Raw genomic sequence first — 57671 nt, forward strand, 5'->3', positions numbered from 1 at the left:
GCCGGGTGTGAACAACGGCGGCGCGTCCGACGAGCGGAGATGCGCCAGAAGTACTTCCTCCAGGCTGGGTTCGGCGACGACCCAGTCCGCGGGCATCGGGCCGTTCGGCCGTACCAGTGCCTGGAACTGCCGTCCCTGGACGCGGTATTCGATCACTGTGTGGGGCGCCAGCGCGGCGATCGGGTCGCCCTCGGCGGCGAGCCCCGTCACCAGTGCGTGCGCCGGGACGAGGGCGTCCGCGTCACCCGCCATCCGCAGCTTGCCCCCGGAGAGGACCAGCAGGTAGTCGCACATGTCCTCCAGCTCGGACAGCATGTGCGAGGACATCACCACGGTGGTTCCGCGCTCGACGGCCTCCGACATCAGCAAGGTGCTCATGTCGTGCCGGGCCAGCGGGTCCAGGTCGGCCATCGGCTCGTCGAGCAGCAGCAGATCGGGCCGCTTGCCGAAGGCGAGCGCGAAGGCCACGCGGGTGCGCTGGCCGCCGGAGAGTGTCTCGACCCGGGCGCTCATCGGGATGTCGCCCGCCCGCACGATCCGCCGAGCCGCGGCCATGTCCCAGCTGGGGTTCAGCTCGCTGCCCATGCGCAGCGTCTCCGCCACGGTGAAGCCCTTGAACAGCGGCTTGTCCTGTCCGAGGAACGCGAACCTCGGCATCACCGCGCGATTGTCCACCGGAACGCCGAAGATGCGGAGTTCGCCCTCCGTCGACTGCACCTGCCGGGTGGCGAGCCCCAGCAGAGTGCTCTTTCCCGCCCCGTTGGGACCCACGAGACCGCAGATCCGTCCGGCCGGCAGCCGGAACGAGCAGTCGCGCAGCGCCCAGCCGCGGCGGTACCGCTTACCCAGACCGCGAGCCTCCAGAGCCCAGGCGCCCGTCGCGTCGTCCGGAGTGGATGCGTCTGCCATGCACTTCGCCTCAATTCCATTAGTCAATTAATGGAATCATGGTCTTGGCGGGGGAGTGCTGTCAAGGCGGACCCGTGGGGGCCGGGGGCGGGCGACGTGCGGGATGCCCGGGATTCCGGCTGTCCGGCCGTGGTGCTGCGACCCGGCCCGGCAACCGTCACGCAAGGGGCCCGGGGCCGGTCGGATCACCGGTTCCGTCGACCGCGGCGCCGGAGACGTCGCGCGTCGGCGCTGCAGGGGGGAGCCGTCCGGCGACGCAGGAGGGGAGACGGCCGGCCTGCATGGATGCTTGTATGGGGGCGCCGAGTTGAGTGCCTGTTCAGCGATCTTGCGAAACGAGGTCGGCAACAGGTGCCACAGCCGGCCCGTACAGTCCCTGACCTGTAAGAAGACGGACTCAACATGAAGATCCTGATCAGCGCGGACATGGAGGGCGCCACCGGCGTGACCTGGCCCGCCGATGTGCTGCCGGGCAGCCCCCAGTGGGAACGGTGCCGTGCCATGTTCACCTCGGACGTGAACGCGGCGGCGCTCGGTTTCTACGACGGCGGCGCCGACGAGGTGCTCGTCAACGAGGCCCACTGGTCGATGCGCAACCTCCTGCTGGAACGGCTCGACGACCGGGTGCAGATGCTCACCGGCCGGCACAAGTCCCTGTCCATGGTGGAGGGGGTCCAGCACGGCGACGTCGACGCCATCGCGTTCGTCGGCTACCACACCGGGGCCGGTACGGAAGGGGTCCTCGCCCACACCTACCTGGCGAACTCCATCACCGGTGTCTGGCTCGACGGCGTCCGCGCGAGCGAGGGACTGCTCAACGCCCACGTCGTCGCGGAGTACGGCGTTCCGGTCGTCCTCGTCACCGGCGACGACCTGACCTGCGCCGACGCCGAGGGCTACGCGCCCGCGGCGCGCAAGGTCGCGGTCAAGGACTACGTGTCCCGGTACGCGGCCGTCTGCCGCACCCCGGCCCGTACCGCCGCGGACATCCGCGCGGCGGCCGAGGAGGCGACCGCGCTGGCCGTACGCCACGCACCGGTGGAGGGCGGCCCCTTCACCGTGGAGCTGGAGTTCGACGCCGAGCACCTCGCGGGCGCGGCCACCGTCGTCCCCGGCGTGGCGCCGAGCGGTGAGCGGCGGGTCAGCTACACCAGCCCGACGATGTACGAAGGCATTCGCACGTTCAAGGCGGTGACCACGCTCGTGTCGTCCGCCGTGGAGGAACAGTATGGCTGAGCCGACCGACCCCCGGGAGACCGTCGACGCGCGGGCGCTCGACGAAGTGGTGACGTTCACCTCCGAACTGATCCGGATCGACACCACCAACCGCGGCGGCGGCGACTGCCGCGAGCGCCCGGCCGCCGAGTACGTCGCCGAACGGCTGGCCGACGCCGGACTGGAACCCACCCTGCTGGAACGCACCCCCGGGCGCACCAACGTGGTGGCCCGGATCGAGGGCACCGACCCGTCCGCCGACGCCCTCCTCGTCCACGGCCACCTCGACGTGGTCCCCGCCGAGGCCGCCGACTGGACCGTGCACCCCTTCTCCGGCGAGGTCCGCGACGGCGTCGTCTGGGGACGCGGCGCCATCGACATGAAGAACATGGACGCCATGGTCCTGGCCGTCGCCCGGTCCTGGGCGAGGGCCGGGGTCCGCCCCCGCCGCGACATCGTGATCGCCTACACCGCCGACGAGGAGGCCAGCGCCGACGACGGATCGGGCTTCCTCGCCGAACGGCACGCCCCGCTCTTCGAGGGCTGCACGGAGGGCATCAGCGAATCGGGGGCCTTCACCTTCCACGCCGGAGGGGACCTGCCGCTCTACCCGATCGCCGCCGGGGAACGCGGCACCGCCTGGCTGAAACTCACCGCGCACGGCAAGGCCGGGCACGGCTCCAAGGTCAACAGGTCCAACGCGGTCACCGCGCTCGCCGCGGCCGTCGCCCGGATCGGCGACCACACCTGGCCCGTCCGCCTCACCCCGACCGTCCGCGCCGCGCTCACCGAACTCGCCGCACTGCACGGCATCCACCCGGACCTCGACGCCCCCGGCTTCGACGTCGACGAACTGCTCGGCAAGCTCGGACCTGCCGCCGACCTGGTCGCGCCGACCGTCCGCAACAGTTCCAACCCGACCATGCTGGAGGCCGGGTACAAGGTCAACGTGATCCCGGGCCACGCCACCGCCTTCGTCGACGGCCGGATGCTCCCCGGCGGCGAGGACGAGTTCCACGAGACCCTGGACCGGCTGACCGGACCCGACGTGGACTGGGAGTTCCACCACCGCGAGGTCCCGTTGCAGGCCCCGGTCGACTCGCCGACCTTCGCGAAACTCCGCGCCGCCATCGAACGCTTCGACCCGGACGGCCATGTCGTGCCGTACTGCATGTCGGGCGGCACGGACGCCAAGCAGTTCTCCCGGCTCGGCATCACCGGCTACGGGTTCTCGCCGCTGAGGCTGCCCGTCGGCTTCGACTACCAGGCGCTCTTCCACGGAGTGGACGAACGCGTCCCGGTGGACGCGCTGCACTTCGGCGTCCGCGTCCTCGACCACTACCTGCGCACCGCCTGACCCGCCACAGGGGGATTCGAAACATGCTGCCCACAGGGGCTTACGGAACATGGCCGTCGCCGATCGACGCCGCCCTCGCCGCCTCGCAAGACGGACGACCCGAGTACGTCGGCACCGTCGGCGACGAGGTGTGGTGGACGGAACCGCGCCCGGCCGAGTCGGGCCGCCGCGCCCTGGTCCGCCGCCGCGCGGACGGAAGCCGCGCCGGTGTGCTGCCCGCTCCGTGGAACGTACGGAGCCGCGTCATCGAGTACGGCGGACGGCCGTGGGCCGGTGCCGTCCGCGCCGAGGGCGGCCCCCTCGTCGTCTTCGTCGACTTCGCCGACCAGCGGCTGTACGCGTACGAGCCGGACGGGTCCGCCGGGCCCCGGCCGCTCACACCGCTCTGCGCCGTCGGCGGCGGACTGCGCTGGGTCGACCCGGAGGTCCACCCCGACCGCGGCGAGCGGGGCGAGGTGTGGTGCGTCCTGGAGGAGTTCACCGGCGACGGCCCCACCGAGCTGCGCCGGGTGATCGCCGCCGTGCCGCTGGACGGATCGGCGGCCGACGACCGCTCCGCGGTACGCGAACTCACCGACGACCGCCACCGGTTCGTCACCGGGCCCAGGCTCTCGCCGGACGGGCGGCAGGCGGCCTGGATCGCCTGGGACCATCCGCGCATGCCGTGGGACGGCACCGAGGTGATGCTCGCGGACATCGCCGACGACGGCGTCTTCCGGGACGTCCGGAGCGTCGCGGGCGGCCCCGAGGAGTCGATCCCGCAGGTCGAATGGGACGCCGAGGGACGTCTGCTGTTCGCCGGCGACCGCAGCGGCTGGTGGAACCTGTACCGCGTGGACCCGCAGGGCGGCGCCGTCGCGCTCTGCGCCCGGCGGGAGGAGTTCGCCGGACCGCTCTGGAAGATCGGCCTCCAATGGTTCCGCCCGCTCGACAACGGCCTGATCGCCACCGTCCACGGTCGGGGCACCACCACGCTCGGCGTCCTCGACCCGCAGACCGGCGAGCTGGCCGACGTCGCCGGGCCCTGGACGGACTGGGCCGACACGCTCGCCGTCCACGGCAGCCGGATCACCGGCATCGCCGCGAGCCCGCACAGCGCCCACGAGGTCGTGGAGCTGGACACCACGACCGGCCGCACCCGCGTCATCGGCTCCCCGCACCAGGACGCCGTCGACCCGGCGTACTACCCGCGCCCCGAGGACCGCACCTTCACCGGCCCCGGCGGCCGGGAGATCCACGCCCACGTCTACCCGCCCCGCAGCCCCGACCGCACGGGCCCCGACGGCGAACTGCCGCCGTACGTCGTCTGGGCCCACGGCGGACCGACCGGACACGCCCCGCTCGTGCTCGATCTGGAGATCGCCTACTTCACCTCGCGCGGCATCGGCGTCGTCGAGGTCGACTACGGCGGCTCCACCGGATACGGCCGCGACTACCGCAACCGGCTGCGCGAACAGTGGGGCGTCGTCGACGTGGAGGACTGCGCCGCCGTCGCCGGGGCACTCGCCGCCGAGGGGACGGCCGACCCGCGACGGCTCGCGATCCGGGGCGGCAGCGCCGGCGGCTGGACCACCGCAGCCTCGCTGACCGGCACCGACGTCTACGCCTGCGGCACCATCATCTACCCCATCCTCGATCTGACCGGCTGGGGCACGAGCGAGACCCACGACTTCGAGTCGCGGTACCTGGAGTCCCTGGTCGGCCCGCTCGCCGACGTTCCCGACCGCTATCGCGAACGCTCACCGGTCAGCCGCACCGAGCACCTGACCACCCCGTTCCTGCTGCTCCAGGGGCTCGCCGACCCGATCTGCCCGCCCGTCCAGTGCGAGCGGTTCCTCGCCGCGATCGAGGGACGGGGCGTCCCGCACGCCTATCTCGCCTTTGAGGGGGAGGGGCACGGATTCCGCCGCGCCGACACCCTGATCCGCGCGCTGGAGGCCGAACTCTCCCTGTACGGGCAGACGTTCGGCTTCGACTGTCCGGATGTGCCGGGGCTGGAGCTGAAGCGGTGACCCCGGAACCCCTGACCCGCCCGGCCCGACTGCGCCCGGGCGCCAGGGTCGCCGTCGTGTCGCCCAGCGGGCCCGTTCCCGCCGACCGCCTGGAGGCGGGCCTGGACATCCTGCGCCGCTGGGGCCTGGAGCCGGTGGTGGCACCGCACGCCCGTGACGTCCACCCGGAGCTGGACTACCTGGCGGGTACGGACCGGGCGCGGGCGCGGGACCTCCAGGACGCGTGGTGCGACCCGTCGGTCGACGCGGTGATCTGCGCCCGCGGCGGATACGGCGCGCACCGCATGGCCGACCTGGTCGACTGGCAGGCGATGCGCGCCGCCGGGCCGAAGGTGTTCGTCGGCTACAGCGACATCACCGTGCTCCACGAGGCGTTCGCCCGGCACACCGGACTCGTCACCCTGCACGGCCCGATGGTCGGCACGGAGACCTTCCTCAAGGACCCGGACACCCAGGAATCGCTGCGCGCCACCCTGTTCGAACCGGAGTCGGTCCGGACCCTCGGTCTGCCCGGGGCGCGGGCGCTGTTCCCCGGACGGGCACGCGGCGTCACCTACGGCGGCTGCGTGAGCCTGCTCGCCGCCGACATCGGGACCCCGCACGCCCGGACGACCGCCCGGGGCGGATTGCTGATGATCGAGGACACCACCGAGGACCCGTACAGCATCGACCGCGTCCTCACCCAGTTGCTGCGGTCCGGCGCGCTCGCCGGGATCTCCGGGGTGGCCTGCGGTTCCTGGGCGGGCTGCGGACCGTACGAGCAGGTGCGGACGGTTCTCGCCGACCGGCTCGGCACGCTGGGCGTGCCCGTCGTCGAGGAGTTGGGCTTCGGGCACGGAACGACGGCGCTCACGATTCCGCTCGGTGTCCCCGCCGTGCTGGACGCGCCCGCCGACGGCGGCCCCGCCACCCTCGTCACCGAGGTGCCCGCCCTGGTCTGACCGCCCGTACGGGATCGCGCCGACACCGCACCGGACCGCTCCGAACCGGTCCGGTGCGGTCCGTTGTGGTCCGGACGGGGCGTGAAGCGCGAAGAAGTTGAGCACCCTTCAGGAAACGGCGGCCCGGACGTTGACACTGCTATGACGCGTATCACAGCATGAGCGCGGTCCAGTTCTTACCGGTCGGTAAGTTCCTCGGTGTGGAGGTCCCCGTGTCAGGTGCAGTTTCCCGTCCCGGCTCCGGTTACCGGACGCTGTCCCGGAGGTCGGGCGTGTCCGTGGCCGCCGCCGCGCTCGCCGCACCGCTGGTCCTCGGGGGCGCGGCCGAGGCGACCGCCGCCGGCACCGCCCCGTACACCGTCACACCACTGACGTTCACCGTGGAGACCGGCGGGCGTTCGTGCGCCGTCGACGCCGACCTGTACCGCCCGGCCGGTGTCGACGCGCGGCACCCCGCACCGGCCGTCCTCGCCACCAACGGCTTCGGCGGCAGCAAGTCGGACGGCACCACCGACGCCATCGGCAGGGCCTTCGCCGAGCGCGGCTACGTCGGCCTCGTCTATTCCGGCCTGGGCTTCGGCAAGTCCGGCTGCCTCATCACACTCGACGACCCGGAGACCGACGGGCGGGCCGCCTCCGCACTCATCGACTTCCTCGCCGGGACGCGCCCGGCCGACGACGGCACCGGGGCCGACTACGTCACCCGGGACGGCAGCGGCGACCCCAGGGTCGGCATGATCGGCGGCTCGTACGGCGGCGCCGTCCAGATGGCCACCGCCGCCGTCGACCCGCGTGTCGACGCCCTCGTACCCCTGATCACCTGGAACGACCTCGCCTACGCGCTCGCCCCCAACAACGCCGCGACCCGCGCCGGAGTCTCCTCCGGCACCGTCGGCGTCTTCAAGTGGCAGTGGACCGACGGCTTCTACCTGATGGGGGAGGGGCAGACGATCCTCAACGCGAGCCTCGACCCCTCCCGGTTCAACAACCTCACCTGCCTCCACTTCGCGACCCGCGCCTGCGACACCATCCGGCTGCTCAACTCCGGCCGCTTCCCCGCGGACCGCACCGCCTCGATGCTGGACTACGCGCGCAGCGTCTCGCCGGCCGGCCACCTCGGCAAGGTGAAGGCGCCCACCCTGCTCGTCCAGGGCCAGGACGACAGCCTGTTCAACCTCAACGAGGCCACCGCCACCTACCGGACCCTCAAGGCGCAGGGCACCACCACCAAGATGATCTGGCAGGCCTGGGGGCACAGCGGCGGCCAGGTTCCCGGCGAACTCGACCTGGGCAAGGGCAATCTGGAGACCAGCTACGTCGGACAGCGCGTCCTCGCCTGGTTCGACCGCTACCTCCGGCACCGGACGCACACCGACACCGGACCGGAATTCGCCTACTACCGCGACTGGCACAGCGGTTACGGCACCGCCGCCGATGTGCCGGCCCCGAGCCGGACCATGTACCTCTCCGGCGACGGGAAGCTCGTCGACCACCGCTCCCAGGTGACCCGGGGCAGCCGCCGGTACGTCAACTGGCCGGTTCCCACCAGCCATTCGGAGAGCTCGCTGGCCGGCCTCATCGGCCTGCCCGACCCCGCGCCGTACGACACCCAGGGCACCTACCTCGGCTGGACCAGTGCCCCGCTGACCTCCGCCCTCGACGTCGTGGGGACACCGAAGGCCACCCTGAAGGTCCTCTCGCCGACTACGGAACGCGTGCAGAACAGCGGCGACGCCGCCGACAAGCTCGTCCTGTTCGCGAAGGTGTACGACGTGTCTCCGGACGGCACGAGGACGCTGGTGAACCGGCTGGTCGCCCCGGTGCGGGTTCCCGACGTCACCCGCCCGTTCACCGTGCGGCTGCCGGGCATCGTCCACCGCTACGAGGCGGGACACCGGCTCGAATTCGCGATCGCCGCCAGCGACAGCGCCTACGCGGGCAACCGCGGCATCAAGCCGGTCACGGTGGTCAGCGCCCCCGGGGACACCGGAGTGCTGGAACTTCCGGTGGTGGACGCCGGGAAGGAGTGAGACGCGCGTCGCCGCGCCGGCGCGGCGGCCGACGGCCGGGTCCGGCGCGGATGGGGTCGTCCCAAGAACTCCCGCACCGCTTCCGGCGACGCGCGCCGATCCACCACGGGTTGCGGGACAGCCCTCAATAGACTGCCCGGATGCCCGAGACCGACTACCTGGCCGAAGGCCGCCGCGCGGCGATCCGCCCCTACGGCCCGGCGGATGCCGAGGAGTTCACCGCCCGCGCGCGGGAGAGCCGGGACCTGCACCACCCATGGCTGTTCCCGCCCACCGACACCGCCGCGTACGCCGTGTACGCCGGACGGCTGACCGACGACCCGACGAAGGCCGGCTTCCTGGTCTGCGAACGGGAAGCCGCACACGCACCCACGCACGTGCCCGCGGGCGAACGGGGCCGGGTGACAGGGGCGGGGAGGGGCGACCGCCCGGACCCTCCGCACGGGAGCGGCGAGCGCACCGCCGACGGCCGGATCGCCGGGTTCATCAACATCAACAACATCGTGCGGGGAGGATTTCGCTGCGGGGCCCTCGGCTACGGCGCGTTCTCCCATGCCGCCGGTCGCGGCCTGATGGGCGAAGGACTGGAACTGGTGCTGCGCCATGCCTTCGGGCCCCTGGGCCTGCACCGTCTGGAGGCCAACGTCCAGCCCGCCAACGAGGGCTCGCTCGCCCTCGTCCGCCGGGCCGGATTCCGCCACGAGGGCTTCTCGCCGGACTTCCTCCTCATCGACGGGGCCTGGCGCGACCACGAACGGTGGGCGATCACGGCCGGGATGCCGAGGCCGGCGGCGAGCTGACCGGAACGCGATCCCCTCACCCACCGTGAACGGGGCACCACGCCGGGGGCGGACCCGGACCGCCCCACCGGCCCGGCGGCCGTCCCCGTCCGGCCGTGAGCCCGTCCGGCACGCCCGGTCGGGTGCCGAGGCCGCCGGAACCGGTCCCGGGCCCACCCCATCGGGCGCACCGGGTTGGGCAAGTCTTTGCCCGTGGCCGGATCGGCATCCTCCCGTGCCCCGACGGGCCGCCCGCGCGGGACGTGGAGCTCGGTACTCCGTATAGAAACGGAAAAGCGGCGGCCGAAACTGTGAGGAGCCGTCCGCGTCGAGGCGACGCTCGTGTTGACCGTACGCACTCCCGGGCAGAGGCTCGTCATATAGCTGCTTAATACAACTGGTTTCTGCCGGGTTCTCGCTCTCGGCACGCCGCTCCTCGGGGGCGTCACCGTGCGTAGTACCGCCATCCCGGTCGGGACCGAATCGGGAGGACGCGTATGTGTGGCATCGCCGGCTGGGTCTCCTTCGACCGTGACCTACGGGCAGCCGAGAACACCGCGACGCTGGACGCGATGACGGAGACCATGTCCTGCCGGGGCCCCGACGACCGGGGCACCTGGACCGCCGGGCACGCGGGCCTCGGGCACCGTCGGCTCGCGATCATCGACCTGCCGGGCGGACGCCAGCCCATGGCCGTCTCCACGCCCGAGGGCGAGATCGCGCTCGTCTACTCCGGTGAGGCGTACAACTTCACCGAGCTGCGCGGCGAACTGAGCGCCCGCGGACACCGGTTCGTCACGGACTCGGACACCGAGGTCGTGTTGCACGGCTATCTGGAGTGGGGCGAGTCCGTCGCCGAACGGCTCAACGGCATGTACGCCTTCGCGCTCTGGGACAGCCGCCACGACAAGCTCGTCATGATCCGCGACCGGATGGGCGTCAAACCCTTCTACTACTGGCCGACGCCCGACGGCGTGCTCTTCGGCTCGGAGCCCAAGGCCATCCTCGCCAACCCGCTGGTCCGGCCCCGGGTGGACCTCGACGGGCTCCGGGAACTGTTCAGTCTCGTCAAGACCCCCGGGCACGCCGTATGGGACGGCATGTTCGAGGTGGAGCCCGGCACCGTCGTCACCGTGGACCGCGGCGGCCTGCGCCGGCACGTCTACTGGCGGCTGGAGACCCGCCCGCACGCCGACGACCGGGACACCACGATCACCACCGTACGGTCGCTGCTCGACGACATCGTGCGCCGTCAGCTGGTTTCCGACGTCCCCCGCTGCATCCTGCTCTCCGGCGGCCTCGACTCGTCCGCGGTCACCGCCCTCGCCGCCCGGCAGCTCGCCGAGAGCGACGAGAAGGTCCGCACCTTCGCCGTCGACTTCGTCGGCCGGACCGAGAACTTCGTCGCCGACGCGCTGCGCACCACCCCCGACACCCCCTTCGTGCACGATGTGGCCCGGCTGTCCGGCACCGTCCACCGCGACATCGTGCTCGACCCGGAGACCCTCGCCGACCCCGAGGTCCGCGCCCGGATGATCCGCGCCCGGGACATACCGATGGGCCTCGGCGACATGGACACCTCGCTGTATCTGCTCTTCCGGGCGATCCGCGAGCATTCGACCGTCGCACTGTCCGGCGAGTCGGCCGACGAGGTCTTCGGCGGCTACCTCCAGTTCTTCGACGAGGAGGCCCGCCGCGCCGACACCTTCCCCTGGCTGGTCCGGTTCGCCGAGCACTTCGGCGAGGACGCGGGCCTGCTCCGCGACGACGTGAACCGCGCCCTCGGACTGGAGGCGTACATCCGCGACAGCTACGACTCCGCCGTCGCCGGCATCGAACGGCTCGATGGCGAGAGCGACTTCGAGTACCGCATGCGCCGGATCTGCCATCTCCACCTGACCCGCTTCGTACGCGTCCTGCTCGACCGCAAGGACCGGGCGAGCATGGCGGTCGGCCTGGAAGTGCGGGTCCCGTTCTGCGACCACCGGCTCGTCGAGTACGTCTACAACACCCCCTGGGCCCTGAAGTCCTTCGACGGCAGGGAGAAGAGCCTGCTGCGCGAGGCCGTCGCGGACGTGCTGCCCCGGTCCGTCTACGAGCGGACCAAGAGCCCCTACCCCTCGACCCAGGACCCGAAGTACGCCGTCGCGCTCCAGGAGCACGCCCGCGACCTGCTCGCGCGCCCGGACCACCGGGTCTTCGAGCTGATCGACCGCGACCGGCTGCAGAAGGCGGCCGACCACGAAGCGCCCCAGATCACCTCGGCGTCCCGCCGGGGCCTGGAACGCACCCTCGACCTCGCGACCTGGCTCGACATGTACGAGCCGGAGGTGGACCTCGGCTGAACGCACCGCCGCCGGGCGGACGCCCGGAGCCGCCCCGGCCGCGTCGCGGACCGGGGCGGCCCCGCGCCGCCGGAGTGCCGGACCGGCGGAGGCGGTGCGTCGCCGTCCCGACCGGGAGCGACGAGGCCGCCCCGCGGGCGCGGTGTCACGCGGGGGCCGAAGACGGCCGCCCCTTGCGGTTGATCTTCATGGTGTCCATGTCGGTCGCGGTGGAACGCAGTTCGCCATGGCCGAACCCATCCCGCCTCAGCAGCGCCTCGGCCCGGTCCTCGGCGATCACGGACGCCATCTCCTCGCCGTCCTCGGCGTCCGACACGACCAGGAACCGGAAGCTGAAGTGCTTCAGCACACGGTCGTACGCGAGCGATCCCTCCTCGGTGAACCGCATCGCGCTCAGGCCGTGCTCGTCCACCTCGGACAGCAGCCGGGCGCGTGCCCCGTCCGTCAGGCCGTCCCAGGTGCCGCGCACGATCACTCGGTAGGTGTGCTGTGTGCTCATCGTGTGTGCCACTCCGCGCTCTGCTCGTGAACCGTCGGGAGCCAAGGGTACGGAGCCGGGAGCGGAACGCATCCGGAATATCGCCGGGCCGGCCGCCCTGTGATTTTCGCCCTTGTCCCGAAGTCAGGGGGGTGCGCCCCTGGCCGGACGGCTGTCCAGCGTGTTCCATGGTCATCGGGGGGCGCCCGGACCGCGGCGGCCCGTGCGAGGGAACGAGGTTGCCTTGGCCACGACCGTACGACGTGCCGTACTGACTCTGCCCGCCGCGCCACTGGGCCCGGAGAACCCGCTGCCCGCGCTGCGCCCGCTCGACGGGACGCACGTGATCGACGACCGCGACCGGGCCGGACTGCCACGCGACATGGCACGCCAGATCGGTCGCGCACCGCTGAGCACCGTGCTGCCGGTGCGGGTCCTCGACGGATACGGACGCGAGCGCGTGCCCGCCCGACTGGACGCCGTCGTCATCGAGAACGACCGGCTGCGGGCCACCGTCCTGCCCGGACTCGGCGGCCGGATCCACTCCCTCCACCACAAGCCGACCGGCCGCGACCTCCTCTACACCAATCCGGTGCTCCAGCCCGCCGACTTCGCGCTCAACGGTGCCTGGTTCTCCGGCGGCATCGAATGGAACATCGGTGCCACCGGCCACACCACGCTCACCTGCGCGCCGCTGCACGCCGCCCGGGTGGCCGCCCCCGACGGCGGCGACATGCTCCGTCTCTGGGAGTGGGAAAGGCTGCGCGACCTGCCCTTCCAGGTGGACCTGTGGCTGCCCGGGGACTCCGATTTCCTGCACGTCGGCGTACGGATACGCAATCCGCACGAGCACACCGCGCCCGTCTACTGGTGGTCCAACACCGCCGTCCCGGAGGGGGAGCACACCCGCGTCCTGGCCCCGGCCGACGAGGCATGGCACTTCGGCTACGAACGCACCCTGACCCGGGTCCCCGTCCCCGGGACCGGTTCGGCCGACCGCACGTACCCGTGGCGCGGCGACTGTCCCGCCGACTATTTCTACGAGGTGCCCGACGGCGCCCGCCGCTGGATCGCCGCCCTCGACGGGGACGGGCACGGACTCGTCCAGACGTCGACCGACCTGCTGCGCGGCCGCAAGCTGTTCCTGTGGGGCAGCGGCCCGGGCGGGCGGCGCTGGCAGGAATGGCTCACCGAACCGGGCACCGCGGGCTATGCCGAGATACAGGCCGGACTCGCCCGTACCCAGCTTGAACACGTACCCCTGGAACCGGGCGGGGAGTTCAGCTGGCTGGAGTCCTACGGGCCGCTGTCCGCCGACCCCGCTGCGGTGCACGGCGACGACTGGGCCGCGGCCCGCGCCGAGGCCGAGCGGCGGCTCGCCGAGGCGCTGCCGCGCGCCGATGTCGAGGCCGCGTACGCCGCCTGGCGCGGTCGCGCCGACGCCGAGCCCGGCGAGTGGCTCGCGACCGGATCCGGCTGGGGCGCCCTGGAGGTCCGGCGGGGCGCGTACCACCTTCCCGGCACGCCGTTCCCCGAAGCGAGCCTCGGCGAACAGCAGAGGCCCTGGCTGGAGTTGCTCGATCAGGGCACTCTCCCGGGACCGCCCCTCCCGACTCCGCCGGGCCCCTCCCTGGTCTCGACCCACTGGCGCGACATGCTGGAGACCGCCCCCGCCGACCCGCTCACCGAATACCACCTCGGTGTCGCGCAGTGGCACGCGGGCGACCGCGCGCAGGCGGTCCGCAGCTGGGAACGCGGACTGGCCCGGGCGGTGTCCCGCTGGCCGCTGCTGCGCTGCCTGGCCGTCGCCGCCGCGGAGGGCGCCCAGCGGGACCGGGCCGCCGATCTGTACACCGAGGCCTTCGACGCCCTGCGCGCGGAACGTCCCGACGGCGACGGACACGACGAGGCCTGGACGGCTGCCACGACGGCGCTCGGCCGTGAGGCGATCGAGGCGCTGCTGACGGCCGAGCGGCCGGAATCGGCCCGGGCGGTGTGGTCCGCCCTGCCCGGGAGCATCCGCCGCCGGGGCCGCTTCAGGCTGCTGGAGGCCCGGCTGTCGATCGCCGAGGGCGACCGGGCAGCGGCCCGGGCCGTCTTCGACGAGGGCTTCGAGGTCGCCGATCTGCGCGAGGGCGCCCAAGTCCTCGACGAGGTCTGGGCCGAACTCACCGACGAGGCGATCCCGGACCACTACAACTACCGGATGCGACCCGGGGCGTGACACCGGACACGGTCCGGCGCACGCCCGGCGCGTGCGTGGGCCGGACCGTGCCCGACGCCTCCGTCCGTCTCGTCCGCCGCGGCCGTGACCGGGGCGAGGACCGGGTCATCCAGCCAGGTTCCGGTCCACGTACTCGAAGACGGAGCCGTCCGGGTGCACGGCGATCAGATTGCGGCCCACCGGTGTCGCCAACGGCCCCGCGATGACCCGGGCGCCGACCCGCGTGAGCGAGGCGTGTGCCGCGTCGACATCCTTGACCGCGATCGTCGCGGTGACCTTGCGCAGGATCTCCAGTTCCGCCTCCGGCCCGCTCATCAGCAGAAAGCAACTGATCGCGGCGACCGATACCCCGCCGCGCTCGAAGCGCAGCGCGGAACTGCCCGTGAGGTCCTCGTAGAAGGCCGTGGCGGCCTCCAGGTCGTCGACGCAGATGCGCAGCGTGGTTCCCAGAATGTCCATGCGCAACAGCGTAGTTGGCGGATATCAGGCCCGGCAGAGCACCTCGCCGTGCGGGACCATGAACCAGGCGTCGTCCCGCGCGCCCCACTCGCGCCAGGCCGTGGCGATCGCCTCCAGCTGTTCGGCGTCGGCGTGGCCGCCCTCCACGGCCTGCCGCGCGTAGTCCGAGCCGGTCGTGCGGTCCGCCCACAGCCCGCTCCACCAGGCCCGGCTGTCCTCGGTGGCGAAACACCAGGTGCCCGCGGTCGCGGTGATGTCGGTGAAGCCGGCGCGCCGCGCCCAGGAGTGCAGTCGGCGACCGGCGTCCGGTTCGCCGCCGTTGGCACGGGCCACCCGGCGATACAGCTCCTGCCACGCGTCGAGGCCCGGGGCCTCGGGGTACCAGGCCATCGCCGCGTAGTCGCTGTCGCGGACCGCGACGATGCCGCCCGGTCGGCAGACGCGCCGCATCTCGCGCAGGGCGAGCACCGGATCCCCCACGTGCTGGAGCACCTGATGGGCGTGGACGACATCAAAGGAGTCGTCGGCGAACTCCAGGCCGTGCACATCGGCGGTGGCGAACTCGACGTTGTCCAGGTTGCGTTCGGCCGCGGCCTCGGCTGCTCGGGCGAGGATCTCCCGGGTGGTGTCGACCGCGGTGACCCGTCCGGGCGCGACCAGCGCGGCGAGGTCGGCGGTGATGGTGCCGGGCCCGCAGCCGACGTCCAGCACGGACATGCCGGGACGGAGTCCGTCGATCAGGTACGCCGCGGAATTGGCGGCGGTGCGCCAGCGGTGCGAGCGCAGCACCGACTCGTGGTGGCCGTGTGTGTAGACGGCGGTCTCCTTCGGCATGACGGTGGATCCTTCCTCGGGGCGCGTTGCCCGGATGCGGGCCGTGCGAAGAACTGACCGGCATCGACACCGTACGCGTCTGTGCCGAATATTGAGATACGTGTCTCGCGATATGAGCATCCTGATGCGCCGGGCGGGCGCTGTCCAGGGGGGGGCGGCACGACCTCGCGCCGACCGGTGCGGAGCCGGCCCCGGGCATCGCGCCGGCACGTCTCCCGGCCCCGGTGCAGACGCCGGAGGCGGTCCGCCGGGACACGGACGGCGGCCCGGCCGCGCGCCCTCGCCGTTGCCGGTGCGCGCACGAGGTGATTACGCTGCGATCATGATTCCGGCCCAGGGCCGGACTCTCCGTATCCGCACCCGCCATCCGCCGGTACGGACGCACGAAGGAGCGGCCACACCCGCGGACCTTCGGCGCCGATGACCCCGGCGGGGTCGGACTCCACGAGGAGCACACATGAGTTCCGCGCGTCTGGACGTGGCCGTCCCCGAACAGGCCGAGCTCGGCGAGGGCCCGACCTGGGATCCGGCCACCGGCCGGCTCATCTGGGTCGACATCCTCTCCGCCCGCGTGCACACCTACGACCCGGCGAGCGGCCGTCGTACGGTGCGCGCCACCGAACAGCACGTCGGCGCGGCCAAGCCGCGCGCGGGCGGCGGACTCGTGGTCAACCTGCGCGACGGCATCGGCCTGTACGACCGGGACGGCGCCTTCGACTGGCTGGTCCACGACCCGCGGCCCGGCCGCCGCGGCAACGACGCGGCGGTCGCCCCCGACGGGGCGCTGTGGGCGGGGAGCATGAGCTACGACGGTTCCGCCACCGGCGGCAGCCTCGTCCGCGTCGCCCCCGACGGCGCGGTCACCCCGGTGCTGCCCGTGGTGGCGTGCAGCAACGGCACCGGCTGGAGTCCGGACCGGCGGCTGATGTACTACGTCGACACACCCACCCGCCGTATCGACGTCTTCGACTTCGACGGCGAGCACGCGGTGAACCGGAGGCCGTTCGCCACGGTCGAGGAGGGCGCGGGCCTCCCCGACGGGCTGACCGTCGACGCCGACGGAGCCGTCTGGGTGGCTCTGTGGGACGGCTCGGCGGTACGCCGCTACACGCCCGACGGCTCCCTGGACCGGATCGTCGAGCTGCCGGTGCGGCGTCCGACGGCCTGTGCCTTCGGCGGCGCGGACCTGCGCGACCTCTACGTGACCTCGGCACGGTCCGGACTTGCCGCCCCGCATCCGATGTCCGGTGCGCTGCTGGTCCTGCCGGGCGCGGGGCACGGCATGCCGGGGACGCCCTTCGCAGGCTGATTCCGGACCCTCGGCACCCGTCCGTGCCCCGCCGGGCGGGCGGGGCCCGCCGAACCCTCGTATAAAGGCCCTGAGCGCGGGGGTACGGCGGCGGGCGGCGGTGAAGGAGGCCCGGATGGCACGGGAGAGGACCGGACGGACGGCGCGCGGAGGCGAGGCCCACGCCGTTCGGGAGGACCACGGCCCGGTCAGATACGGACCGCCGCTCCCCGGCCCCGGCCTGCCCGTCCTGCCCGAACTCGCCGGGGTGCTCGCCGGCGCGGCCGGCCGTGACGCCGCCGAACCGACCGGCGGCGGCGCCGCCCTGCGCACGGCGGCCACCGCCTACTGGGCGCGACGCGGCCTGCACGGCGGACCGGGGCACGTCGCGGCCGCGCCGGGCACCTCCCCGCTGCTGCTCGCGCTGATCGCGGCCCACGGCGGTGACGTGCTGGTGCCGCGCCCCTGCGCCGCCACCTGGATCCCGCAGGCCCGGCTGCTGGGCAGCCCCGCCTACCAGGTGCCGACGCCCGCCGAGTGCGGCGGTGTGCCAGATCCGTACGCGCTGCTGGAGACCGTGCGCAGGGTGCGTGCCGAGGGCGGCAGGCCCCGACTGCTGCTGATCTCCGTCGTCGACGACCCGACCGCCACCGTGGCGCCGCCGGAACTCGTGCGCGAGGCGTGCGAGGCGGCGGTCGCCGAGGGGTTGCACGTCGTCAGCGACGAGACCTGGCGCGACACCCTGCACCGGCCGCGCGACACGGTCCTGCTGAGCCCGGCCGAGATGTGCCCGGACGACGTCACGGTCGTCTGCGACCTCGCCGGGGCCCTGACCCCGTCCGCCTGGCCGGTCGCGATCGCCAGGTTCCCGGACACCGGGCGGTCGGCGGTGCACCACGCCCGCACCCTCGACATCCTCACCGCGCTCGGAGCACACGTCGCCGGGCCCGTCGCCGAGGCCGCCGCCCACGCGCTCGGCGAGCCGGACTCCGTCACGGAGCGGACCCGGCGCTCCGCCGCGCTCCACGCCCGGCTCGGAGCGGCGGCCCACCGCGCGGTCCTCGCGGCGGGCGCGCTCGCCAGGCCCCCGCAGGCGGGACGCCACCTCTACGCAGACCTGGAACCGCTCAGGTCCCGCCTGGCGGACAGAGGCGTGACCGACTCCCTGGAACTGGAGGAGTACCTGACGGAACGTCTCGGGGCGCCGGCACCGGGAGGCCACCGGTTCGGCGACGAACTGGGGGCGCTGCGCGTACGGCTCGGGACCGGGGCGCTGGTGGGGACCACCCCGGAACAGCGGACGCGGTCGCTCGCCGCGGCGGACCCTCTGGACCTCCCGCACGTGGTCGGGGCCCTGAACGCCTTCACGGCGGTCTTCGCCGGTCTCCGCTGAGGAGGTCCGCCCACGGCGGCCCCGTGCCCCCGGCGTCCCGTCCACGGGCGGCCGCTCAGTCGCCGAACCGGGCCCGCACCTTGCGCCACGCCGCCGGGCCCCCGCTGACCAGCAGCGTCAGGCCCAACGCGGCGATCACGCCCTGCCACGGCTCGGGGAACAACGAACCGCCCAGTATGCCGATGAGCTGGTAGGTCGCGGCCCACGCCAGACAGGCCGGCACGTCGCCGCGGGCGAACCTGCGCAACGGTATCCGCCCCAGCAGGCAGGCCAGCATCACCGGAATCCGTCCCGCCGGTACCAGCCGGGACAGCACCAGGACCACCGCACCGTGCTCGTCGAGCTTCCGCTGTGCCTGCGCCAGCCGCTCCGGAGCGGCCCGGTCACGGATCGTCCGGAGCCACTTCGAGCCGTTCCTCGACCGCACCCCGCGCTGTCCCAGCCAGTACAGGCAGACGTCGCCGAGGAACGCGGCGGCCGAGGCCACCGCGAAGACGATCAGGAGCGCGAACGGGGACGACTGGTGCAACGCCACCACCGCCGCGGAACTCACCAGCGCACCCGTCGGCACCACCGGCACCAGCGAGCCCAGCGCCACCAGCAGGAACAGGGACGGATAGCCCACGGCCTGCTGCGTCGACTCCGGGGGAAGCTGCCGCACGACCTCCTGGATCACCTGGCGGCCTCCGGCCGCACCCGCTCGCCGTGGAACAGCCGGTGCACGGCCACCTCCGGCGCCAGCAGCCCCGCCTTGCGGACGAACTCGTCACCCGGCGCGTGGAACTCGTGCGGCCGGACCCCGTCCATCCCGATCGGCCAGTACGTGCCGTAGTGCACCGGCACCGCCGACCGGGGGGCCAGCCGGACCAGCGCCTGGGCGGCCCGCCCCGCGTCCAGATGACCACGGCCCAGATAGGGGCCCCAGCCGCCCACCGGCAGCAGTGCCACGTCCACCGGACCGACGGCGCGGGCCATGTCCTCGAAGAGCCCGGTGTCGCCTGCGAAATACGTCCGCGCCTCGCCCTCGACCACATAGCCGAGCGCGGGGGAGCGGTGCGTGCCCAAGGGCAGCCGCCTGCCGTCGTGCAGCGCCGGAACCGCGCGCACCCGGATTCCGTGCGCCCCGCCGAACCGGACCTCGTCGCCCGGGGCCACCTCGGTGATCCGCAGTCCGCGCACCGAGCGCAGCAGCCGGAGCCCCGGCACGGCGCGCACCGCGCCCACCGGCACGACGAGCCGGGTGCCCGGCGCCAGCCCGGCCAGCGACGGCGGGTGCAGATGGTCGGCGTGCAGATGCGAGACGAGCACGACATCGGCGACCGCGGCCTCCGGGCCGGGCAGTTCACCGCGGCGCCGCCGCAGGTGCGCCAGCCTCCGCACGAACAGCGGATCGGTCAGCACACGTACCCCGGAGTCCTCGATCGTGCAGGTGGCATGGCCCCACCAGGTGACTTCCACCGGCACGCGGCGCCTCCTCGTTCCCACATTTCTCGCTTCGGCTCCGATTCCCTTCCTCGGCTCCGACGGCCGAGCCTAATGCGAGGGGAGGACCGGACGAGTGGCTCCCCGTCGTCGCCGGACTCCGTCGCACGGCGGTGCCCCCGGTGCGCGCGGATCGCAGGGGTCGTCTTCGCGCTGGAGGACCACCCCGCGTGCGCCCTCCGCCACCGGCGTCCGCCCCGGCGCGCCGGAGTATGCGGCGGTTACGCCCGGTGTCACACGCTCCTCCCGTACCGACGCGCGCCTTTTTGCGCAGGGGCCGGAGAGGTAGGGTCGCCGGTACGCCTGGCGCCGGGGCGGGCAACGTTCACCTTGTTGTGACGCCCGGCACGCGTTCTCGCCGCACCGGCCGAAAGCCCGAGTACGTCCCGTACGAGGACTGCCGTCCGGCACACCGGGGGCACGCACCGGACGCCGCTTTCCGACGGGCAGACCTTGCCCGCCGCGGCACGAGCACGGGGAGAACGGTCATGGGGGACGCAGCGGACGTCAGGGTGGCGGCCATCGCCAGTCTCACACCCCTGGAAGAACTCGACAGCGATCCGTTCCTCGTGGACACCCGCGGCCAGCACGACATGTGTGCCCGCTGGGCCGCCGACAAGGGCTACGTCGTCACCCGTCAGCTCCGCTTCTACGGGCTGCGCCCCGATCACCACGCCCTGTGGAGCGATGTCGAGAGCGGCGACGTCGAGGTGTTCGTCGCCGCCAACGACCGGGTGCTGGCCCGGGCCCTCACCTCGGTTCCCGAATTCGCCGCGGAGTGCGAGCGGCGCGGTGTGCGCCTGGAGGTCGTGGGACTGGACGAGCCCCCGTACAACGCCGGCACGAAAGCGAGCGTGCACCGCAGGCTCTCCATGCCCACCGCCGGTTACGACGGCTGCTGACCGCCCCGGCCCCCGCCGGGTGGGGGGCCCGCCGCGCCGCTGTGACAGGCTGGAGGGCAGGGCCCGGAACGGCGGGGCCCGGACGTGAGGTGGGTACGGCGTGGGTGACGGGCGATGGCGAACGGCCGGCAGCGCCCTGGTGAGAGTGGTCGTGGTGTGGGCGGTCTCGACGCTCACGATGCTGGTGCTCGCCGGGATCCTGCCGGACTTCCACCTCCAGTCGGCGGACGGTGTGAGCGTCACCAGGACCGCGTTCGCGGCGGCCTGGGGCGCCGGGGCGTTCGGCCTGCTCTCCGCACTGGTCTGGCCCGTCCTGGTACGGGCGCTGCTCATCGTGCCCGCGCTCGTCCTCGGACTGCTCGTCTTCTTCCTGAACGGTTCCCTGCTGCTGCTCGCCCTGCGGCTCATCCCGGACGGGCGCGGCGCCGCCGACCCGCGGACCGCGGTCGTCGTCGCGGCCGTCATGTCCGCGGTCGCCTCCGCGACCTCCACGGCCCTCGCCGTTCGCGACGACAACGCCTACCGGCGGCGCCTGTCCCGGCTCGCCGACCGCAGGCGGCGGCGCAGCGGAGCGCCCGGCGGCCGCTGCGGACCGCCGGGCGTCGTCTTCGTCCAGCTCGACGGCGTCGGCCACGACGTGCTCGTCCGGGCCGCGGCCACCGGCCTGATGCCGACCGTCGCGCACTGGCTCGCGCGGGAGGAGGGGCACCGGCTCATCCCCTGGCGCACCGACTGGTCCAGTCAGACCGGCGCCAGCCAGCTCGCCATCCTGCACGGCAGCAACCACGACGTACCCGCCTTCCGCTGGTACGAGAAGGAGACCGGCGACGTGATGGTCTCCAGCAGGCCCGCGAGCGCCCTCGAACTCCAGCGCAGGGCCATCGCCCGCACGCACGACGGCGGGCTGCTCGCGGTCGACGGCGCCAGCCGCGGCAACCTCTTCAGCGGCGGCGCCGACCAACTGGCGCTGGTCCTGTCCATGGCGGCCCGGTTCGGCAAGGGACGCCGCTCGCGGGCCGGCTACTTCGCCTACTTCTCCGACCCGGCCAACGCCGTGCGCACCGCGCTGTCCTTCGTCGCCGAGGTCTGCCGCGAGATCGGCGAGTCGACGCGGGCCCGCATCCGCGAGGACGCCCCGCGGATCAAGCGCGGCGGCCTCTACCCCTTCATCCGCGCCTTCGCGACCGTCGTCGAGCGCGATGTGGTGGTGGCCGCGGTCATGGGGGACATGTTCGCCGGTCGCACCGCCGTCTACGCCGACCTCGTCGCGTACGACGAGGTCGCCCACCACTCCGGACCGCACAGCCGGGACGCGGAGAAGGTGCTCGCCCGGCTGGACCGCTCGCTCGCCCTGATCGCGAAGGTCGCCGAGCACACCCCGCGCCGCTACCGGATCGTGCTCCTCTCCGACCACGGCCAGAGTTCCGGGGAGACCTTCGCGGGGGCGTACGGGCTGACGCTCAAGGATCTGGTGCGGGCGGGCTGCGGGCTGCCCGTGTCCCGCCGGGCGCAGCGCACCCGCAGCGGTTCGGAGGCACGTGACGCGGTACGGACCGCGCTGCACCGCAGGCCGGTCGAGGCGGGGGAGGCGGAGCACCGCGCGAAACCCTCCGACCCGGTGGTCCTCGCGTCCGGCAACCTGGGGCTGATCTCCTTTCCCGACATCGGGGGGCGCGCCTCGCGCGAGCGGCTCGACCTGTGCCATCCCGCGTTGCTCGGCACCCTCGCCAACCACCCCGGCATCGGCTTCCTGCTGGTCCGCAGCGAACGGCACGGGTCGGTCGTGCTGGGGCCCGGCGGCACCGAGACCCCGGTGGCGGAGCTGCGGGACGGGCAGGGGCCGCTGGCCCCGTTCGGCGCGGGTGCGGCGGACGCGGTGCGCCGCACCGACACCTTCCCGCACGTCGCGGACATCATGGTGAACTCGATGTACGACGGCCGTACGGGGACCGTGCACGCCTTCGAGGAGCAGATCGGCTCGCACGGCGGTCTGGGCGGTGCGCAGTCCCGGCCGTTCCTGCTGTGGCCGACGACGCTGTCGGAGCCCGTGACCCCGGGCACCGAGCTGGTGGGGGCCGAGCAGGTGCACCGGGTGCTGCGGCGCTGGCTGCGGGAGTGTGCGGGGCCGATGACACCGCTCGCTGCTGCGGGAACGGCGGACGGCACCGAGCGGACGGCCGCCCATGACGGGGCGGACGCGGTCGGGGCGACGGGCGCGCACGGCCGGACCGAGGGCGCCGACGAGGCGGACGGAGCGGTTCCGGCCGCCGACTGAGCGCTGCCCCCTTCGGCCGGAAACGGCGTTGTCAGTGGTGGACGGCAGGATGGCAGCCATGACGAACTCAGCTGTTGTGCTCGCCGATGCCGCCGCCTACGCCGCCGCTGTCGAAGAAGCGTCGCGGGCCGCCGCCGCGTACTACGCGGCGGGGGAGAGCACGCTCGACGACGACGCGTACGACCGGCTGGTCCGGGGGATCGCCGCCTACGAGGAGGAACACCCGCGGGAGATCCTGGACGCCTCACCGACCGGCAAGGTGGCGGGCGGCGCGGCGAGTGGGGACGTCCCGCACACGGTGCCGATGCTCTCCCTGGACAACGTCTTCTCGGCCGATCAGTTCGTCACCTGGACGGCGTCCCTGGAACGCCGGATAGGCAGGCCGGTCACGGCGTGGAGCGTGGAGCCGAAGCTCGACGGCCTGGCGGTCGCCGCCCGCTACCGGGCGGGCCGGCTGGAGCGGCTGATCACCCGGGGCGACGGCACCGCCGGTGAGGACGTGTCGCACGCGATCGGCACCGTGGTCGGGCTTCCCGAGCGACTCGCCGAGCCGGTGACGATCGAGATGCGCGGCGAGATCCTCATGACGGACGAGCAGTTCGAACGGGCCAACAGCGTGCGTACCGAACACGGCGGCACGCCGTTCGCCAACCCGAGGAACGGTGCGGCGGGCACGCTGCGCGCCAAGGACCGGGCGTACACGGTGGAGATGACGTTCTTCGCCTACGGCGCGCTGCCCCTGCCCGAGTCCGGCGCCCTTGCCGACACCCTCGCCGACCTCCCGCACAGCGAGGTCCTCGCCCGCGTCGCCGCCCTCGGCGTCCACACCGCGGCGGCCACGGACGTGGAGCCGCGCACCGCCGCCACCGCGGAGGAGGTGCAGACCCGCGTCGAGGAGGTCGCCGCCCTGCGCGCCTCGCTCCCGTTCGGCATCGACGGCATTGTGATCAAGGCCGATCTCGCCGCAGACCAGCGCGATGCGGGCTCCGGGAGCAGGGCGCCCCGCTGGGCCGTCGCGTACAAGCTCCCGGCCGTCGAGAAGGTCACCCGACTCCTCGCCGTCGAATGGAACGTGGGCCGGACCGGCATCATCGCGCCCCGTGCCGTGCTGGAGCCGGTCGAGATCGACGGTTCGACCGTCACCTACGCCACGCTGCACAACCCGGCCGACATCACCCGTCGCGATCTGCGGCTGGGCGACCGCGTGATGGTCTACAAGGCGGGCGACATCATCCCCCGGATCGAGGCCCCCGTCGCCCATCTGCGAACCGGCGACGAGCAGCCCGTCGTCTTTCCCGAGGCGTGTCCGCAGTGCGGCTCGGAGATCGACACCAGCGAGCAGCGCTGGCGCTGCGTCCGGGGCCGCGACTGCCGCCTCGTCGCCTCCATCTCGTACGCGGCGGGACGCGACCAGCTCGATATCGAGGGCCTCGGCGCGACCCGGGTCGTCCAGCTCGTCGACGCCGGTCTGGTGACCGATTTCGCCGATCTCTTCACGCTCGACCGGGAGCAGTTGCTCGGTCTGGAGCGCATGGGCGGGACGAGCACGGACAATCTCCTCGCCGCCATCGACGCGGCCCGCAGGCAGCCGCTCTCCCGGGTGTTCTGCGCGCTGGGGGTGCGCGGTACCGGGCGTTCCATGTCGCGGCGGATCGCCCGGTACTTCGCGGAGATGGACCGGATCAGGGCCGCCGACGCCGAGGAGCTCCAGCGGGTGGACGGCATCGGCAAGGAGAAGGCGGCGGGCGTCGTCGCCGAACTGGCGGAGCTGGCCCCGCTGATCGAGAAGCTGGTGGCCGCGGGGGTCACCATGACGGAGCCCGGAGCGACCCCGCCGCCCGCGCCGGGCGAGGAGACCGGGGGGAACGCCACCGACGGCGGAGACGGGGACGGGGGCGCCGGGCTGCCGTTGGACGGCATGACCGTCGTGGTCACCGGTGCGATGACCGGTGTGCTGGAGAAGCTCTCCCGCAATCAGATGAACGAGCTGATCGAGCGTGCGGGCGGGAAGTCGTCGTCCAGTGTCTCCAAGCGCACCACGCTCCTGGTGGCCGGGGAGAAGGCAGGGTCCAAGCGCACCAAGGCAGAGGATCTCGGTGTCCGGATAGCCGCGCCGGACGAGTTCGCCGAACTGATCGCCGACTTCCTGCCGTCGGAGGCATGACACGCCACCAGCGCCGCGCGACGTCCGAACCCTTCGATTTTGCCCGAGAGTGGCTTTCTTTGCCTCTCTATTGCATAGTGAGGGCTCGGCCATGCCTCGCTATCAGCAGGCCCATGGGTGGTTCAACGGCTGCTTCGGCAGGCCGGGGGAGGGACGATGCGTTCGCTGCACGACGGACCGCGACCCGACCGGTCGGGTCCGCGGGAGAACGTCGGCGCCGTCCGCGGTCTCGCGCTCGACCTCGGCAGCTCGTGGACCCGCGCCTGGGTGCCCGGGCGCGGTCTCGTCGCCGAGACCGCCGCCTGCGACGGCCCCGACGACCGGCCGGGGCACCCGCGGCCGGTCCGGCGCGGACGTGTCGTCGACCCGGTGTGCTGCGGGCGGGTGCTCGGCCGTATCGCCGACACGGCACTGGGCACGGATCGCGGCGACACCGTGATCGTGCTCAGCCATCCCGTGCTCGCCGGTGCCGAGCACCGCGCCGCCGCGAAGGAGGCGGTCGCCGCCGCGCTCGGACCGACGCGTGTCATCGTCCTGGACAGCGCGCGGGCCGCGGCCGCGCTCGCCGCGCCGCGGGAGGTCGGCCCGCTGCTCGTCGTCGACATCGGCGCCGAACTGACGGAGACCACCCTCCTTGTCGACGGGCGGATCCGTGACGCCCGTCAGGCCGAGGCCGGGCTCAGCGACCTGGCCCCCTCGGAACCGCCCACCGCCGTCGTCCGCACCGTCCTCGACATGGTCATGGCGATGTGGAAGCAGGACCGGCACGGTGCCGTCCTGGGAGCGTTGCGCAAGGGCCCGTTGCTCGCGGGCGGCGGCGCCGCCCGCCCGGACGTCACCCACCGGATCGCGGTCCGCCTCGGTGCGCCGGTCCGGCTCACCGACGACCCGGCGACCACGGTCGTGCGCGGTGCCGGGCTGGTTCTCGGCTCGGTGCTCCGCGGGCCGGCCGCCGCACCGGTACCGCCCGGCCGGCGGAGGTGACCCCCCTCCCGGGGCCGCCCCCGGGGAACGCGCCCGCCGAGGCGCGGCCGGAGGCCCGCCCGCACCCCGGACGTGTACGGGTGGCCCGCAGGGCTCTCGCCGCCCTGCTGCTGGTTGTGCTCGCCGTCGTCGGCGGTGCGCCCGCGGCCGTCGGCGCCGGACCCGCCCCGGGCCCGTCCGCCGGCGTGCCGCCCTCCGCCGCGTACCCGCCCGGCGCTCGTCAGCCGACCCCGCACACCGACCGGACCACCCGCACGGGATCCGTCCCCGAATCCCGCCGTGCCCGTACGGCCGTGGCGACCGACGGGCACCGGCCCGGGCCCGTCACCGGACCACGGCCCGAGCCCAGGGCCGGCGCCGACCATGTGCGCGCCCCGCACCAGATCCCGCCGCCCGGCCCCGAGGCGCTGCTGCCCGGCGCACCGGCCGTCCGGGTCCCGCACGTCCTGCCGCGACCGGCACCCGCCGGAAACGCGCGCACCACCGACCGCCTCCGCGCCGCACTCCCCGGCGTGCGCGGGCCTCCGGGAACGCCCGTCCACCGGTCATCCGTACCGGTCCCGACACCGGATCGTCCACCGGTCCCTTCCCGCTGAACCGCCGCTCCCGTCCTCGTCGCTCCGAGGGCGCCCGGCGCTCCCCCGGAGGAAACCCATGACTCGCGCCACCACGGTGCGAGCGGTTCTGGCTGCCGCCGTGCTGCTCGTTTCCGCGCTCATCACGTTGAACATGTCGCCCCGACTCGGCCTCGACCTCCAGGGCGGTACCAGGATGGTGCTCCAGGCCAAGGACTCGGACACCGCGAAGGCGGACCGGGAGAGCACCGACCGCACCCTTGAGGTGCTTCGCCAGCGCATCGACTCGCTCGGTGTCGCCGAGCCCACCCTGACCCGTTCCGGCGAGGACCGGATCATCGTCGAACTTCCGGACGTCCAGGACCCGCGCAAGGCCGCCGAGGTGATCGGCAAGACCGCCCAGCTCAGCTTCCACGCGGTCCAGGGCCCGGGCACGGCGACCGGCGACGGCGACGCCGCCGATGCGGGCACCACCGAGAAGCCCACCACCGAGAAGCCCGATACGGCGAAGCCGGGCGACGGGAAGGCCGGAGAGCCGAAACCCGGTGAGAAGAAGACCGACGGCGGACCGACGCTCCCCGACGAGCAGGGCCGTTCTCTCGACCTCGGCCCGGCCCGGCTGTCCGGCGCGGGGGTCAAGGCGGCCACTGCCGCGTTCGACGCCCAGCAGGGCGCCGGCTGGACCGTCTCGCTCGACTTCCACAAGAAGGCCGGACAGGACTGGACCCGGCTGACCGGTGAGGCCGCCTGCCACCCGGCGCAGGACGAGCGGCGCCGCGTCGCGATCGTCCTCGACCAGCAGATCATCTCCTCGCCCCAGGTGTCCCCGTCGGTCGCCTGCGGTGTGGGCCTGCCGTCCGGCTCCACCCAGATCACCGGCTCCTTCAGCGCCGACGAGGCCCGGGAACTCGCTCTGCTCATCGAGGGCGGCGCCCTGCCGCTCCCCGTCGAGATCGTCGAGCAGCGCACCGTCGGCCCGACGCTCGGTGCCGCCGCCATCGACGCCAGCGCTCGCGCCGCCCTCATCGGGGCCGCCGCCACCGCGCTCTTCATCATCATCGTGTACCGGCTCTTCGGCGCGCTGGCGGCCGTGGCACTCGCCGCCTACGGGCTGATCTCCTACGCCGCCCTGGTGGCCCTCGGCGTCACCCTCACCCTTCCCGGCCTCGCCGGGTTCGTCCTGGCCATCGGTATGGCGGTCGACGCCAATGTCCTGGTGTTCGAACGAGCCAGGGAGGAACACGCACTACGGCCGGGCCGTTCCCTGCGTTCCTCGCTGACCGCCGGATTCCGCGGTGCCTGGAGCGCCGTCGCCGACTCCAACGTCACGACCCTGATCGCGGCCGGACTGCTCTTCTTCCTCGGCTCCGGGCCGGTGAAGGGCTTCGGGGTCACGCTCGCCATCGGTGTGATCGCCTCGATGTTCTCCGCGCTCGTCATCGCCCGGGCGCTCACCGAGATCGCCGCGGGTTCACGCTTCGTCAACCACTTCCGCGGTGTCAACGGCATCTCCAGCCCCGGCCGGGTGCGCACCTGGCTGACCCGCCGCGATCCCCAGCTGATGCGCTCGCCGCGTCGTTGGCTGCTGATCTCCACGTCGTTGGTCGTCGTGGCCGTCCTCGGCATCGTCGTACGCGGGGTCAACCTGGGCGTCGAGTTCACCGGCGGCCGGCTCGTCGAGTACTCCACGAGCCGGCCGGTCGACGTGGAGCGGGCCCGCACCGCCCTTGCCGACGCGGGCTTCGGCGACGCCGAGGTCACCACGGCGGGCGCGGGAGACCTCTCCGTACGCACCGGAAAGCTCGACAACGACGACGAGCACGCCCTGCGTGCCGCCCTCGCCGAGGAGGGCGGCGAGACCACCAAGGTCCGCGACGAACTCATCGGCCCCAGTCTCGGCGACGAACTGCGCCGCAACGCCCTGATCGCCCTCGCCATCGCCGTCCTCGTGCAGCTGGCCTATCTGGTGGTGCGGTTCCGCTGGACGTTCGCCGTGGCCTCGGTCGCGGCTCTGGTCCACGACGTCATCGTCCTGGTCGGCGCCTTCGCCTGGCTGGGGCGCACCGTCGACGGCATCTTCCTCGCCGCGCTCCTCACCGTCATCGGGTACTCCGTCAACGACTCGGTGGTGGTCTTCGACCGGGTGCGGGAGCTGTGGGCCAAGGCCCGGCGCACCCCGGTCGCCACCATCGCCAACCGAGCCGTGCTCCAGACCGTGCCGCGAACGGTCAACACCGGGATGGGCGCGCTCTTCATCCTGACCGCGCTCGCCGTGCTGGGCGGTGACTCCCTGGCGGACTTCGCACTCGCTCTGCTGATCGGCATCTGCGTCGGCACGTACTCCTCGGTGATGACGGCGGTACCGGCAGCGCTCGTCCTGGAACGCAGCAGCAAGGCCCCGCCGCCCGCCCGGAAGCGGGCCGGGGGGCGCCGGTCCGGTACGCGCACGGTACGCCGTGATCCCGCCGACAACGGAGCACGCGTCTGAGAGCCTGTCGGATGACCTCCGACCGGAACGCGGACGCGGCATGGTGCGTGCGATTCCAGGGCGTCGGGACGGCCCAGTGGTGCAGCCGCTCGGTCGTTCCGGCAACGCCGGAGGCGCGCGTGCCAGGACGTGGCCGCCCGGTCAGAGGTCACCCGACGGGCTCTGAGGGCCGCCCCGCCCGTCCCGGTACCCGGGCGCCGGGCGGGGCTGGCCCCTTCCCGTGACGCCGTCCGCCATCCGGAACGCCGACCGGACATCAGGGGGCGAAGGACCGCAGGTGGTCGGCGGTGGCCCGGTCGGCGGGCAGGAACGTCTCGATCGCCAGCTCGGACACCGTCACGTCCATCGGCGTGTTGAACGTCGCGATGGAGGAGACGAACGAGAGCACCCGCCCCTCGTGCTCGATACGCAGGGGCAACGCGAAGGGCGGGGTGGGCGGTAGGGCGCCGTCGTCCGCCCACCGTCCTCCGTCCGGCCCGGACTCCGCGGCCCGGACGTGGCGCTCCGGCGGCGGGTAGCCCGCGACCTCCTCGTACAGCTCACGCAGCTCCGCCGAACGGACCAGGGCGATCTGGCGGCGCATCTGCCGGAGCAGATCGGCCCGCCACTCCTGGAGGTTGCGGATCCGCGGGGCCAGTCCCTCCGGGTGGAGCGTGAGCCGCATCGCGTTCAACGGTGGCGTCAGGAGATGCTCCGGCACTCCCTCCAGCAGCATCTCGATCCCCCGATTGGCCGCCACCACGTCGTACACGCCGTCGACGACGAGCGCCGGATAGGGCTCGTACCCCCGCAGCAGCCGCTCCATCCCCTCGCGCAGGGCACCCAGCGCGGGGTCGTCGAGGGCGGTCCGCGCGAACCGCGGAGCGTAACCGGCCACCACCAGCAGGGCATTGCGTTCCCTGACCGGAACGTCGAGGTGTTCCGCCAGCCGCAGGATCATCTCCTCGCTCGGGCGGGAACGTCCCGTCTCGATGAAGGAGATGTGCCGTGCCGACGAGTCGGCGCGGAGCGCCAGTTCCAGCTGGCTGATCCGCCGCCGTTCCCGCCAGCCGCGCAACAGCGGTCCTACCCCCGTGTCAATCACGACAGTTGTCATACGCAGACCGTAACGTCACCGGCACCGCCGACCGGAACCTTTCGCTCGTGAGGGAGCCCCGACATGCCCGCCGAACCGTTGTCGCAACAGGAGATCGAGGCCCGTCTGGGTGATCTGCCCGGCTGGTCGCTGGAAGGTGGCCGGATCAACTGCACCTACCGACTGCGCTCACATTTCGCCGCCGTCGCACTGACCGTGCACGTGGCACAGATCCAGGACGAACTGAACCACCACTCCGATCTGACCCTCGGATACAACACCGTCGCCCTGTCCGTGACCACGCATGACGCGGGCGATGTGGTCACCGGGCACGACCTGGCCCTCGCCGCACGGGTGGCGGCGATCGCCGACGGTCACGGCGTGCGATAGCCGACGGGCCCGGCGCACCACCCGGACGGGCGGACCCGGTGTCACCGCACCGGGCCCGGCCGGTGCGTGCGCCGCGCCGGTCCTCAGGGGACAGGGCGTCATCTCGCCGGTCCGAACCCCGGATTCACGGTGAGCCAGTCCGCGTAGCTCTCGCTGCGCTCCACCGCGTCCGCGTACGCCGCCAGGGTGTGCCCGCTCACCGTTCCGGCCGCCGACACGGCCGCCGCGGAACGGGGGTGCCAGCCCAGCAGATGCCGCCAGCTCAACGGCGAACCCACGATCGGCCGGGTCACCAGCCCGGGCGTCGGCGGGAACGTGGCCCGGCACAGCCCGACCGCGCGCCCCACCTGGACCAGATGGACGACGGAGGCCGTGTCCGTCTCGTACACCGATGCCGGGCTGAACCCCGCCCGTGCGCACGCTCCGACGAAACAATCGGCGAAACAGCCCTCGCCGGGCACGTCCGTCCAGCACTCGTCGGCGAGATCGGCGAGGTCCAGCTCCCGCTCGGCGGCGAGCGGGTGGGTGTCCGGCAGCATCACGAAGACCGGATCGACCCCTATCACCTGCCAGGTCAACCGTTCGCTGGCAGGCGGCAGACTGTCCCCGCAGGCCCCTATGAGCGCGAAGTCGAGCCTTCCGTCGACGAGTTGGGCGGATATCTCACCGACCGACCACGAGGTGTACGTCGACACCGGTGCCGTCGGGTGCGCGGTGACCAGACGATCGACGAGACCGCCCAGCAACGGGCCGTGCGTACCGCCGAGGCGGAAGCGCTCCATCGTCCCGCAGGCGTTGGCGAACCGCACCGCCTCCTGCTGGAGCTCACTGACCGCGGGCAGGACCACCCGTGCCCGTTCGAGCACCAGCTCACCGAGGAGCGTGGGCCGGGCACCGGTGTGGTCGCGCTCGAAGAGCGGGCCGCCGAGCGCCTTCTCGATCCGCCTCAACTGTGCGCTCAGCGCGGGCTGGGCGAGCCCGAGGGTTGAGGCCGCCTTCGTCAGGCTCCCGGTGTCGGCGATGGCACGTACGGTTCGCAGATGGCGCAACTCCAGCTCCATAAACGCAAGTTATGGGCCCGGTGGCCTACCGGCAATATGCTGTCGTCCAATCGGTGCCGAACTGTCCATGTCCTGGACATGCTCGAACGCGAACGAGGCGCCGACGGCAGCCGCGCTCCCGCCCGGACTGGGGCCTTCGGGGGCCGGTGCCGTCCCGCGCCGCGCGGAGCTGGTGGGAGCCCCCGGCGCCCGGACCGACCGACCGGCCGATCGGTGGCTTGCCGGAACGGCAAAGCCGCTTGCCGGGGGATTGGTGTGTGGTGAGGCTGTCACCATGAACCAGAACAATGGCCATCAGCACACCACCGGGCACCACGGACATGGCGGAGGGCACGGCCACGCGCACGGTCACGGCGACACCGCCACCGAATTCGACTGGGACGCCATGGCCCCGCTGCTGGAGCGGGAGGGCGAGCTCGGACTCCCGCAGTACGAGGAGGCGGCCCGCTGGATCGCCGGTCTGCGCGAGGTTCCCGAGGTGCGCCGGGTGCTCGACATCGGCAGTGGCCCCGGTGTCATCACCTGCCTGCTCGCCGAGGTGTTCCCGGAGGCGGAGGTCGTCGCCGTCGACGGCACCGAGGCGCTGCTGGAGCGTGCCCGTGCCCGCGCCGGACGGCTCGGCCTCGGTGACCGCGTCCGCACACTGCGGGCCGAACTGCCCGACGACCTCGAACTGCTGGGGAAGGCGGACCTGATCTGGGCGGGCAACTCCCTGCACCACATGGGCGACCAGCGCGCGGTCCTCTCCGGATTCGCGGAGTCGCTGCGTCCGGGCGGGACCGTGGCCCTCGTCGAGGGCGGACTGCCGTCACGTCAACTGCCGCGCGACATCGGCATGGGGCGGCCCGGACTGGAGGACAGGCTGGACGCGATCAGGGCCGACTGGTTCGCGTCCATGAGGGCGTCGCTGCCCGAATCCAAGCGCGAGACCGAGGACTGGCGGGCGCTGTTGACCGCGGCGGGTCTGGAACCGCAGGGCACGCGCAGCTTCCTGCTCGACCTCCCGGCACCACTGTCCGGGCCGGCCCGCGACCACGTCATCGCCGAGTTCGGCCGTCGACGCGAGACGTTCGAGGACGTGCTCACGGCCGAGGACGCGGCGGTGCTCGACCGGCTGCTCGACCCCGAGGACCCGGCCGGGCTGCGCCTGCGCCCCGATGTCTTCCTGCTCATGGCACGCACCGTTCATCTCGGCCGACGGGGCGAGGACCGCCGCCCGGGGCGCTGACGTCCCGGCCGGGCTGTTGCCGCGTCGCCCCGCCGTCCGTCGGCCGGCCGCGGTGTTCTCGCCCTTGCGCCACCGGTTCCCGCGCCGTGTGTCGAACGCGCACCCCGGCCGCCCCCGAGGCGCGCGGCCGGGGTGCGGCCGTACCGCGTGGGCCGTGTCAAGGGGAAACGCGCTGCTGCCAGGGTGAGGAGGCATCAGGAAGTCGCCTGTACAGGCTAACGCCACATCAATTGCCCCTCTTCTCCGGTCACTTGACGCGTCATTCCATGATGCGGAATTGGCATTCGGCGTACTTTTTGTCCCCCTATCGGAGTCTCGGAGACAGCCTTCAACGTGTCCGATATGACAGGTATGACAACCATAAGTACGTTCGTCCCGGGTCGACTGCTCAGCCGACCTCTCTGAGACAGGAGAAGCGACATGGTTACCCGTTCCACCATCGTTACTGCCGCCGTCGCGGCTGCCGCGGCCATGGCCGCCACTGGCATCACGTACGCCTCGGCTGCCACCTCCCAGCCGGTCCAGGCAGCCCCGGTCGCTCAGCAGGCCGCTCCCGTTTCGGCTCCCGACGGCGGCGACGCCGGGAAGGGCAACGAGGGCAAGGGCAATGAGGGCAAGCGCTACGAAGAGCGTGGCTACGGTGGGGACCGTGGTTACGAGCGCGAGGGTCGAATCCACATCAACGAGCGGACGTACACCGACGACCCGGGTGGCTGCGTCACCGTGGTCAGCGGGCTCGGCGCCAAGAGCCTGAACATCCGCAACGAGAGCCGCCGGACCATCGAGGTCTTCCGCGGTGCCACCTGCGACAACGGCGCGCCCATCGCGACCGTCGGACCGCACAGCTCCAGCGACGGTGTCTTCCCGGGCCACGTCAAGGGCGGCGTGTGCGTGGAGAACGGCGTGGTCGGCAGCTTCCGCGTGATCGAGCGGCACTTCGAGGACCGGTGATCTGACCGGATCGCCTCTTCGAAACGGAACCCCGGCCCGCCGGAATCGGGCCGGGGTTCCGGTCCGGGCGTCCGGAACCGGTAGTGCCCGGTCCCGGACGCCCACACCTGACGTATACATCCACCTGCCCCGCCATACTAAAGCCGGTCGGCGAGGCACTGCCAGCCGACCGGGGCGGCCGCGCCGCACGCGGCCCCCCGGTCTCCGGCACTCGGTCGCGGTCCCCCTCGGGTACCGGGGCCGCGGCGGCCGAACGTGGCGTCGGCGTGGCAGACGCCGCCCACGTCCCGGCCGCCAGGATCCGGCCGGGTGCTCGCGGCCGGGACGCGGGGCCCCACCCCCTCATGGATGCCTTGGCCCGGAAGGGTGAGGTTCCGGGTGTCGAGGCCGTTCATCCGTTTCCCCGGCCGCGCTTTCGCGTAGGGGCGCTTTCGGAGCCGTTCGCGCCGCTGTCGCCCGCGCCCGTGAGCGGCTCGCCGTCCGGACGCGCGGCCCCGACGGGCCGGGGCGGCCGGTGCGGCGACGGAACCGCTCCGAGCCCAGAGGCTGTCGGGTGGCCCCTGGCCGGGCGGGCGCGTCCTGGCACGCGCGCTTCCGGCGCTGCCGATGTGACCGGGCAGCTCCGCCACCGGGCTCTCCCGGCGCCCTGGAACCGCACGCACCGTGCCCCGTCCGCCTTCCGGTCGAAGGCCACCCGACGGGCTCTCAGGCGCCGAGGTTGAACTCGCCCGGGTTGGGGCCGAGGCGCTTGCCCTCGTCCAGCGCGGCGACCGCGGCGAGGTCGTCGGCGTCCAGTTCGAAGCCGAACACGTCGATGTTCTCCGCGATCCGCGACGGCGTCACGGACTTCGGGATCACCACGTTGCCCGTCTGGATGTGCCAGCGCAGTACCACCTGGGCCGGTGTGCGGCCGTGCTTCCGCGCGATCGCGACGATGGTCGGGACCTCCAGCAGCCCCTTGCCCTGGCCCAGCGGGGACCAGGCCTCGGTCGCGATGCCGTGCGCGGTGTGGAAGGCGCGCGACTCGGCCTGCTGGAGCTGCGGGTGGAGCTCGATCTGGTTGACGGCCGGGACCACCGACGTCTCGCCGAGCAGGCGCTCCAGGTGCTCCGGGAGGAAGTTCGAGACGCCGATGGCCTTCGCGCGCCCGTCGGAGCAGATCTTCTCGAACGCCTTGTACGTGTCGACGTACGCGTCCTTCGCCGGCACCGGCCAGTGGATCAGGTACAGGTCCACGTAGTCCGTGCCCAGCTTGTCGAGCGAGGCGTCGAAGGCGCGCAGGGTGGCGTCGTACCCCTGCTCGGTGTTCCACAGCTTCGTCGTGACGAAGAGCTCCTCGCGGGCGACCCCGGAGGCCGCGACGGCCCGGCCGGTGCCCTTCTCGTTCTCGTAGATCGCGGCGGTGTCGATGCTCCGGTACCCGGCCTCGATGGCCGTCGCGACCGCCGTCGCCGCCTCGTCGTCCGGCACCTGCCAGACGCCGAATCCGAGCTGGGGCATCTCGACGCCGTTGTTGAGGGTGATGGAGGGGACCTTGCTCACAGGGGGTCGATCCTTACGTCGTCGGTTGGGATTCTCATGGTCAACGATCACGGTGGGCCGGGCATTCCCCGCGAGCGGGTGTCCGTGACGGGCGACCTGTCCGGCCCATGGTGGCGGGACTCCCGTCGTCGCGTCCGGGCGGCAGGTCCTCCGCCGGTGGGCCCCGGTCCGTTCCGGTCGCGTCGAGCGCGCGCGACAGATGCCCGAGCTGTCCGAAATCTTGCGAACTCGTGTACGGGAACAGATATTTGGGCCCGCGAGAGGCATTGACAGATCGTTCCTGAGGGAATCCTATGCACTGATGGTTAGGAACCTTTCCTAACGCGGATTCCCGAAGGGAGCATCTGTGCACGCAGACCGACCCCCACGCCGTACCGCGGCGGTCCTCGCGGGCCTCAGCTGTCTGCTTCTGCCCCTGCTCGCCCACGTTCCCAGGGCGTCGGCCGCCACGGAGGCAGACGATCCGGGTGCCGAGCACCCGTCCGCCGCCCCGAAGGCCGCGGGACCCGGGGCGATGGCCGCGGCCCCGTACGAGTACCTGGGGTGGGGCGACCCGCAGAAGCCGACCGAGGTGATGGCGGCGACGGGCGTGAAGTGGTTCACGTTCGCCTTCGTCCTCTCCGACGGCACCTGCAACCCCAAGTGGGACGGCGACCGGGCGTTGACCGGAGGAAAGGACCAGTCCGCCATCGACGCCGTCCGGGCGGCGGGCGGCGACGTCGTCGTGTCGGTCGGCGGCTGGAGCGGTAACAAGCTCGGCGAGAAGTGTTCCAGCGCCTCGGCGCTGGCCGGGGCGTACCAGAAGGTGATCGACGCCTACCACCTCAAGGCGCTGGACATCGACATCGAGGACACCGAGTTCTCGAAGGCCACCGTGCGGCAGCGAGTGGTCGACGCCCTGAAGACCGTGAAGACGAGGAACCCGGGCATCGTGACGTACGTGACCATGGGGACCACCCCGACCGGTCCCGACGCCGACGGCAAGGACCTCATCGAGCGGGGGGCCGCGGCCGGGCTCGACAACGACGGCTGGGTCATCATGCCGTTCGACTTCGGCGGACACGGCGGGACCATGGGCGCGGCGACGCTCAGTGCCCTCGACGGTCTGAAGGCCGCCGTCGGCCGCGCCTACGGGTACGGCGACGACGCCGCCCACCGGCACATCGGTGTCTCCTCGACGAACGGGAGGACCGACGAGGCGGGGGAGACCGTCACCACCGCCGACTTCAGGAAGATCCTCGGGTACGCGCGCCGGCACCATCTCGCGCGCTTCACCTTCTGGTCGGTCAACCGCGACCGTGCCTGTGGCTCGGGCACCGACGCGGACGCCTGCAGCGGGGTGTCCCAGTCCCCGTACGAATTCACCAAGATCGTCGCCCAGTACCAGGGCTGAGGAGGTCTCATGCGCACCACCACCAAGAAGCTGACCATCGGTTCGGCGGCACTCGCCGCCGCCGGGCTGCTGCTGCCCGTGCTCGCCACGCCGCCCGCGACCGCGGCGGCGAACGGTGCCGTCGCGGGTCCCGCGGTGCCGTTCGGCGGCCACACCTTCCCGTACGCCGCCGGAACCCTGAAACCGACCGGCTCGCAGTCCTCTCTCGACCAGGCCGTGATCAAGACCTACAACGCCTGGAAGTCCGCGTTCGTCAAGAAGAACTGCGGCAACGGCTGGTACGAGGTCATCTCGCCGGACGCCGACCACCCCTACGTCGCCGAGGCCCAGGGCTACGGCATGGTCGTCACGGCCACGATGGCCGGGGCCGACCCGGACGCGAAGACCGTCTTCGACGGCATGGTGAAGTACGTGCTCGCGCACCCCTCGGTCAACAACTCCAACCTCCTGGCCGCCGAACAGAACTCCTCCTGCAAGAGCGTCGACGGATCCGACTCGGCGACCGACGGCGACCTCGACGTGGCGTTCGGACTGCTGCTCGCCGACAAGCAGTGGGGTTCCTCCGGCACTTACGACTACAAGGACCTCGCGGTCAAGCGCATCAACGCCATCAAGAAGAGCGAGGTCAACCCGACCACCCACCTGATGCTGCTCGGCGACTGGTCGGACTCGGGGGAGGAGCACTACTGGATGACCCGGTCCTCGGACTGGATGATCGACCACTTCCGCGCCTTCAAGAAGGCCACCGGCGACAGCGCCTGGGACACCATCCGCTCGGCACACCAGAAACTGATCACCGATCAGCAGTCCAAGTACGCCGCGAGCACCGGTCTGCTGGCGGACTTCGTCGTCAACACCAACGGCACCGCCAAGCCCGCGAACGGTGAAGTACTGGAAGGCCCCAACGACGGCGACTACGCCTGGAACGCCTGCCGCGACCCGTGGCGCATCGGTGCCGACGCCGTCACCAGCGGGGACTCCGCGTCGCTCGCCTCGGCACGCAAACTGAACTCCTGGATCAAGTCCAAGACGGGCGGCGACCCCAACAAGATCGTCAGCGGCTACCACCTCAACGGCGGCGCGTTCGACAGCGGTCACGACATGGCGTTCACCGCCCCGTTCGCCGTGACCGCGCTGACCGATCCCGGTTCCCAGGCATGGCTCGACGCCCTGTGGAAGAAGATCGCCGGTACCGCGATCGACCCGGATCTCTACTACGGCGGGAGCGTCCAGCTCCAGTCGATGATCGTCGCGTCCGGCAACTACTGGGTTCCCTGACGGAGGTTCGGATGCAGGTCGCAACGCTCACCACGGCACGGAGCGCGGCGGCGGTCCTCGCCGTGACGCTGATCTGCGCCGGGCCGGCGCAGGCCGTACCGCGGTCCGCCGCCGCGGCACCCGCGCGGTACGAGGCCGAGTCGGCGACGATCGTCCGGGGCGCCGCCGAGTCCGACCACTCCGGCTACTCCGGCACCGGTTTCGCCACCGTCACCTCCCCGTTGGCCGCCGGCCGCAACACGAACCGGCTCACGTCCACGACGGCCGACGGGGTGCCCGACCTCGACTACATCGACGTCACGGTCACCGCGCCGGACACCACACCCCCCACCGCACCCGGCACCCCGTCCATATCCGGTCCCACCGCGCACGGCGTCACCCTGGAATGGGGCGCGGCGACGGACGACACGGCCGTCACCGCCGACGGAGGCGCCCCCTCGAAGATCACCACCTTCTCCACCGGCTGGACCATCCCGTGGGGCATCCACTGGATGCCCGACAACAAGACCGCGTTGGTGACGGAGCGGGACAGCTTCAAGGTCTTCGAGGTCACCCCCGACGGAGCCAGGACCCAGATCGGCACCGTGCCGAACGCCGTCACCACCGGCGGAGAGGGCGGCCTGCTCGGTGTGGCGGTCGACCCCGAATGGTCCACGAACCACTTCGTCTACTTCATGCACACGGCGTCCGAGGGCAACCGCGTCGCCCGCATGACGTACGCCGGTGGCGCGCTCACCGGGTACAAGGTCCTGCTCCGCGGGATCAAGAAGAACAAGTACCACAACGGCGGACGGCTCGCCTTCGGGCCCGACGGCTACCTGTACGCATCGACCGGCGAGGCCCAGGACCGCGACCTCGCCCAGGACAAGGACTCGCTGAACGGCAAGATCCTGCGGATGACCCGGGACGGCGGGGCAGCCCCCGGCAACCCGTTCGGCACCTACGTCTACAGCTACGGTCACCGCAACCCGCAGGGCCTCGCCTTCGACCGCGACGGACGCCTGTGGGAGGCCGAGTTCGGCGACAGCTCCAAGGACGAACTCAACCTCATCCAGCCGGGGAGGAACTACGGCTGGCCGATCTGCGAGGGCGAATGCTCCACCGCGGGCATGACCAACCCGAAGAAGACCTGGAAGGTGTCCGAGGCGTCGCCCAGCGGCATCGCCATCGTCCGCAACGTCATCTACATGGCCGCGCTGAGGGGCGAACGGCTGTGGCGGGTGCCCATCGACGGTGACACCGGGAACCTCGGCACGCCCACCGCGTACTACGTCGGCTCGTACGGCAGGCTGCGCACCGTCACCACGGTGCCCGGCCGGGACGAACTGTGGCTGTCCACCACCAACTGCGACAACAACGGAAAGGAACCCGCGGGCGCGGACAAGCTGCTCCGCGTCTCGATCACCTGAAGCGGCCGTCCCGCGATCCCGCGCCGATCCACCAGGGATCGCGGGACAGGCCCGAGCACAGCGTGTACCGCCGGGGCACGGCACCCGCCCCGGCGGTACGCCGTTCCTCAGCGGTACAACGCGTCGACCTCCACCGCGTACGCCGCCTCGATCGCCCTGCGCTTCAGCTTGAGCGACGGGGTGAGCAGCCCGTGCTCCTCGCCGAACGGATGCGCCAGGATCCGGAACGTGCGGATGGACTCGGCCTTGGACACCGCCGTGTTGGCGGCCACCACCGCGCGCCGGATCTCCGTCTCCAGATCCGGGTCGCGCACCAGCTCCTCCGGTCGCAGCGGGGGCCGCCCCTGCATGGTGAGCCAGTGCTCCACCGCTTCCAGGTCGATCGTGACCAGGGCCGCGATGTACGGCCGGTCGTTGCCGACCACGAGGCACTGCGCGATCAGCGGATGGGCCCGGACCCGCTCCTCCAGACCGGTCGGCGACACACTCTTGCCCCCCGACGTCACCAGGATCTCCTTCTTCCGCCCGGTGATCGTCAGATAGCCGTCCGTGTCGAGCGAACCCAGGTCCCCGGTGGCCAGCCAGCCCTCGCGCAGCACCGCCGCGGTGGCCTCCGGGGCGCCGAGATAGCCCGCGAACACATGGTCCCCGTGCACCCACACCTCGCCGTCCTCGGCGATATGCACCGTGGTGCCGGGGATCGGCTGCCCGACAGTGCCGTACCGGGTGCGCTCGGGCGGATTGGCGGTGGCCGCCGCGGTCGTCTCGGTCAGCCCGTACCCCTCGTACACGGTGACGCCCGCGCCCTCGAAGAACAGCCCCAGCCGCCGCGCCATCCCTGAGCCACCGGACATGGCGTGCCGGATCCGGCCGCCCATCGCCTCGCGCACCTTGCGGTACACGACCTTGTCGAAGAACTGGTGCTGCACGCGCAACCCGGCCGACGGCCCCGGCCCCGTGCCGAACGCCTTCGCCTCCGCCGCCTCCGCGTACGCGACGGCCACCTCCACCGCCCTGTCGAACGGCCCGGCGCGGCCCTCGGCCTCCGCCCTGCGGCGGGCGGCGTCGAAGACCTTCTCGAAGACGTACGGCACCGCCAGGACGAACGTCGGCCGGAACGAGACCAGATCGGGCATCAGCGCCTTCGCCGACAACTGCGGCTGGTGCCCCAGCTTCACCCGGCCGCGGATCGCTGCGACCTCGACCATGCGGCCGAAGACGTGTGCCAGTGGCAGGAACAGCAGCGTCGAGGCCTCGTCACCCGGCCGGGAGCGGAAGACCGACTCCCAGCGGGCGGCCATGGTGTCCGTCTCGAACATGAAGTTGGCATGTGTGATCACGCAGCCCTTGGGGCGGCCCGTGGTGCCCGAGGTGTAGATGACCGTCGCGACCGAGTCGGGTGTCACCGCGCGCCGGTGACGGTGCACGACCTCGTCCTCGACCCGGGCCCCCGCGTCGACGAGTTCGGCAACCGCTCCGGCGTCGAGCTGCCAGAACCGTTTGACGCCGGGCAATCGGTCGATCACCGACGCGACCGTCATCGCGTGGTCCTCGTGCTCGACGACGACGGCGGACACGTTCGCGTCGTGCAGCATCCAGTGGACCTGCTCGGCCGAGGAGGTCGGATACACCGGAACGGACTGGGCGCCCACCGACCACAGCGCGAAGTCGAAGAGCGTCCACTCGTAGCGGGTGCGCGACATCAGGGCCACCCGGTCGCCGAACCTGACGCCGTGTGCGATCAGGCCCCGCGCGAGCGCCAGCACCTCGTCCCGGAAGTCCGCGGCGGTGACATCCCGCCAGTGCCCGTCGGCGTCCTTGCGGCTCAGGGCGACCCGGCGCGGATCCTCCTGGGCGTAGTCGAACACCACGTCGGCCAGCCCGCCCACGAGGGGGGCGGCCGCCATGGGCGGGACAGTGAAATCGCGCAATGACCTGCTCCTCGTGGCGCTTCGCACGGCGTCGTGACGCTACCCCACAGGATGGCGCGGCGGGAGGGGCCCGAACCGGTGGACAACATGGCATATGCACAGGTGGGCCGCCTAAATCCGGCCAGATGGGCAGGGCGCGGGCGCGGCCGGGACCGCGGAGCGAAGGCCCCGCGCCCGAATCTCCACCGAATCTGTACGCCGTGATCACGCGGGTTCGGGGCGGATGCGGCGGCGGGCACCTGGGCCCTGGCCCCGCCCCGGTGCCGGGTATCCGGGACGGACGGGGTCAGGCGCCGTCCCCGCCGACGATCGTGCCGCTCGCGGCGCCGCCGCGGATCAGCCGGTCCGCGCCCGTGAGGATCGTCGCCGCCAGGGCGTCCGCGGCCTCCTGCGACCGGCCGCGGCGCCGGCCGTGCAGCAGCACGAAGTCCACGTCGCCCAGATCGGGCAGGCCGGACCTGGGAGGAAGCGGCACCAGACCGGGCGGGACCAGACCACGGCTGTGCGCCATCACGCCGAGCCCGGCACGGGCCGCCGCCACCAGTCCGCTGAGACTGGCGCTCGTACAGGCGATCCGCCAGGACCTGCCGTGTTCCTCCAGGACCTCGAGGGCGCGGGCCCGGGTGATGCCCGGGGGCGGGAAGAGCACCAGCGGAACCGGGCGGTCCGGGTCGATCCGGAGCCGTGGCGCGCCGATCCAGGCAAGTGCGTCCCGCCAGACCAGCTCACCGTGCGCGTCGCCGACGCGCCGCTTGGCGAGCACCAGGTCGAGCCGGTCGGCCGCCAGCCGTCGGTGCAGCGTCCCGGAGAGCTCGACCGTCAGCTCCAGGTCGACCTCCGGGTGATCGCGGCGGAACGATTCCAGGATCTCCGGCAGCCGGGTCAGCACGAAGTCCTCGGACGCCCCGAACCGCAGCCGCCCCCTCAGCCGCGTCCCGGCGAAGAAGGCGGCGGCCCGCTCATGGGCCTCCAGGATGGTCCGGGCGAAACCGAGCATCGCCTCGCCGTCCCGGGTCAGTTCCACCCGGTGCGTGTCGCGGCTGAACAACTGCCGCGCCGTCGCGTCCTCCAGACGCCGCACGTGCTGGCTCACCGTGGACTGCCGCACCCCGAGCCGGTCGGCGGCGCGGGTGAAGCTCAGCGTCTGGGCGACGGCGAGAAAGGTCCTCAACTGCGCGGGTTCGTACACAGGAGCGAGGATATCGCGATTCGTGATGACAGTGAGTGTGGTGTACGGGATTCCCGATCGCCCCGATCGGGCGCAGGATGGGACGGCATGACCGGAACCGAGGAGAACGCGTGGAGCACATGAGTCGCCGTACCCGCAGGCTGCCGTCCCGGCTGCGGGTCGATCCGTACATCCTGGCGCTGATCGGCACGGTCCTGGTCGCGGCGGTACTGCCCGCCTCCGGTGCCGTCGCGGACGTGGCCGGCGGCGCCTCGACCGGGGCCGTCGCCCTCCTGTTCTTCCTGTACGGCGCCCGTCTGTCCACCGCGGAGGCGCTCGACGGCCTCCGGCACTGGCGACTCCACCTCACGGTCCTGGTCTGCACGTTCGTGGCGTTCCCGCTGCTGGGCCTGGCGGGCGGGGCGCTCGTGCCGTACGTGCTGACGCCACAGCTCCACAGCGGTTTCCTCTTCCTGTGCCTCGTCCCCTCGACCATCCAGTCGTCGATCGCCTTCACCTCGATGGCCCGGGGCAACGTGCCCGCGGCGATCTGCGCGGGCTCCTTCTCCTCGATCGCGGGCATCTTCCTCACCCCGCTGCTCGCCGCCGCGCTGCTGGGCGACGACGGCGGCGGCTTCTCGCCGGACGCGCTGCTGAGGATCGGCGTGCAGCTGCTGCTGCCGTTCGTGGCCGGGCAGCTGTCGCGTCGCTGGATCGGCGGCTTCATCGCCCACCACAAGAAGGTGCTCGGCCTCGTCGACCGCGGCTCGATCCTGCTCGTCGTCTACACGGCGTTCAGCGAGGGCATGGTCGCGGGCATCTGGCACCAGGTCACCCCGGCCCGGCTCGGCGCGCTGCTCGGCGCGGAGGCCGTGCTGCTCGCGTTGATGCTCGCGCTGACCTGGTACGGGGCGAAGCGGCTCGGCTTCGGCCGGGAGGACCGGATCGCCATCCAGTTCGCCGGGTCGAAGAAGAGCCTTGCCTCCGGGCTGCCGATGGCGAGCGTGATCTTCGGCGCACAGGCATCGCTCGCCGTGCTCCCGCTGATGCTCTTCCACCAGATGCAGCTGATGGTGTGCGCGGTCCTCGCCAAGCGCCGCTCGCGCGACCCGGAGGCGGGGCCGGGACGCCGTGAGGAGCCCATGCCCCCGTCGGCGGACGGTGAGGGCCGCCGCCGGGCGGGTGGCCCGGCTGCCGGGGAGTCCGTGCCGGTGGGCTGAACGGCCGCGACGGACCGGACCGGACCGGATCGGACGGGCGGCGGCCGGCGGGACGTCCTGCGCCCGTGGCCGGGCGCGCGGGCCGGGTGGACGGCGCGGGGGCAGGACGTGGCCGGGGACGGGAGCGGGGTGGACGGGGCGGCCCGCGGCCGGGCGTGCGGGCCGATCGACGTTTCCGCGGGGGTCAGCCCCGGTCGGCGGCGGCCTCCAGGGCGATGCGGTGCTCGCCCGCGTACACGTTCATGGACGGGCCGCGCAGGAAGCCGACCAGGGTCAGCCCGGCCTCGGCCGCCAGGTCGACGGCGAGGGACGACGGCGCCGAGACCGACGCGAGCACCGGGATTCCGGCCATCACGGCCTTCTGGGCCAGCTCGAACGACGCCCGCCCCGACACCAGCAGGATCGCCCGGGACAGCGGCAGCCGCAGGTCGGTGAGGGCGCGGCCGACCAGCTTGTCCACGGCGTTGTGGCGGCCGACGTCCTCCCGGACGTCGAGGAGCTCGCCCTCCTCGGAGAACAGTGCCGCCGCGTGCAGGCCCCCGGTCCGGTCGAAGACCCGCTGAGCGGCACGCAGCCGGTCGGGCAGGGAGGAGAGCAGGGCCGGCTCGATCCGCAGCGGGGGCGTGTCGGAGACCGGATGCCGGGTCGTGGTGCGGACCGCGTCGAGGCTCGCCCTGCCGCACAGCCCGCACGACGACGTGGTGTACACGTTCCGTTCGAGCGTGATGTCGGGGACCACGACGCCCGGGGCGAGCCCCACGTCCACCACGTTGTACGAGTTCGCGCCGTCCTCGGTGGCCCCGGCGCAGTAGACGATCGACCGCACCTCGGAGCCGTCGCCGACGACCCCCTCGCTCACCAGGAAGCCCGCCGCCAGCGCGAAGTCGTCGCCGGGCGTCCGCATCGTGACGGCGAGCGGTCTGCCGTTCAGGCGGATCTCCAGCGGCTCCTCCGCGACGAGCGTGTCCGGGCGCGCGGAGACCACGCCGTCCCGGACACGGATGATGCGGCGGCGCTCGGTGACCCGTCCCATAGTCGTGAACCCGATTCTCGTCGTGCGGTGGGGCGGCCCGCCCCCTCCCGCTGCTCTGCTCGTTCCGCACCTGGAGTGTGCCACCGCGCCCGTGAGGTGCGCGCGCCGAGGTGGGGTGCCCCGGGGACGACCCGGAGGAAACGGGACGCCGACGGGCGGCGGCTGATGCCAAACCTCCAAGGTCCGGGTGCCATTCCTGTGGGAACACGTGCCCCCGTACCGGACGGTAGCGGCCAAGACTGGATGGTTCCTGCCATACGTAGCGAGGGGAACCTGTTCATGACCGGCTCACGTGTCGTGGCGCTCGGCCACTATCAGCCCGCCAGGGTGCTCACCAACGAGGACCTGGCGGCCATGGTCGACACCAGCGACGAGTGGATCACCAGCCGTGTCGGCATCAGGACCCGCCATGTCGGGGGCCCCGACGAACCCGTGGACGAGCTCGCCGCCCACGCGGGAGCCAAGGCGCTGGCCTCCGCGGGCCTGAGGCCCGACGAGATCGACATGGTCCTGGTCGCCACCTCCACCGCCATCGACCGTTCGCCGAGCATGTCGGCCCGGGTCGCCGCCCGGCTCGGCATGGAATCGCCCGCGGTGATGGACATCAACGTGGTCTGCTCCGGCTTCACCCACGCCCTCGCCACCGCCGATCACGCGGTGAGGGCAGGCGCGGCCGAGCGCGTTCTGGTGATCGGTGCCGACAAGATGGCGGACGTCGCGGACTGGACCGACCGCAGCACCTGCGTGCTGGTCGGGGACGGAGCGGGCGCCGCGGTGGTCGTCGCGGACCGCGACGACGAGGACCGGCCCGGAATAGGCCCCGTGCTGTGGGGTTCGGTGCCCCGGATGGGCAACGCGGTACGGATCGAGGGGACGCCGCCGCGCTTCGCCCAGGAGGGGCAGTCCGTGTACCGGTGGGCCACCACGCAACTGCCGCCCATCGCCCGCAAGGTGTGCGAGAAGGCCGGTGTCACCCCCGAGGAACTGGCCGCGGTGGTGCTGCACCAGGCCAACCTGAGGATCATCGAGCCCGTTGCCAGGAAGATCGGCGCGGTCAACGCCGTCATCGCCCGGGACGTCGTGGAATCCGGCAACACATCGGCGGCCTCCGTTCCGATGGCCCTGTCCAAGCTGGTGGAACGCGGTGAGGTGCACACCGGCGCCCCGGTCCTGCTCTTCGCCTTCGGCGGGAACCTCTCGTACGCGGGCCAGGTGATCCGCTGCCCCTGACGGCCTGTCGGACGCCCTGCGGGAGGTGCGGCCGGCTGTTGGGCCTCCGGCCGTCGGCCCGGGCGGCTTTGTCCTGGGTGTGGAGAAAGTTGTGGCGGATTCCCGCGCAACTTCTTCCCACCCCCGGCAACCGCTGCTACGTTCCCCTCGAAAGCCCGAACGGACAGGCCGATGCGGCGGGGAGGGGCGCGTGAGACGCATGACGGCACGACCCGCCAACGCCCATCAGGCGCGACTGCTCAGGCTGTTGCGCGACAGCGGCCCCCATTCGCGGGCCCAGCTCGGTGATCAGGTCGATCTGTCGCGTTCCAAGCTCGCCGTCGAGGTCGACCGGCTGCTGGAGACCGGACTCGTCGTGGCCGACGGGCTCGCCGCCTCCCGCGGCGGGCGCCGCTCCCACAACATCCGGCTCGCCCCGCAACTGCGCTTCCTCGGCGTCGACATCGGCGCCACGTCCGTCGACGTGGCCGTCACCAACGCCGAACTGGAGGTCCTGGGCCACCTCAACCACCCCGTCGACGTGCGCGAGGGCCCCGTCGTCATCTTCGAACAGGTGCTGGCCATGGCGGCCAAGCTCCGGGCCTCCGGGCTCGCCGAGGGCTTCGACGGCGCGGGCATCGGCGTACCCGGGCCGGTCCGTTTCCCCGAAGGCGTCCCGGTCGCCCCGCCGATCATGCCCGGCTGGGACGGCTTCCCGGTCCGCGAGGTGCTCAGCCAGGAACTGGGCTGCCCCGTCATGGCCGACAACGACGTGAACCTGATGGCGATGGGGGAGCAGCACGCCGGCGTCGCGCGCTCGGTCGGCGACTTCCTCTGCGTCAAGATCGGTACGGGCATCGGCTGCGGGATCGTCGTCGGCGGTGATGTCCACCGTGGCACGACCGGCAGTGCCGGCGACATCGGCCACATCCGGGTGGAGCCCGAGGGGCGCGCCTGCGCCTGCGGCAACCGGGGCTGCCTGGAGGCCCACTTCAGCGGGGCCGCGCTCGCCCGCGACGCCGAGGAGGCGGCACGATCCGGACGGTCGGCCGAACTCGCCGGGCGACTGGAGGCGGCCGGGCGGCTCACCGCCGCCGATGTGGCGGCCGCCGCGGCCGCGGGCGACGCCACCTCGCTCGACCTGATCCGCGCCGGCGGCAACCGGCTGGGGCAGGTCATCGCGGGCCTCGTCAGCTTCTTCAATCCCGGCCTGGTGGTGATCGGCGGTGGTGTGACCGGCCTTGGGCACACACTGCTCGCCAGTGTCCGGACCCAGGTCTACCGGCAGTCACTGCCGCTGGCCACCGGCAACCTCCCGATCGTGCTCGGTGAGCTGGGGCACGCCGCCGGAGTGATCGGCGCCGCCCGGCTCATCAGCGACCACCTGTTCTCCCCGGCCTGACCCCAGGGGCCGGCGGCGCTTTCGCGCACCCGTGCACAGCGAACGGCACCCGCACGACGACCGACCGCACCGCAGCACCACCGCATCACCGCACTCCGGTACCGCCCTGCCCGCTCACCGGCCCTCCCCGAGCTCCCGGCTGCGCACGAGCCGGGGAGACCCCATTCGCCGAGGGGATTCGTCATGGCACCAGAACCGCCCCTGCTCACCATGTCCGGCATCACCAAGTCGTTCCCCGGAGTCCGCGCCCTCGACGGCGTCGACCTGGAGGTCCGGGCCGGTGAGGTCCACTGCCTGCTCGGACAGAACGGCGCCGGCAAGTCCACGCTCATCAAGGTGCTCGCCGGGGCCCACCAGCCCGACGGCGGAGAGATCACCTGGCACGGCGAACCGGTCGTGCTCAAGTCCCCCGTCACCGCCGTGCGCCTGGGCATCGCCACCATCCACCAGGAACTCGACCTGGTCCGGGGCCTGTCGGTCGCCGAGAACGTCTTCCTCGGCCACGAGCCCACCACCGCCCGCTTCGTGGTCCGCGCCCGGGAGGGCCGCACGGCCACCGCGGCACTGCTGAACCGCCTCGGACACCCGGAGATCGACCCGGCGAGCGAGGTCGGCGACCTGTCCGCGGCCCAGCAGCAGATCGTCTCCATGGCGCGGGCGCTCTCCCACGACGTGCGGCTGATCGTGATGGACGAACCGTCCGCCGCGCTCGACCCCGACGAGGTCGACAACCTGTTCCGCATCGTCGCCGCCCTCACCGCCGACGGGGTGGCCGTCGTGTACATCTCGCACCGGCTGGAGGAGATCCGCCGGATCGGCGACCGGGTGACCGTGCTCAAGGACGGCCGCGCCGTCGCGGTGGGGCTGCCCGCCAAGTCCACCCCGACGCGCGACATCGTTGCCATGATGACCGGCCGCGAGGTCGCGTACGTCTTCCCGCCGCGCCGCACGAACGGCGCGGGAACGGAGGCGGAACCGGTGCTGAGCATCGAGGGGCTGACCAGGAAGGGCGAATTCGAGCCGCTGGAGCTGGAGCTGAGACCCGGTGAGATCGTCGGCCTGGCCGGACTCGTCGGCTCGGGACGGTCCGAGATCCTGGAGACCGTCTACGGGGCCCGCAGGGCGAGTGCCGGACGGGTCGCGGTGGCAGGACGGACGTTGCGGCCCGGCAGCGTCCGTGCCGCCGTCGCCGCCGGGATCGGACTCGCACCCGAGGAACGCAAGGCGCAGGCCCTGCTGATGCTCGAATCCGTCACCCGCAACGTCTCCGTCTCCTCGCTGTCCCGCTTCGCCCGGGGCGGCTGGCTGGACCACGCGGCCGAGCGACGGGCGGCCCGCGCCGCCACCCGCGAACTCTCGCTGCGCCCCGACGACCCGGACACCCCCGTCCGCACGCTCTCCGGCGGCAACCAGCAGAAGGCGGTCCTGGCGCGCTGGCTGCTGCGCGGCTGCCGGGTCCTGCTGCTCGACGAGCCGACCCGGGGTGTCGACGTCGGGGCCCGCGCCGAGCTGTACGCCGTGATCCGCCGACTGGCCGACGAGGGCCTTGCCGTGCTGCTGGTCTCCAGCGAGGTCCCCGAGGTGCTGGGGCTCGCCGACCGTGTGCTGGTGCTCCGCGAGGGGCGAGTCGTGCACACGGCGAACGCCTCGGATCTCGACGAGCACCGCGTACTCGACCTGGTGATGGAAGGGAGCCCGACGTCATGACGCACCCCGTACCCCCGGCGCGGCAGTACGGGCCGGACCACGATTCCGGCCCCTCGCCGCAGGCACGACCGCGCAAGCGGGACCGGCCCCCGCACGGGTTCGCCCCGCGCGCGGACGTCCGCAACCTGTCCCTCCTGGGTGTCCTCGCCGTACTGGTCGCCGTCGGCGGGTTCACCGAGCCCGACGCCTTCCTCGACGCCGGGAATCTTCAGCTGATCCTCACCCAGTCGTCCGTCATCGGCGTCGTGACGGTGGGGATGACGTTCGTCATCACCAGCGGCGGCATCGATCTGTCGGTCGGCGCGATGGTCGCCCTCGCCTCGGTCTGGGCCACCACGGTCGCCACGCAGGAGTACGGCTTCGCGGGCGTCCTGTTCACCGCCGCGGTCGTCGGCCTCGGCGCCGGCCTGGTGAACGGGCTGCTCATCGCGTACGGCCGGATGGTGCCGTTCATCGCGACGCTGGCAATGCTCGCCTCCGCCCGAGGGCTCGCGCTCCAGATCACGGACGGCAGGACCCAGCTCGTCACCGTCCGTTCGGTTCTCGACCTGGGGCTGCCCGGCTCGTACGTCCTCGGCGTACCGCCACTGGTCATGATCTTCGCCGCGGTCACCGTCGTCGGCTGGCTGGTGCTGAACCGCACCACCTTCGGACGCCGCACGGTCGCGATCGGCGGGAACGCGGAGGCGGCCAGGCTGGCCGGCATCGACGTACGGCGGCAGCGGCTCCTGCTCTATCTGCTGTCCGGGCTGTGCTGCGGCATCGCCGCCTTCATGCTCGTCGTCCTGTCCGGCTCGGGACAGAACACCAACGGCAACCTGTACGAGCTGGACGCCATCGCCGCCGCGATCATCGGCGGCACCCTGCTCAGCGGCGGACGCGGCACCATCGTCGGTTCCGTGCTCGGGGTCCTCGTCTTCACCACCATCACCAACATCTTCGCGCTCAACAACCTCCAGAGCGACGTCCAGCAGATCGCCAAGGGCGCGATCATCGTCGCCGCGGTTCTGGTCCAGGGCCGGACCGCGGCACAGGGCGAGACCTGAACCCGCGGGCGAGCCGGCGGTGTTCGTCCCGCCGCCCCGTTCCGCTCACGCCACGTCCCGTTCCCCGCACGACACGCACGCACCGGATGAAGGGTTGGACAGCCATGCCAGAAACCAGCCGCAGAGGACTGCTCCTCGGCACCGCGGCCGTCTCCGCGGGCGCCCTGCTCACCGCCTGCACCAGCAACGAGCCCAAGGCCGAGGGCACCGCGCCGAGCGGTGGCGCGGGCGGCGCCGACGACAGCCCCGGCAAGCACGTCACCATCGGTTTCGCGGGCCCCCAGGCCGACCACGGCTGGCTCAGCGCCATCAACGAGAACGCCAGGTCACGGGCCAAGAAGTACTCCGACGTGACGCTGGAGACCACCGAGGGGTCCAACGACACCGCCGCCCAGATCGGCCAGGTCAAGACACTCATCAACAAGAAGGTCGACGTCCTGGTCATCCTGCCGGCCGACGGCAAGGCACTCACCCAGGTCGGTCTGGAGGCGATGCGGGCCGGTATTCCGGTGGTCAACCTGGACCGGATCTTCGCCTCCCCGCAGGCCTACCGCTGCTGGGTCGGCGGCGACAACTACGGCATGGGGCTCAACGCGGGCACGTACATCGGCGAGCGGCTGAAGGACAGGAAGGGTGCCAAGGTCGTCGAGCTGGCCGGCATCGACAGCCTGGAACTCACCAAGCAGCGCAGCCAGGGGTTCGCCGACGCGCTGAAGAACTACCCGGGCATCGAGCTGGTGGCACGTCAGGCGGCCGAGTTCACGGTGGAGTCGGGGCAGGCGAAGACGGCACAGCTGCTCCAGGCGCAGAAGCGGATCGACGCCCTGTGGAACCACGACGACGACCAGGGGGTCGGTGCGCTCCGGGCCGTCCAGCAGGCCGGCCGCGACGAATTCCTGATGGTCGGCGGCGCCGGGGCCGCGTCCGCGATGGAAGCCATCAAGGCCGACGACAGCGTGCTGAAGGCCACCGTCCTCTACCCGCCGACGATGGCCGCCACCGCGATCGACCTGGCCCGCGCCCTCGCCCAGGGCAAGGGCGTCGGCGGCCTGGCCGAGCTGGAGATCCCGACAAGTCTCACCGTCTACTCGGCCGTGGTGACCAAGGAGAACGTCGACCAGTACCTGCCGACGGGCTTCAGCTGAGCCGGCCCGCGGGAGGGCACCGGCCCTCCCGCAGCATCCGACGAACGACCGACGAGGAGGAAGCCCGGATGGCCCGATGGGAAGAGACGGCGCGGGAGGCCGCGGCGCCGCCGACGTACCTGCCGATACCGAACGCGCCGACGCTCGGCGTCGGCATGGTCGGGTACGCGTTCATGGGCGCCGCCCACTCGCAGGGGTGGCGCACGGCCGGACACGTCTTCGAACTGCCGATGAACCCGGCTCTCACCGCGATCTGCGGACGTGACGCGGCCGCCGTCGAGAAGGCGGCGGCCCGGTACGGCTGGGCGTCGGCGGAGACCGACTGGCGGGCCCTCGTCGCCCGGGACGACGTGCACGTCGTCGACATCTGCACCCCCGGCGACAGCCATGCCGAGATCGCGATCGCCGCCCTGGACGCGGGCAAACACGTACTGTGCGAGAAGCCGCTCGCCAACACGGTCGCCGAGGCCGAGGCCATGGCGGAGGCTGCCGAACGTGCGGCGGCCCGCGGCCAGGTGGCGATGGTGGGCTTCAACTACCGCAGGGTCCCCGCGATCGCCTACGCCAGGAAGCTGATCGCCGAGGGACGTCTCGGCACCTTGCGGCACGTCCGTGCCGCCTACCTCCAGGACTGGCTCGTCGACCCCTCGGCACCGCTCACCTGGCGTCTGCGACGCGAGCGGGCCGGTTCCGGTGCGCTCGGCGACCTCGGCGCGCACATCGTCGATCTTGCCCAGTACCTGGCGGGGGAGCCGCTGGTCGGTGTGTCGGCGGTGAGCCGGACGTTCGTGACGCGGCGACCGCTGCCCGCCGGGCCGTCGGCCGGACTCGCCGGGGCGGCCGACGCCGACGAGCACGGCACCGTGACCGTGGACGACGCGACCCTGTTCACCGGACGGCTCGCCTCCGGCGCACTCGCCTCGTTCGAGACGACCCGGATGGCCGCCGGACGGAAGAACGCCCTGCGCCTGGAGATCAACGGGGAACGAGGGTCGCTCGCCTTCGACCTGGAGAGGCTCAACGAACTGTCCTTCCACGACCACACCGAACCCGCCACCACGGCCGGGTTCCGGCGCGTCCTGGTCACCGAGGCCCAGCACCCCTACCTGGAGGCGTGGTGGCCGCCGGGCCACGCCCTCGGCTACGAGCACACCTTCGTCCACCAGGCGCGCGATCTGGTGCGGACGATCGCCGAAGGGACCGTGCCCGCACCGTCGTTCGCGGACGGGCTCCAGGTGCAACGGGTGCTGGCGGCGGTGGAGGAGAGCGCCGGGAAGAACTCCGTACACACCCCCGTGGCCCATTAGGAGGTCCCGCGCATGCCCCGTCCCTTCACACTGTTCACCGGTCAGTGGGCCGACCTGCCGTTGGAGGAGGTCTGCCGGCTCGCCCGCGACTTCGGATACGACGGGCTCGAACTCGCCTGCTGGGGCGACCACTTCGAGGTCGACAAGGCCCTGTCCGACCCCGGCTACCTGGACGGCCGGAGGCAACTGCTCGACGCGTACGGGCTGAAGTGCTGGGCGATCTCCAACCATCTGGTCGGCCAGGCCGTCTGCGACCATCCCATCGACGAACGGCACCGGGGCATCCTGCCCGCCCGGATCTGGGGCGACGGCGAGCCCGAGGGGGTGCGCCGACGGGCCGCCGAGGAGATCAAGGACACCGCACGCGCGGCCGCCGCCTTCGGGGTGCGCACGGTCATCGGCTTCACCGGGTCCTCGATCTGGCACCTCGTCGCGATGTTCCCGCCGGTTCCGCCGCACATGATCGAGCGCGGGTACGAGGACTTCGCGGAGCGCTGGAACCCGGTCCTGGACATCTTCGACGCGGAGGGCGTGCGCTTCGCCCACGAGGTCCACCCCAGCGAGATCGCGTACGACTACTGGACCACGCAGCGGGCACTGGAGGCCGTCGGCCACCGGGACGCGTTCGGGCTGAACTTCGACCCGAGCCACTTCGTGTGGCAGGACCTCGACCCGGTCGGCTTCCTGTACGACTTCCGGGACCGGATCTACCACGTGGACTGCAAGGAGGCGCGCAGGCGGCTGGACGGCCGCAACGGCCGGCTGGGCTCCCATCTGCCCTGGGGCGATCCGAGGCGCGGCTGGGACTTCGTCTCGGCCGGGCACGGCGAGGTGCCGTGGGAGGACGTGTTCCGGATGCTCCGGTCCATCGGGTACGACGGACCGGTCTCGGTGGAGTGGGAGGACGCGGGGATGGACCGGCTCTCGGGAGCGCCGGAGGCGCTCGCCACGCTGAAGCGGTACGACTTCGAGCCGCCGTCCGCCTCGTTCGACGCGGCGTTCGGGGGCGGCGACTGACGGCCCCGGACGTCTTCGGAGCCGGGTCCCGGGCGGGGGAGGGCGAGGGGCGGACCGCGGCCCGTCGCCGGGGCGCCGACACGGCCCCGGCGCGGCCGTCCCCGGTGTCCGTCGGCGGGTGAGCGGGTCGTGCTCGCCCGGCGGTGGCCCCTGCCCGCACCCCGCTTTGTCCTGGCACGGGAAAAAGTTCCTCGGGTCCTCGCGCAAGGTCTTTCCGTTCCGGACGAACCGGTCTACCGTCCGAGACGTGTACATGACATAAATGGGCCGCAGGTGCCCCACCGGCCCCGGACGACCCGCGCGGCAGTCCCCGCGCAGCACGGCAGCACTCGCCCGTACGACCGGCACTCTCCGGAGGACACTCGTGCACCGAACCAGAGCCAGAAACCGGAACCGGACCCGGTCCCGTGTCCGCAGATCCCTCGCCCTGTTCACCGGCGGCCTGCTGACCGCCGCCACCCTCGCTCTCGGCGCCACCCCCGGGGCGGCCACGACCGGCCCCGCGCCGTCGGCCGCCGACGCCGCCGCCGACGACCTCCAGCAGGTCACCCTCGCCAAGGGCGCCGCGGAGACCGGCGAACCCATGACCCTCGCCGTCCTCCCCGACCGCAGCGTGCTGCACACCTCGCGCACCGGCGAGCTGCGCCTCACCGACAGCGGCGGCAACACCCGCGTCGTGGGGGCCGTGCCCGTGTACGCGCACGACGAGGAGGGGCTCCAGGGCATCGGCGTCGACCCCGACTTCGAGAAGAACCGGGCCGTCTACCTCTACTACGCGCCCCCGCTCGACACCCCGACGGGCGACGCCCCCGAGAACGGCACCGCCGCCGACTTCGCGAAGTTCGACGGGGTGAACCGCCTGTCCCGCTTCGTCCTCAAGGACGACGGCACCCTCGACAACGCCAGCGAGAAGAAGATCCTCGACATCCCGACCTCGCGCGGCATGTGCTGCCACGTCGGCGGCGACATCGACTTCGACGCGCAGGGCAACCTGTACCTGTCGACCGGCGACGACTCCAACCCGTTCGCCTCCGACGGGTTCACACCGATCGACGAACGCCCGGACCGCAACCCGGCGTTCGACGCCCGCCGCAGCGCCGGCAACACCAACGACCTGCGCGGCAAGATCCTCAGGATCAAGGTCGCCGAGGACGGCTCGTACACCGTTCCGGAGGGGAACCTCTTCGCGCCGGGCACGGAGAGGACCCGCCCCGAGATCTACGCGATGGGCTTCCGCAACCCGTTCCGCTTCTCCGTGGACAGGGCGACCGGCGTCCTCTACGTGGGCGACTACGGCCCGGACGCGGGCGCCGCCGACCCGAAGCGCGGCCCGTCCGGACAGGTCGAGTTCGCGCGGGTGAGCGAACCCGGCAACTTCGGCTGGCCGTTCTGCACCGGCGCCAACGACGCCTACGTCGACTACGACTTCGCGACGAAGACGTCCGGCGAGCCCTTCGACTGCGCCGCCCCGAAGAACACCTCCCCGCACAACACCGGACTCGTCGACCTGCCGCCCGCCCAGCCCGCCTGGATCCCCTACGACGGCGACTCCGTGCCCGAGTTCGGCACCGGCTCCGAGTCCCCGATGGGCGGACCGGTCTACCACTACGACGCCGCGCTCGACTCGCCCGTGAAGTTCCCCGAGTCGTACGACGGGAAGTTCTTCGCCGGGGAGTTCGGCCGACGCTGGATCAAGGCCATCGCGCACGACGCCGACGGCACCGTCCGTTCCATCGAGCCGGTTTTGTGGACCGGCACCCAGGTGATGGACATGGCCTTCGGACCCGACGGGGCGCTGTACGTCCTCGACTACGGCACCGGCTGGTTCGGCGGCGACGAGAACTCCGGCCTCTACCGCATCGAGAACGCGGCGGGCGGACGCTCGCCCAACGCGGTGGCCTCCTCCGACAGGACCTCCGGCACGGCCCCGCTGAAGGTGAGGTTCTCCTCGGCGGGCACCGTCGACCCGGACGGCGATCCGCTGACCTACGCCTGGGCCTTCGGTGACGGCTCCACCTCGACCGCCGCCGACCCCACCCACACGTACCGGAAGAACGGCACGTACACGGCGACCGTCACCGCCAAGGACCCCACGGGCCGGACCGCCTCGGCGAGCGTCCACGTCACCGTCGGCAACACGGCGCCGAAGGTGGAGCTGAAACTCCCCGGTGACGGTCAGCTGTTCAGCTTCGGCGACGACGTCCCGTTCCGGGTGACCGTCACCGATCCGGAGGACGGCACGATCGACTGCTCCAAGGTCGAGGTCCGTTTCGTCCTCGGCCACGACAGCCACGGCCACCCCATCACCACCGTCAACGGATGCTCCGGCACCATCAAGACCGCCATGGACGGCGGCCACGACCCCAACGCCAACATCTTCGGAGTCATCGACGCCTCCTACACCGACGGCGGGGGCGGCGGCCAGGCACCCCTGTCCGGCCACGACCAGGCACAGCTCCAGCCCCGGCACCGCCAGGCCGAGCACTACACCTCCTCGTCCGGCGTCAAGGTCCACGAGAAGGCGACCGCCCACGGCGGCAAGACCGTCGGGGACATCCACGACGGCGACTGGATCTCCTTCACGCCGTACATCCTCGGCGACTCCAACAGGCTCACCGCCCGCATCGCGTCCGGTGGCGTCGGAGGCTTCCTCGAAGTGCGGGCCGGCTCGGCGACCGGCACCATCCTGGGCTCCACCCCGGTACCGGTGACCGGCGGCTGGGAGACCTTCCAGGACGTCGACGTGCCGCTGCGCAACGTCCCGAAGAAGGCCACCGAACTCTTCCTCGTCTTCAAGGGCGGCGACGGCGCGCTCTACGACGTCGACGACTTCGAACTCACCCACAACACCCCGGACCGGAACGCCAAACGCGTCCTGGTCTTCTCCGGGACCGCGGGCTTCCGCCACGACGCGATCCCCGACGGCATCGCCGCGCTGAAGGAACTCGGCGAAGGCGGCGGCATCACCGTCGACGCCACCGAGGAGGCCGGGCAGTTCACCACCGCCAACCTGGCCCGCTACGACGCCGTCGTGTTCCTGTCGACCACCGGTGACGTGCTCGACACCGACCAGCAGAAGGCGTTCGAGAACTACGTCGCCGCCGGCGGCGGCTACATGGGCGTCCACGCCGCGGCGGACACCGAGTACGACTGGCCGTTCTACGGCGGACTCGTCGGCGCGTACTTCTCCTCGCACCCCGCCGTCCAGCCCGCCACCGTCCGAGTCGAGGACCACGAGCACCCGGCCACCGCCCACCTCGACGACGCGTGGAACCGCACCGACGAGTGGTACAACTACCGCACCAACCCGCGCGGTCGGGCGAAGATCCTCGCCACCCTCGACGAGACGACCTACGACGGCGGCACCATGAAGGGTGACCACCCCATCACCTGGTGCCAGACCTACCGGGGCGGCCGCTCCTTCTACACCGGCCTCGGCCACACCAAGGAGTCCTACGCCGAACCCGCCTTCCGGCAGCTCCTCCTCGGCGGCCTGCGCTACGCCTCCGGCCAGGTGAAGGCCGACTGCAAGCCGGACACCGGCTACCGGTCGATCTTCAACGGCACCACGCTCGACGGCTGGAAGCAGGCGGGCCCCGGAGGGTTCGACGTCGTCGACGGCGAACTGCGCTCCGTGGGCGGCATGGGACTTCTGACCTACCGGGCCAAGGAACTCGGCGCGTACTCGCTCACACTGGACTGGAAGATGCGGGGCGACGACAACTCGGGCGTCTTCGTCGGCTTCCCGGAGTCCGACGACCCCTGGTCCGCGGTCGACAACGGCTACGAGATCCAGATCGACGCCACCGACGCGGCCGATCGCACCACCGGCTCCGTCTACACGTTCAAGGCGCCGGACATCAAGGCCCGCGACCGCGTCCTGCGCCCGCCCGGCCAGTGGAACAGCTACGAGATCAAGGTCCGGGGCGAACGGCTCCAGGTCTTCCTCAACGGAGTCAAGATCAACGACTTCACCAACACCGATCCGGCCCGGAGCCTGCGCGACGGCTACATCGGCCTCCAGA

General features: G+C 72.3%; 42 protein-coding genes (2 of these 42 running past the window's edge). 30 read left to right on the top strand and 12 right to left on the bottom strand.

All coding sequences use genetic code 11. The features are described 5' to 3' along the window. Positions 1 to 909, bottom strand: the 5' portion of a protein-coding gene (locus ACF1CT_RS25075) for an ABC transporter ATP-binding protein (RefSeq protein WP_391786185.1). It extends 36 nt beyond the left edge of the window; the window shows 909 of its 945 coding nt (coding positions 1-909); the start codon lies at positions 907 to 909; the stop codon falls past the left edge of the window. A 402-nt stretch (positions 910 to 1311) separates the two neighbouring features. Here ACF1CT_RS25075 and ACF1CT_RS25080 point away from each other — a divergent pair, with 402 nt between their 5' ends. The 7 genes from ACF1CT_RS25080 to asnB all read left to right on the top strand — a co-directional run bounded on the left by ACF1CT_RS25080 (position 1312) and on the right by asnB (position 11588). Next, positions 1312 to 2145, top strand: a complete 834-nt coding sequence (locus tag ACF1CT_RS25080; protein ID WP_391786186.1) for a M55 family metallopeptidase — start codon at positions 1312 to 1314, stop codon at positions 2143 to 2145. After that, on the top strand, positions 2138 to 3481 hold the full coding sequence (locus ACF1CT_RS25085; RefSeq protein ID WP_391786187.1) for a M20/M25/M40 family metallo-hydrolase: 1344 nt from the start codon (positions 2138 to 2140) through the stop codon (positions 3479 to 3481). The genes ACF1CT_RS25080 and ACF1CT_RS25085 overlap by 8 nt, the downstream gene beginning before the upstream one ends. A 23-nt stretch (positions 3482 to 3504) precedes the next feature. Then, positions 3505 to 5493: a prolyl oligopeptidase family serine peptidase gene (locus ACF1CT_RS25090; RefSeq protein ID WP_391786188.1), complete on the top strand. Its 1989-nt coding sequence runs from the start codon at positions 3505 to 3507 to the stop codon at positions 5491 to 5493. Further along, complete coding sequence (locus ACF1CT_RS25095; protein ID WP_391786189.1) at positions 5490 to 6434, top strand: LD-carboxypeptidase; 945 nt, start codon at positions 5490 to 5492, stop codon at positions 6432 to 6434. Before ACF1CT_RS25090 ends, ACF1CT_RS25095 begins: the two co-directional genes overlap by 4 nt. A gap of 200 nt (positions 6435 to 6634) precedes the next feature. Further along, on the top strand, positions 6635 to 8464 hold the full coding sequence (locus ACF1CT_RS25100; RefSeq protein WP_391786190.1) for a CocE/NonD family hydrolase: 1830 nt from the start codon (positions 6635 to 6637) through the stop codon (positions 8462 to 8464). A gap of 140 nt (positions 8465 to 8604) precedes the next feature. Then, positions 8605 to 9264, top strand: coding sequence for a GNAT family N-acetyltransferase (locus ACF1CT_RS25105; protein WP_391786191.1), 660 nt, complete (start codon positions 8605 to 8607; stop codon positions 9262 to 9264). Between the two features lie 476 nt (positions 9265 to 9740). Beyond that, positions 9741 to 11588 carry an asparagine synthase (glutamine-hydrolyzing) gene (gene asnB, locus ACF1CT_RS25110; protein ID WP_391786192.1) on the top strand — a complete coding sequence of 616 codons (1848 nt, stop codon included), beginning with the start codon at positions 9741 to 9743 and terminating at the stop codon, positions 11586 to 11588. 145 nt (positions 11589 to 11733) lie between these two features. Here the strand turns inward: asnB and ACF1CT_RS25115 are convergent, their stop codons facing one another. Beyond that, positions 11734 to 12087, bottom strand: a complete 354-nt coding sequence (locus ACF1CT_RS25115) for a DUF6204 family protein (RefSeq protein WP_391786193.1) — start codon at positions 12085 to 12087, stop codon at positions 11734 to 11736. 223 nt (positions 12088 to 12310) lie between these two features. Between ACF1CT_RS25115 and ACF1CT_RS25120 the strand changes: the two genes are divergently transcribed. Beyond that, the gene (locus tag ACF1CT_RS25120; protein WP_391786194.1) at positions 12311 to 14290 is read left to right on the top strand and encodes a DUF5107 domain-containing protein; all 1980 of its coding nucleotides are present in this window, start codon (positions 12311 to 12313) and stop codon (positions 14288 to 14290) included. A gap of 105 nt (positions 14291 to 14395) precedes the next feature. Here the strand turns inward: ACF1CT_RS25120 and ACF1CT_RS25125 are convergent, their stop codons facing one another. Together ACF1CT_RS25125 and ACF1CT_RS25130 are read right to left on the bottom strand one after the other, a co-directional pair. Beyond that, positions 14396 to 14749, bottom strand: a complete 354-nt coding sequence (locus tag ACF1CT_RS25125) for a VOC family protein (protein WP_391786195.1) — start codon at positions 14747 to 14749, stop codon at positions 14396 to 14398. A gap of 24 nt (positions 14750 to 14773) precedes the next feature. Further along, complete coding sequence (locus ACF1CT_RS25130; protein ID WP_391786196.1) at positions 14774 to 15583, bottom strand: methyltransferase domain-containing protein; 810 nt, start codon at positions 15581 to 15583, stop codon at positions 14774 to 14776. 457 nt (positions 15584 to 16040) lie between these two features. Here ACF1CT_RS25130 and ACF1CT_RS25135 point away from each other — a divergent pair, with 457 nt between their 5' ends. Together ACF1CT_RS25135 and ACF1CT_RS25140 are read left to right on the top strand one after the other, a co-directional pair. Next, positions 16041 to 16892: an SMP-30/gluconolactonase/LRE family protein gene (locus tag ACF1CT_RS25135; protein ID WP_391786197.1), complete on the top strand. Its 852-nt coding sequence runs from the start codon at positions 16041 to 16043 to the stop codon at positions 16890 to 16892. 115 nt (positions 16893 to 17007) lie between these two features. Then, entirely contained in the window at positions 17008 to 18264 is a 1257-nt protein-coding gene (locus ACF1CT_RS25140; protein WP_391786198.1) for an aminotransferase class I/II-fold pyridoxal phosphate-dependent enzyme, read from the top strand. Between the two features lie 55 nt (positions 18265 to 18319). Here ACF1CT_RS25140 and ACF1CT_RS25145 read toward each other — a convergent pair whose 3' ends face one another. Both ACF1CT_RS25145 and ACF1CT_RS25150 read right to left on the bottom strand, forming a co-directional pair. After that, positions 18320 to 18940 (bottom strand): DedA family protein, encoded by a 621-nt coding sequence (locus tag ACF1CT_RS25145; protein ID WP_391786199.1) that lies wholly within the window; start codon positions 18938 to 18940, stop codon positions 18320 to 18322. Continuing rightward, positions 18937 to 19728 (bottom strand): MBL fold metallo-hydrolase, encoded by a 792-nt coding sequence (locus ACF1CT_RS25150; protein WP_391786200.1) that lies wholly within the window; start codon positions 19726 to 19728, stop codon positions 18937 to 18939. Before ACF1CT_RS25150 ends, ACF1CT_RS25145 begins: the two co-directional genes overlap by 4 nt. A 506-nt stretch (positions 19729 to 20234) precedes the next feature. On the opposite strand from ACF1CT_RS25150, the gene ACF1CT_RS25155 reads away from it, so the two are divergent. From ACF1CT_RS25155 to secD, 5 genes are all read left to right on the top strand, one after another. Then, the gene (locus tag ACF1CT_RS25155; protein ID WP_391786201.1) at positions 20235 to 20648 is read left to right on the top strand and encodes a hypothetical protein; all 414 of its coding nucleotides are present in this window, start codon (positions 20235 to 20237) and stop codon (positions 20646 to 20648) included. Positions 20649 to 20748: 100 nt separating this feature from the next. Further along, the gene (locus ACF1CT_RS25160) at positions 20749 to 22923 is read left to right on the top strand and encodes an alkaline phosphatase family protein (RefSeq protein ID WP_391786202.1); all 2175 of its coding nucleotides are present in this window, start codon (positions 20749 to 20751) and stop codon (positions 22921 to 22923) included. Between the two features lie 49 nt (positions 22924 to 22972). Continuing rightward, the gene (gene ligA / locus ACF1CT_RS25165) at positions 22973 to 25087 is read left to right on the top strand and encodes an NAD-dependent DNA ligase LigA (protein WP_391786203.1); all 2115 of its coding nucleotides are present in this window, start codon (positions 22973 to 22975) and stop codon (positions 25085 to 25087) included. 156 nt (positions 25088 to 25243) lie between these two features. Continuing rightward, on the top strand, positions 25244 to 26071 hold the full coding sequence (locus ACF1CT_RS25170; RefSeq protein WP_391786204.1) for a rod shape-determining protein MreC: 828 nt from the start codon (positions 25244 to 25246) through the stop codon (positions 26069 to 26071). A 654-nt stretch (positions 26072 to 26725) separates the two neighbouring features. Further along, a complete protein-coding gene (secD, locus tag ACF1CT_RS25175) occupies positions 26726 to 29134 on the top strand; it encodes a protein translocase subunit SecD (RefSeq protein ID WP_391786205.1) in 2409 nt (802 codons plus the stop codon). Positions 29135 to 29390: 256 nt separating this feature from the next. Here the strand turns inward: secD and ACF1CT_RS25180 are convergent, their stop codons facing one another. Further along, positions 29391 to 30230, bottom strand: a complete 840-nt coding sequence (locus ACF1CT_RS25180; protein ID WP_391786206.1) for a helix-turn-helix domain-containing protein — start codon at positions 30228 to 30230, stop codon at positions 29391 to 29393. 63 nt (positions 30231 to 30293) lie between these two features. Here ACF1CT_RS25180 and ACF1CT_RS25185 point away from each other — a divergent pair, with 63 nt between their 5' ends. Next, positions 30294 to 30599 (top strand): 4a-hydroxytetrahydrobiopterin dehydratase, encoded by a 306-nt coding sequence (locus tag ACF1CT_RS25185; RefSeq protein WP_391786207.1) that lies wholly within the window; start codon positions 30294 to 30296, stop codon positions 30597 to 30599. 98 nt (positions 30600 to 30697) lie between these two features. Here the strand turns inward: ACF1CT_RS25185 and ACF1CT_RS25190 are convergent, their stop codons facing one another. Next, complete coding sequence (locus ACF1CT_RS25190; protein ID WP_391786208.1) at positions 30698 to 31660, bottom strand: LysR substrate-binding domain-containing protein; 963 nt, start codon at positions 31658 to 31660, stop codon at positions 30698 to 30700. Between the two features lie 274 nt (positions 31661 to 31934). Here ACF1CT_RS25190 and ACF1CT_RS25195 point away from each other — a divergent pair, with 274 nt between their 5' ends. Both ACF1CT_RS25195 and ACF1CT_RS25200 read left to right on the top strand, forming a co-directional pair. Continuing rightward, positions 31935 to 32888, top strand: a complete 954-nt coding sequence (locus tag ACF1CT_RS25195) for a class I SAM-dependent methyltransferase (protein ID WP_391786209.1) — start codon at positions 31935 to 31937, stop codon at positions 32886 to 32888. 420 nt (positions 32889 to 33308) lie between these two features. Next, positions 33309 to 33839, top strand: coding sequence for a hypothetical protein (locus ACF1CT_RS25200; protein ID WP_391786210.1), 531 nt, complete (start codon positions 33309 to 33311; stop codon positions 33837 to 33839). A 705-nt stretch (positions 33840 to 34544) separates the two neighbouring features. Here the strand turns inward: ACF1CT_RS25200 and ACF1CT_RS25205 are convergent. Further along, positions 34545 to 35381, bottom strand: a complete 837-nt coding sequence (locus tag ACF1CT_RS25205) for an aldo/keto reductase (protein ID WP_391786211.1) — start codon at positions 35379 to 35381, stop codon at positions 34545 to 34547. 346 nt (positions 35382 to 35727) lie between these two features. Between ACF1CT_RS25205 and ACF1CT_RS25210 the strand changes: the two genes are divergently transcribed. From ACF1CT_RS25210 to ACF1CT_RS25220, 3 genes are read left to right on the top strand one after another with little or no spacing between them, the layout of a single operon-like run. Then, on the top strand, positions 35728 to 36774 hold the full coding sequence (locus tag ACF1CT_RS25210) for a chitinase (protein ID WP_391786212.1): 1047 nt from the start codon (positions 35728 to 35730) through the stop codon (positions 36772 to 36774). 9 nt (positions 36775 to 36783) lie between these two features. After that, complete coding sequence (locus ACF1CT_RS25215) at positions 36784 to 38052, top strand: glycosyl hydrolase family 8 (protein WP_391786213.1); 1269 nt, start codon at positions 36784 to 36786, stop codon at positions 38050 to 38052. 11 nt (positions 38053 to 38063) lie between these two features. Beyond that, positions 38064 to 39461, top strand: a complete 1398-nt coding sequence (locus tag ACF1CT_RS25220; RefSeq protein WP_391786214.1) for a PQQ-dependent sugar dehydrogenase — start codon at positions 38064 to 38066, stop codon at positions 39459 to 39461. Between the two features lie 107 nt (positions 39462 to 39568). Here ACF1CT_RS25220 and ACF1CT_RS25225 read toward each other — a convergent pair whose 3' ends face one another. Both ACF1CT_RS25225 and ACF1CT_RS25230 read right to left on the bottom strand, forming a co-directional pair. After that, positions 39569 to 41368 carry an AMP-dependent synthetase/ligase gene (locus ACF1CT_RS25225; protein WP_391786215.1) on the bottom strand — a complete coding sequence of 600 codons (1800 nt, stop codon included), beginning with the start codon at positions 41366 to 41368 and terminating at the stop codon, positions 39569 to 39571. A gap of 310 nt (positions 41369 to 41678) precedes the next feature. Further along, positions 41679 to 42581: a LysR family transcriptional regulator gene (locus ACF1CT_RS25230; protein ID WP_391786216.1), complete on the bottom strand. Its 903-nt coding sequence runs from the start codon at positions 42579 to 42581 to the stop codon at positions 41679 to 41681. 119 nt (positions 42582 to 42700) lie between these two features. Between ACF1CT_RS25230 and ACF1CT_RS25235 the strand changes: the two genes are divergently transcribed. Further along, positions 42701 to 43780, top strand: coding sequence for a bile acid:sodium symporter family protein (locus tag ACF1CT_RS25235; RefSeq protein ID WP_391786254.1), 1080 nt, complete (start codon positions 42701 to 42703; stop codon positions 43778 to 43780). Between the two features lie 184 nt (positions 43781 to 43964). On the opposite strand, the gene fdhD is transcribed toward ACF1CT_RS25235, so the two are convergent. Beyond that, on the bottom strand, positions 43965 to 44813 hold the full coding sequence (gene fdhD / locus ACF1CT_RS25240) for a formate dehydrogenase accessory sulfurtransferase FdhD (RefSeq protein ID WP_391786217.1): 849 nt from the start codon (positions 44811 to 44813) through the stop codon (positions 43965 to 43967). Positions 44814 to 45092: 279 nt separating this feature from the next. On the opposite strand from fdhD, the gene ACF1CT_RS25245 reads away from it, so the two are divergent. From ACF1CT_RS25245 to ACF1CT_RS25280, 8 genes are all read left to right on the top strand, one after another. Then, positions 45093 to 46043: a beta-ketoacyl-ACP synthase III gene (locus tag ACF1CT_RS25245; RefSeq protein ID WP_391786218.1), complete on the top strand. Its 951-nt coding sequence runs from the start codon at positions 45093 to 45095 to the stop codon at positions 46041 to 46043. 199 nt (positions 46044 to 46242) lie between these two features. After that, positions 46243 to 47424: an ROK family protein gene (locus tag ACF1CT_RS25250; RefSeq protein WP_391786219.1), complete on the top strand. Its 1182-nt coding sequence runs from the start codon at positions 46243 to 46245 to the stop codon at positions 47422 to 47424. 183 nt (positions 47425 to 47607) lie between these two features. Next, positions 47608 to 49131, top strand: a complete 1524-nt coding sequence (locus ACF1CT_RS25255) for a sugar ABC transporter ATP-binding protein (protein WP_391786220.1) — start codon at positions 47608 to 47610, stop codon at positions 49129 to 49131. Continuing rightward, complete coding sequence (locus ACF1CT_RS25260) at positions 49128 to 50177, top strand: ABC transporter permease (RefSeq protein WP_391786221.1); 1050 nt, start codon at positions 49128 to 49130, stop codon at positions 50175 to 50177. The genes ACF1CT_RS25255 and ACF1CT_RS25260 overlap by 4 nt, the downstream gene beginning before the upstream one ends. 104 nt (positions 50178 to 50281) lie before the next feature. After that, entirely contained in the window at positions 50282 to 51322 is a 1041-nt protein-coding gene (locus tag ACF1CT_RS25265; protein ID WP_391786222.1) for a substrate-binding domain-containing protein, read from the top strand. A gap of 68 nt (positions 51323 to 51390) precedes the next feature. Further along, a complete protein-coding gene (locus ACF1CT_RS25270) occupies positions 51391 to 52629 on the top strand; it encodes a Gfo/Idh/MocA family protein (RefSeq protein WP_391786223.1) in 1239 nt (412 codons plus the stop codon). 12 nt (positions 52630 to 52641) lie between these two features. Then, on the top strand, positions 52642 to 53646 hold the full coding sequence (locus ACF1CT_RS25275) for a sugar phosphate isomerase/epimerase family protein (protein ID WP_391786224.1): 1005 nt from the start codon (positions 52642 to 52644) through the stop codon (positions 53644 to 53646). Between the two features lie 364 nt (positions 53647 to 54010). After that, positions 54011 to 57671 carry the 5' portion of a ThuA domain-containing protein gene (locus ACF1CT_RS25280; protein WP_391786225.1) on the top strand. 65 nt of this gene lie beyond the right edge of the window, so 3661 of the gene's 3726 nt are visible here — the first part of the coding sequence; it begins with the start codon at positions 54011 to 54013; the stop codon falls past the right edge of the window.

The sequence above is a fragment of the Streptomyces sp. NPDC014734 genome (genome assembly GCF_043083325.1).
Lineage (GTDB): Bacteria > Actinomycetota > Actinomycetes > Streptomycetales > Streptomycetaceae > Streptomyces.

Excerpts from the sequence above, each read along its gene's own strand:
- ACF1CT_RS25080 (WP_391786186.1), top strand. The coding sequence starts at position 1,312 with ATGAAGATCCTGATCAGCGCGGACATGGAGGGCGCCACCGGCGTGACC.
- ACF1CT_RS25085 (WP_391786187.1), top strand. The coding sequence starts at position 2,138 with ATGGCTGAGCCGACCGACCCCCGGGAGACCGTCGACGCGCGGGCGCTC.
- ACF1CT_RS25090 (WP_391786188.1), top strand. The coding sequence starts at position 3,505 with ATGCTGCCCACAGGGGCTTACGGAACATGGCCGTCGCCGATCGACGCC.
- ACF1CT_RS25105 (WP_391786191.1), top strand. The coding sequence starts at position 8,605 with ATGCCCGAGACCGACTACCTGGCCGAAGGCCGCCGCGCGGCGATCCGC.
- asnB (WP_391786192.1), top strand. The coding sequence starts at position 9,741 with ATGTGTGGCATCGCCGGCTGGGTCTCCTTCGACCGTGACCTACGGGCA.
- ACF1CT_RS25115 (WP_391786193.1), bottom strand. The coding sequence starts at position 12,087 with ATGAGCACACAGCACACCTACCGAGTGATCGTGCGCGGCACCTGGGAC.
- ACF1CT_RS25125 (WP_391786195.1), bottom strand. The coding sequence starts at position 14,749 with ATGGACATTCTGGGAACCACGCTGCGCATCTGCGTCGACGACCTGGAG.
- ACF1CT_RS25130 (WP_391786196.1), bottom strand. The coding sequence starts at position 15,583 with ATGCCGAAGGAGACCGCCGTCTACACACACGGCCACCACGAGTCGGTG.
- ACF1CT_RS25135 (WP_391786197.1), top strand. The coding sequence starts at position 16,041 with ATGAGTTCCGCGCGTCTGGACGTGGCCGTCCCCGAACAGGCCGAGCTC.
- ACF1CT_RS25140 (WP_391786198.1), top strand. The coding sequence starts at position 17,008 with ATGGCACGGGAGAGGACCGGACGGACGGCGCGCGGAGGCGAGGCCCAC.
- ACF1CT_RS25155 (WP_391786201.1), top strand. The coding sequence starts at position 20,235 with ATGGGGGACGCAGCGGACGTCAGGGTGGCGGCCATCGCCAGTCTCACA.
- ligA (WP_391786203.1), top strand. The coding sequence starts at position 22,973 with ATGGCAGCCATGACGAACTCAGCTGTTGTGCTCGCCGATGCCGCCGCC.
- ACF1CT_RS25170 (WP_391786204.1), top strand. The coding sequence starts at position 25,244 with ATGCGTTCGCTGCACGACGGACCGCGACCCGACCGGTCGGGTCCGCGG.
- secD (WP_391786205.1), top strand. The coding sequence starts at position 26,726 with ATGACTCGCGCCACCACGGTGCGAGCGGTTCTGGCTGCCGCCGTGCTG.
- ACF1CT_RS25180 (WP_391786206.1), bottom strand. The coding sequence starts at position 30,230 with ATGACAACTGTCGTGATTGACACGGGGGTAGGACCGCTGTTGCGCGGC.
- ACF1CT_RS25185 (WP_391786207.1), top strand. The coding sequence starts at position 30,294 with ATGCCCGCCGAACCGTTGTCGCAACAGGAGATCGAGGCCCGTCTGGGT.
- ACF1CT_RS25190 (WP_391786208.1), bottom strand. The coding sequence starts at position 31,660 with ATGGAGCTGGAGTTGCGCCATCTGCGAACCGTACGTGCCATCGCCGAC.
- ACF1CT_RS25195 (WP_391786209.1), top strand. The coding sequence starts at position 31,935 with ATGAACCAGAACAATGGCCATCAGCACACCACCGGGCACCACGGACAT.
- ACF1CT_RS25200 (WP_391786210.1), top strand. The coding sequence starts at position 33,309 with ATGGTTACCCGTTCCACCATCGTTACTGCCGCCGTCGCGGCTGCCGCG.
- ACF1CT_RS25215 (WP_391786213.1), top strand. The coding sequence starts at position 36,784 with ATGCGCACCACCACCAAGAAGCTGACCATCGGTTCGGCGGCACTCGCC.
- ACF1CT_RS25220 (WP_391786214.1), top strand. The coding sequence starts at position 38,064 with ATGCAGGTCGCAACGCTCACCACGGCACGGAGCGCGGCGGCGGTCCTC.
- ACF1CT_RS25225 (WP_391786215.1), bottom strand. The coding sequence starts at position 41,368 with ATGGCGGCCGCCCCCCTCGTGGGCGGGCTGGCCGACGTGGTGTTCGAC.
- ACF1CT_RS25235 (WP_391786254.1), top strand. The coding sequence starts at position 42,701 with ATGAGTCGCCGTACCCGCAGGCTGCCGTCCCGGCTGCGGGTCGATCCG.
- fdhD (WP_391786217.1), bottom strand. The coding sequence starts at position 44,813 with ATGGGACGGGTCACCGAGCGCCGCCGCATCATCCGTGTCCGGGACGGC.
- ACF1CT_RS25245 (WP_391786218.1), top strand. The coding sequence starts at position 45,093 with ATGACCGGCTCACGTGTCGTGGCGCTCGGCCACTATCAGCCCGCCAGG.
- ACF1CT_RS25250 (WP_391786219.1), top strand. The coding sequence starts at position 46,243 with ATGACGGCACGACCCGCCAACGCCCATCAGGCGCGACTGCTCAGGCTG.
- ACF1CT_RS25255 (WP_391786220.1), top strand. The coding sequence starts at position 47,608 with ATGGCACCAGAACCGCCCCTGCTCACCATGTCCGGCATCACCAAGTCG.
- ACF1CT_RS25260 (WP_391786221.1), top strand. The coding sequence starts at position 49,128 with ATGACGCACCCCGTACCCCCGGCGCGGCAGTACGGGCCGGACCACGAT.
- ACF1CT_RS25265 (WP_391786222.1), top strand. The coding sequence starts at position 50,282 with ATGCCAGAAACCAGCCGCAGAGGACTGCTCCTCGGCACCGCGGCCGTC.
- ACF1CT_RS25270 (WP_391786223.1), top strand. The coding sequence starts at position 51,391 with ATGGCCCGATGGGAAGAGACGGCGCGGGAGGCCGCGGCGCCGCCGACG.
- ACF1CT_RS25275 (WP_391786224.1), top strand. The coding sequence starts at position 52,642 with ATGCCCCGTCCCTTCACACTGTTCACCGGTCAGTGGGCCGACCTGCCG.